The 40,739-nt window shown below is 29.0% G+C and carries 40 protein-coding genes; all 40 read left to right on the plus strand.

The window, feature by feature from the left end; genetic code table 11:
• Window positions 1–39: 39 nt before the first annotated feature.
• Window positions 40–309, plus strand: a complete 270-nt coding sequence (locus HMPREF2767_RS02850) for a hypothetical protein (RefSeq protein WP_070622555.1) — start codon at window positions 40–42, stop codon at window positions 307–309.
• Between the two features lie 158 nt (window positions 310–467).
• Entirely contained in the window at window positions 468–1,295 is an 828-nt protein-coding gene (locus HMPREF2767_RS02855; protein ID WP_070622556.1) for a ParA family protein, read from the plus strand.
• Window positions 1,295–1,606: a hypothetical protein gene (locus HMPREF2767_RS02860; RefSeq protein ID WP_070622557.1), complete on the plus strand. Its 312-nt coding sequence runs from the start codon at window positions 1,295–1,297 to the stop codon at window positions 1,604–1,606. The genes HMPREF2767_RS02855 and HMPREF2767_RS02860 overlap by 1 nt, the downstream gene beginning before the upstream one ends.
• A 687-nt stretch (window positions 1,607–2,293) precedes the next feature.
• On the plus strand, window positions 2,294–3,388 hold the full coding sequence (locus HMPREF2767_RS02865) for a ThiF family adenylyltransferase (protein WP_070622558.1): 1,095 nt from the start codon (window positions 2,294–2,296) through the stop codon (window positions 3,386–3,388).
• A gap of 157 nt (window positions 3,389–3,545) precedes the next feature.
• Entirely contained in the window at window positions 3,546–4,619 is a 1,074-nt protein-coding gene (locus tag HMPREF2767_RS02870) for an arginase family protein (RefSeq protein ID WP_070622559.1), read from the plus strand.
• Window positions 4,620–4,641: 22 nt separating this feature from the next.
• Entirely contained in the window at window positions 4,642–5,175 is a 534-nt protein-coding gene (locus HMPREF2767_RS02875; RefSeq protein ID WP_070622560.1) for a cysteine hydrolase family protein, read from the plus strand.
• The gene (locus HMPREF2767_RS02880; RefSeq protein ID WP_070622561.1) at window positions 5,144–6,403 is read left to right on the plus strand and encodes a hypothetical protein; all 1,260 of its coding nucleotides are present in this window, start codon (window positions 5,144–5,146) and stop codon (window positions 6,401–6,403) included. Before HMPREF2767_RS02875 ends, HMPREF2767_RS02880 begins: the two co-directional genes overlap by 32 nt.
• 915 nt (window positions 6,404–7,318) lie before the next feature.
• Window positions 7,319–7,621: a hypothetical protein gene (locus HMPREF2767_RS02885; protein WP_070622562.1), complete on the plus strand. Its 303-nt coding sequence runs from the start codon at window positions 7,319–7,321 to the stop codon at window positions 7,619–7,621.
• A gap of 57 nt (window positions 7,622–7,678) precedes the next feature.
• On the plus strand, window positions 7,679–8,002 hold the full coding sequence (locus HMPREF2767_RS02890; protein ID WP_070622563.1) for a hypothetical protein: 324 nt from the start codon (window positions 7,679–7,681) through the stop codon (window positions 8,000–8,002).
• Window positions 8,003–8,766: 764 nt separating this feature from the next.
• On the plus strand, window positions 8,767–10,200 hold the full coding sequence (locus HMPREF2767_RS02895; protein ID WP_070622564.1) for a primase C-terminal domain-containing protein: 1,434 nt from the start codon (window positions 8,767–8,769) through the stop codon (window positions 10,198–10,200).
• Window positions 10,201–10,335: 135 nt separating this feature from the next.
• On the plus strand, window positions 10,336–10,671 hold the full coding sequence (locus tag HMPREF2767_RS02900) for a hypothetical protein (RefSeq protein WP_070622565.1): 336 nt from the start codon (window positions 10,336–10,338) through the stop codon (window positions 10,669–10,671).
• A 29-nt stretch (window positions 10,672–10,700) separates the two neighbouring features.
• Window positions 10,701–11,102 carry a hypothetical protein gene (locus HMPREF2767_RS02905; RefSeq protein WP_070622566.1) on the plus strand — a complete coding sequence of 134 codons (402 nt, stop codon included), beginning with the start codon at window positions 10,701–10,703 and terminating at the stop codon, window positions 11,100–11,102.
• 559 nt (window positions 11,103–11,661) lie between these two features.
• Window positions 11,662–12,012, plus strand: a complete 351-nt coding sequence (locus HMPREF2767_RS02910) for a hypothetical protein (RefSeq protein ID WP_070622567.1) — start codon at window positions 11,662–11,664, stop codon at window positions 12,010–12,012.
• 533 nt (window positions 12,013–12,545) lie between these two features.
• Window positions 12,546–12,740 carry a hypothetical protein gene (locus HMPREF2767_RS02915; RefSeq protein ID WP_148128595.1) on the plus strand — a complete coding sequence of 65 codons (195 nt, stop codon included), beginning with the start codon at window positions 12,546–12,548 and terminating at the stop codon, window positions 12,738–12,740.
• Window positions 12,741–12,863: 123 nt separating this feature from the next.
• Window positions 12,864–13,271 (plus strand): LysM peptidoglycan-binding domain-containing protein, encoded by a 408-nt coding sequence (locus HMPREF2767_RS02920; RefSeq protein ID WP_070622568.1) that lies wholly within the window; start codon window positions 12,864–12,866, stop codon window positions 13,269–13,271.
• Window positions 13,272–16,505, plus strand: coding sequence for an isopeptide-forming domain-containing fimbrial protein (locus HMPREF2767_RS02925; protein ID WP_070622569.1), 3,234 nt, complete (start codon window positions 13,272–13,274; stop codon window positions 16,503–16,505).
• Between the two features lie 14 nt (window positions 16,506–16,519).
• The gene (locus HMPREF2767_RS02930) at window positions 16,520–16,780 is read left to right on the plus strand and encodes a hypothetical protein (RefSeq protein WP_070622570.1); all 261 of its coding nucleotides are present in this window, start codon (window positions 16,520–16,522) and stop codon (window positions 16,778–16,780) included.
• 14 nt (window positions 16,781–16,794) lie between these two features.
• Complete coding sequence (locus HMPREF2767_RS02935; protein ID WP_070457065.1) at window positions 16,795–17,022, plus strand: TrbC/VirB2 family protein; 228 nt, start codon at window positions 16,795–16,797, stop codon at window positions 17,020–17,022.
• A 61-nt stretch (window positions 17,023–17,083) separates the two neighbouring features.
• A complete protein-coding gene (locus HMPREF2767_RS02940) occupies window positions 17,084–19,546 on the plus strand; it encodes a coiled-coil domain-containing protein (protein ID WP_070622571.1) in 2,463 nt (820 codons plus the stop codon).
• Window positions 19,547–19,616: 70 nt separating this feature from the next.
• Window positions 19,617–19,922: a hypothetical protein gene (locus HMPREF2767_RS02945; RefSeq protein ID WP_070622572.1), complete on the plus strand. Its 306-nt coding sequence runs from the start codon at window positions 19,617–19,619 to the stop codon at window positions 19,920–19,922.
• An 18-nt stretch (window positions 19,923–19,940) separates the two neighbouring features.
• Window positions 19,941–22,904 carry a VirD4-like conjugal transfer protein, CD1115 family gene (locus HMPREF2767_RS02950; protein ID WP_070622573.1) on the plus strand — a complete coding sequence of 988 codons (2,964 nt, stop codon included), beginning with the start codon at window positions 19,941–19,943 and terminating at the stop codon, window positions 22,902–22,904.
• 5 nt (window positions 22,905–22,909) lie between these two features.
• Window positions 22,910–25,774 carry a pLS20_p028 family conjugation system transmembrane protein gene (locus HMPREF2767_RS02955; RefSeq protein ID WP_070622574.1) on the plus strand — a complete coding sequence of 955 codons (2,865 nt, stop codon included), beginning with the start codon at window positions 22,910–22,912 and terminating at the stop codon, window positions 25,772–25,774.
• Window positions 25,775–25,841: 67 nt separating this feature from the next.
• Window positions 25,842–26,156: a DUF5592 family protein gene (locus tag HMPREF2767_RS02960; protein ID WP_070457060.1), complete on the plus strand. Its 315-nt coding sequence runs from the start codon at window positions 25,842–25,844 to the stop codon at window positions 26,154–26,156.
• 17 nt (window positions 26,157–26,173) lie between these two features.
• Window positions 26,174–26,776, plus strand: coding sequence for a hypothetical protein (locus HMPREF2767_RS02965; RefSeq protein ID WP_070622575.1), 603 nt, complete (start codon window positions 26,174–26,176; stop codon window positions 26,774–26,776).
• 60 nt (window positions 26,777–26,836) lie between these two features.
• A complete protein-coding gene (locus HMPREF2767_RS02970) occupies window positions 26,837–28,786 on the plus strand; it encodes a VirB4 family type IV secretion system protein (protein ID WP_070622576.1) in 1,950 nt (649 codons plus the stop codon).
• 328 nt (window positions 28,787–29,114) lie between these two features.
• A complete protein-coding gene (locus HMPREF2767_RS02975) occupies window positions 29,115–29,396 on the plus strand; it encodes a hypothetical protein (protein WP_070622577.1) in 282 nt (93 codons plus the stop codon).
• A 343-nt stretch (window positions 29,397–29,739) separates the two neighbouring features.
• Complete coding sequence (locus HMPREF2767_RS02980; protein ID WP_070622578.1) at window positions 29,740–30,039, plus strand: hypothetical protein; 300 nt, start codon at window positions 29,740–29,742, stop codon at window positions 30,037–30,039.
• 26 nt (window positions 30,040–30,065) lie between these two features.
• A complete protein-coding gene (locus tag HMPREF2767_RS02985) occupies window positions 30,066–30,485 on the plus strand; it encodes a single-stranded DNA-binding protein (protein WP_070622579.1) in 420 nt (139 codons plus the stop codon).
• A 52-nt stretch (window positions 30,486–30,537) separates the two neighbouring features.
• Window positions 30,538–31,611, plus strand: a complete 1,074-nt coding sequence (locus HMPREF2767_RS02990) for a lysozyme family protein (RefSeq protein WP_070622580.1) — start codon at window positions 30,538–30,540, stop codon at window positions 31,609–31,611.
• Between the two features lie 11 nt (window positions 31,612–31,622).
• Window positions 31,623–32,273, plus strand: a complete 651-nt coding sequence (locus HMPREF2767_RS02995; RefSeq protein ID WP_070622581.1) for a hypothetical protein — start codon at window positions 31,623–31,625, stop codon at window positions 32,271–32,273.
• 28 nt (window positions 32,274–32,301) lie between these two features.
• Complete coding sequence (locus HMPREF2767_RS03000; protein ID WP_070622582.1) at window positions 32,302–33,102, plus strand: coiled-coil domain-containing protein; 801 nt, start codon at window positions 32,302–32,304, stop codon at window positions 33,100–33,102.
• A 260-nt stretch (window positions 33,103–33,362) separates the two neighbouring features.
• A complete protein-coding gene (locus HMPREF2767_RS03005; protein WP_070622583.1) occupies window positions 33,363–33,647 on the plus strand; it encodes a toxin-antitoxin system HicB family antitoxin in 285 nt (94 codons plus the stop codon).
• Window positions 33,640–34,071 (plus strand): hypothetical protein, encoded by a 432-nt coding sequence (locus HMPREF2767_RS03010; RefSeq protein ID WP_070622584.1) that lies wholly within the window; start codon window positions 33,640–33,642, stop codon window positions 34,069–34,071. Before HMPREF2767_RS03005 ends, HMPREF2767_RS03010 begins: the two co-directional genes overlap by 8 nt.
• Window positions 34,072–34,082: 11 nt before the next feature.
• Window positions 34,083–34,373, plus strand: coding sequence for a ribbon-helix-helix domain-containing protein (locus tag HMPREF2767_RS03015; protein ID WP_148128992.1), 291 nt, complete (start codon window positions 34,083–34,085; stop codon window positions 34,371–34,373).
• On the plus strand, window positions 34,374–35,756 hold the full coding sequence (gene mobP2, locus HMPREF2767_RS03020) for a MobP2 family relaxase (RefSeq protein ID WP_070622586.1): 1,383 nt from the start codon (window positions 34,374–34,376) through the stop codon (window positions 35,754–35,756). It abuts the gene before it with no gap.
• A gap of 73 nt (window positions 35,757–35,829) precedes the next feature.
• Window positions 35,830–36,990 (plus strand): hypothetical protein, encoded by a 1,161-nt coding sequence (locus tag HMPREF2767_RS03025; protein WP_070622587.1) that lies wholly within the window; start codon window positions 35,830–35,832, stop codon window positions 36,988–36,990.
• A 16-nt stretch (window positions 36,991–37,006) separates the two neighbouring features.
• Window positions 37,007–37,423 (plus strand): toprim domain-containing protein, encoded by a 417-nt coding sequence (locus HMPREF2767_RS08565; RefSeq protein WP_083302036.1) that lies wholly within the window; start codon window positions 37,007–37,009, stop codon window positions 37,421–37,423.
• Between the two features lie 63 nt (window positions 37,424–37,486).
• Window positions 37,487–39,145 carry a type IA DNA topoisomerase gene (locus HMPREF2767_RS03030; protein ID WP_083302037.1) on the plus strand — a complete coding sequence of 553 codons (1,659 nt, stop codon included), beginning with the start codon at window positions 37,487–37,489 and terminating at the stop codon, window positions 39,143–39,145.
• Window positions 39,146–39,148: 3 nt separating this feature from the next.
• A complete protein-coding gene (locus HMPREF2767_RS03035; protein ID WP_070622588.1) occupies window positions 39,149–39,949 on the plus strand; it encodes a class A sortase in 801 nt (266 codons plus the stop codon).
• Window positions 39,950–40,125: 176 nt separating this feature from the next.
• Window positions 40,126–40,739 (plus strand): DUF3991 domain-containing protein (locus HMPREF2767_RS03040; protein WP_148128993.1); only part of this gene is annotated, 614 nt, incomplete at its 3' end.

A 40,739-nucleotide genomic window follows, 5' to 3' on the forward strand; every position in this document is an offset into this window, starting at 1 on the left:
TCAAAATAATAAGAGTGGTAGAAAAAAGGAGTAATTGAAATGTTAGAAGTTATTTCAAGAAAAAAGTTTGTATCACAAAATAGAACAGTCACAATTAAGAAAATGAAAGATGTTACAGATATTTATGCAAGTATTATTGTAGAACAAAAATGTGGATTATCTACAAAAGAATATGTGTTAATTTATGACTATGATAAGAAAGAAATTGTAGATGGCGATTTAATCGCTTACGGGTCTTGGTATCACCTAGATGAAGAAGAACTGATTGATTGGTCACAAGTATCACAAAATGAAAGATGGTTTAGTTAAATAAAAGTAGTATATGCCTAATAATTTATTAGGTATATACTATATTTTATAACTTATATGTTATATAATATAAAGTATAAGATATAACGTTTATAACATATATCATATATGATATATTCAAATTATTAAGATTCATAATTAACAAAAGGAGGTCTATCATGGGAAGAATAATAAGTATCAACAATTTTAAAGGTGGAGTTAGTAAGACATCTACATTGTGTGGTCTTGCTTATGTACTTGCCGAAAAGAAAAAATATAATGTTTTAGTTGTCGATTTTGACCCACAGGCAGATGCAACAGAATTACTAATTCGTACATACGATAATGAAAAGCTACCAAACGCATTACATGATGAAAGATATATTAATATTTTTGATGGACTAAAAGAGGGCAATGTTCACAATAGTATTTTAAAGATATCCGATAATCTAAGTATAATACCGTCAGATTTTGATTTAATAGGATTATCTGATTACTTAAATAACAAATATCGTTATAAAGATACTCACGATCGTGTAAAAGAATTATCAAGATTTTTACAACCGATTAAAGATGATTATGATTTTATTTTCATTGACACACCACCAACGATTTCCGATTTTTCAAACAATGCAATTTACGCATGTGATTATTCACTAATTATCATGCAAACACACAGAAGAAGCTATAGAGCAGTTGACAAATTCCTATTACACATGGTGGATTTTAGAGATATTTATAAAACAGAGTTTGATGTAATTGGAATTATCCCTGTCATGTTTAGTAAAAACACAAAAACAGATGAAATGACACTAAAAGATGCTTCTAATGATTGGGGTTCATACGTTTTTGAACAAATTATTCGTTCAATGGAGCGTGTGAAATTTTGGGATGAGTTCGGTATATCAGAAGAAGATTATTGGGATAAACAAGCTATTAAACAATATGAAATACTTGCAGATGAATTTTTAAAACGTTATGAAGTTGCACTAGAGGAGGAAATTTAATGAGTTTATTAGATAGAACACAAGAAAAGTATCAAGGTCGCTCACACCAAAACCCACTTGCGAATGAGCAAATTAAATTAGATAAATTAAAATATTCAACAGTTAGAGTGCCAGGCGATTTACATTCACAAATTTTAGCATTACGTACATTATATGCAGGTGAAAAATTTTCAAATGAAGATGTTATCAGAGCTGGAATTAATGCGATTATAGAATCTTTAAATGAAAGAGATAAAAAAGATTTTGATAGATACTTTGAACAAAACGTAGAGGATAAAGTTGAAGTATTGAAAAGACAGAATAAATATTAACACATAAAACCTAAATTTAGGTTTTATGTGTTAATTAATAAAATAATTATAATCATTTAATCTATTTTTTATTAATTTGGAGCATTACAAGAATTTCTTAATACTATTGCATAATTAGTTTGTTTTCCTCACGGTTCTAAATTCCATGGAGTTTTTAGTCCAGAGACAGATAAAAATCACACAATCGAAAGAGTATTACTTGTACTAGCAAACTACTGTGTCCTAGACAATACACTCTAGTAAGGATATTTGAAAGATGAGATGATAAATTTAAATAGGTTGATGATATTCAATTTATCAAAGGGATATGGTCATCTCGAAATGCTTACAAGCAATTGCAAAAATGCTATTATAAATATAATGAAGATTTCTAGCATAGATTCACCAAACCCCATTTCTGGTAGGACAGAAATGGGGTTTTTTAGTTTTCTGTGATTGTACCTATTGTTCCAATGAAGAATGTGAGCATACGATTCACCCTTTTTCCGTTAAGAGGTGCATCTAATTAGAAAGGAGTGAGTAAATTTTTACACTATAACAAGTTATTCTTATTACTATAGCACTGATAATAGTAGCGACTGATATTTGAGGAGCATAGGCTTACTAATAAGATGAAAATCTTTGTTTTATCTGATTGTAAAAAATTCTGAATTATGATAATATTCAAATTAATAAGAAGGTGATTATATGAAATATCCAAAAATACGAAGTTATTTATTGGTCACACGGTATAACGATAAAGTATCGATTGGAAGTTCTATTAATAAAGCAGTAGAAATTAACGATCCTTCAGGAGAAATTTATCAAATTTTATTGAAAATGGATGGTAATCATACACCAGAAGAAATTTATAATAAATTGCATAAAAAATATAAGAATATTACTATGAAAAATATTGAAAACTTAATATTAGGCTTAAAAGATAATAATTATATTTTAGAAGACCAATCAGATTATATAGAATATTTCAAAGATGATAAAAAAGAGAGACATAAAAGGAATATCAATTTTTTAGGTAATTTTTCTGCATTAGGTAATGAAAAATATGAATATATTAGAAGAATACAGGAACAAAGAATTATACTTTTAGGGTTGGGTGGTGTCGGATCTACAGTTTTATTTAATCTTAGTGCTTTAGGTGTTGAAAATATAATGGGGATAGATTTCGATAGAGTTGATAAAACAAATCTCAATAGACAAATATTATATAGGGAATCTGATATTGGAGATTTAAAAGTATTATCTGCTAAAAGAACTGTTGAAGAATTTAACTCTGATGTAAATTTTGAGCATCTTAACAAAAAAATTGAGAATGAAGATGACTTAAGAATAATAGTGGAAAATTATTGTCCAACTTTTATAATTTGTGCAGCAGATCGTCCATCCGTTTTACTAAACGAATGGATAAATACAATATGCTTAGAAAAGAATATACCCTGGATTTATGGAGGAAATAGCGAATCAGTTTCATATTATAGATTGATAAAACCACATATAACCTCTTGTTATATGTGTAACGAATCAAATTTTAATAATAACGACCAATATGAAGCTGTTGAGAAAATAAAATATATAAAGGATTTCCAGCCTTCTCCAGAAAACAACTGCATAGCATCATCCTCAAGTATTTTAGGATCCATGATGGTCTTTGATTTTATTAAATATGTAACAAATATGGCTCCAACTAAATCAGAGAGCTCAATAATCAAAATTGATTACGCAACTATGGAAATTACTGATAATTTTATTAAAAAAAATAATTCTTGCATGTGTAGATTATAAATATTTAAGGAGGTGATATATATGAAAATCGAAATCGTTCAACTTAATGAAGTAGAGCTTACTAAACGTGGTGGTCGTAATGAAGTCGGCGAGTCTTAATCTAAAAAGGCTACATTATATATGATGTAGCCTTTTTTATAAGGAGATTTGTATTTAAATGAAAAGTGATATTAATGAATTAGAAAATATAAATGAGAATAATGGCATTTTCACTATCAAAAATAAAAAAAATAACAAAATTGTAAAACTGGATAAAGAACAATATTTAGATTTAAAAAATGGTTCAGATATTATAACCACACTTAGAAGCAATGGATTTTTTAAAAATGATTATAGCGAACCTTTATTTAAAAAGAGTGATTATTCTTTTTTTGATTATGATAGGGTTAATACTCATAAAAAACACCGTTGTGGTTTACTAGGGATACCTTATGATGGGAGTTCAACTGGATTGCCAGGGTCGAGCATTGCGCCTTTGACCATCAGAAAAATCACTTCAGGTTATAGTAGAGTTAGCAAATATTTAAATGAAGAAGGGGAAAAATATAGTCATTTAGATAAAGTTTATGAAAAAGAGGTTGTTGATTGTGGGGATGTTCTTTACATACCAGGTGAATCAAATGAGAAACTATATGCAAGAATAAAAAATGTTATTAATAATCTTACTAAAGAAAATAGTATAGAAAAAATTATATCAATTGGTGGAGACCATAGTTGTACTTTACCCTTAATTGATTCATTAAATGTAGAGGATGTTGTTATTATCAAAATTGACGCACATTTTGATAACTTTTCTCAAGATTATTATCAAAATATTAATCATTCTAATTTTATGAAAGAGGTTAGCAATTTAGATAAAGTCAAAAAAATAATACATGTCGGTGTGAGGGAAAATTTATATGACAAAGTGATAACGGATAAAGATATTATATTACCTAGTGACTCTATAAATCGTATCAAAAGTATAATTGATGAGTTAGAACCAATTAGTAAAAACCTATACTTATCCATAGATATGGATTGTTTAGATCCGCGTGAATTTAACTCTTCTAGCTTTTTACTTCCGTTCGGTTTAACTACAGATGATTTATTATATATTATAAAATGTTTAAAAGGTTACAATATAATTGGTGTCGATATAATGGAATACAATCCACTTTTAGATAAAGAGGGTAGAGATAAATATACTGTAATAAATATTTTAAGGGAATGTATCAATCTAACATTTTGAAAATTTAAGGAGTGTATAGTATATGAGTAAAGCTCTAGTAGTTTTAGATTTGCAAAAAGGTTTTGTAGAACAAGGTGATTTTCAAGAGAGAATTGATAGAATAGAAAAAATGATTTCTCATTTTAAAGAAAGTAAGAATGAAGTAATATTTATTAAGCATATAGACTACGATATTGAAAAGAGCCCTTTATTTTTTAAAAAGAAAGATAATATTGAGATAATAGTAGATACAAATAATAGTAAAGTATTTGAAAAAAGTGAGCCTAGTGCCTTTACTAGTAAAAATTTTAAAGAGTATGTAAAAGAAAAAAATATAGACCATATATTTATAACTGGTTTCAATACGGAATATTGTTGTTTATTTACTGCAATAAATGCATATCATGAAGATATTAAGGTGACCTTTATTGAAGATGCCACAGCGACTGTAAATGATGATGAAACCTATGAGATGAAAGGGTTAGATATCTATGATTTTATTGGAACTGTTTTAGACTGGTCAAACTCCATAGAGGTATTGTATTATGACGAATACAAAGAATTATATACATCGTGAAGAAGTAAGTATTTTAATCAAAAATATTTCTTTAGATACAATTCAAATTGAACTAACGGACACATTATATATATCAGCTCCAGATGCTAATAATTTATATACTGTAGGCTGTACAATGGAAGAAAAGTTTTTCAAAATACCTGATATTGGCATGAAAATCTTAAGTCATATTAAAAAGAATAAAGGTTTACAAAATCTAGATTTAAAAGAAGAAATAGATATACAAGATTTCATTAAGAATCTCGCATTAATGGGATTGATAACTAAAATTAATGAATTTCAAATTGAAAAAAACCTACCAGAAATAGAATCAAAAATAGGTTTAAAATTTAACTATAGTATTTTCCATAAACCATTTACAGGAATATTATTTAATAAAATAACTTTTATATTGATGATCATTATTTTTTCTTTAAGTTTATATTGTATTTACAATCAGTATGTAAATTACGGAATAAGTTTTATACCAAAAGTAGAAGTATTATTTTCAGTACCTAATTTATTGGTCTTACTGCTAATCTTATATATAAGTGATATAATTTTGGGATTATACCATGAAACAGCTCATGTATTAACAGCAAGACATTTTGGGTTAAAGAATGTAAATATAAATTTAGGTAGAAGATTAGTACATGTAGTTTATCAAACAAGGATTTCTAATATCTGGGTGTTAAGTAAAAATCAACGGCGTATATTGTATCTTTCAGGAATGTTCGCGGACTTTCTATTGATTTCTATAATTATTATTATTAGTCAATTTTTTTTATATTATGAGTTAGAGCTTTTATTTTTCATATGTAGGATACTTATATTAGTTTTAATGTTAGGAATATTGTTTGAATTGAAAGTTTATATGAGGACAGATATCTATTACCTAATTAGTGATAAATTAGATAATCCAAACTTACACCAGGATTCTGTAAAAATATTAAAGAATTTTAAGTTAGAGTGGAAAAAAGCGGACTCGAAACTAAGATGTTATTTTTGTTTAATGGTAATATCTAGCTTTATTGAAGTATATGTTTTCCTGAATTTTTTACTACCGTTTTTAATTATGTCTATTAAAGAAATAATCAATATTTTTGATAAATATCCAAGCATAACCGCAAATAATTGGGGTACTCTACTGGGCTTCACGCTAATAATTATTGAATTACTATTACTAATAATTATTTATATTAGAGAAAAGTATGTAAGTAAAGACAATTATATTTTTACAGAAAAATGATTCTAATTATAGGTACATATTATTAGCTAATTTCTTGAAATGAGAAACACAATTGATATGGAGAGGGATATCCCATTGTATATGATAAATAGAACCTAAAAACGGGAAAGATATCAAAATAATTTTTTTGCATTTTCTATATAAGTGTATTATTATAAATATAATAAGTCGTAGAAGGTGGCGACTTTCAAAAGAAACCCTTCTTTTTTTTATTTAAAAGAAAGTAGGATTATCAATTTTTAATCCCTAATCTATATATTTACATACAATGAGTGAAGCATACTTTGAAGATTATATACTTTTGTTCTTGTTCAGTTGTATTTCTCTGCTTCTATCATAGTTTATTTTCTACAATTAATAGTTTTATTATTATATTTTAAAAAATTTAATTACAATGATTAAAAGCTCAAAACTTACAGACTTACTTGTTATTGTATCAATCATGAGTAAGCTTAATAATAAAATGATTGAATATGGTATATACGAAGGAGTTAAGCATAGTAAAGTAATAAGTTATATTAATCCACTACACATTCATATATTTGATTACAAAAAAAGAAACGCTAAATGAAGTACTAAAATTAATTAATAATATTATAAATGCTAAAGAATTATGAGGAAAGCCCTACGATCCTAAACGGATCATAGGGCTTTTTATTGTATAAAGGCATGGAAGAAACGCTAATGCGTTTCTTTGATTCGTTCGTTTTCACTCACTCTTATTTTTCGTGTTTCGATTGATATTTATTTACTTTGCATACTAGCATCTCTTCACTTATGTATTGCAAGTCCAAGCACTCCGTGTGCTAAAGCAGACTTGCAATACCGTTACGAGATGCTTTGACGTATGCGTAAATAAAATATCATCTACACACTCAAAATTATAAGAGTGGTAGAAAAAAGGAGAAATGTAAGATGAGTTATGCAATTGTAGAGAGAGAAAAAGGAACAGAATACATCATTGATAGTGTGTGTGAAAGTTCTAGTTATTATGAAACAGTTGAAGATTATCTTCAAGGCAGATTAAAAGACTTTGTCAGAGTAAACACATTTGAAGAACTTTGTAATTTCATCATTTTTGATGAATACGCTGAATATAAATCATTAATTGATATGAAATATAGTGAAAACGTTACTTTTGAAAATTATAAATCAGAATTTGAACGTATCGTAAATCATTATGACGACCATAAAGATATTGAGTTATTAAAAATTTAGATAGCTTATGCTCTAGGTATCTAGAGCATAACTTTAAATAAAAAGGAGTAATTAAATATGACAGTTAATTATGCTTATGAATATTTTGCAGAATACTTATTAGATGTACTTTCAAATAAAGAAGATATGGATTGGTCATATGTAGAGAGTGAATTACCACTAAATAAAATTGAAACGGAGCTATTACTTCAAGAATTAAAAGCAAAGACAGGAATAAAACTTTATTTTACTGAAATACATCTAAAATATGTTTCGACTTTAGACAAGTTATATAACGGAGTTGATAAAGGATTTATTGAAATAGATTATTTTATAGAAACCCGACTAAAAGCTATAGAAGATTTATTAAAGGCATTGAAACTGGATTTACGTATATTTTAAAATTTGATCAATAAAAAAACTCCGATTTATCCTAATGGATAAATCAGAGTTTTAATCTATACAAGGTAGTGCGAGATCTTATTTTCAATAATATCTCGCACCAATATTATATAAAATCATGGTTGAAATGCTACGCATTTCTTTGATTTGTTCGTTATTACTCACTTTGAAATGTATAAAATATATATTATACATTATATATTATAACTCAAAAGATATTTAATTTACAAATAATTTATTATTGATTATAATGAACTCAACGCATTTCTTTTATATTGACTGTTTTTGGAACCGACAATCAATATACTCTTTTAAGAGTTTAGCAATTTTAGTGCATTTTAGTTGCTAAAAAAGAAATGCTCCATAGCAAAAGCTATGGAGCAGTACAATTAAATATTCAGCCGAATCAACTTATCATTTTATTTCTATCATAGGAATGGGGATCCTAAGAAATAAAATTTGCAAGGTAAGATTGATACGCTAGATCAACTAGATGCATATTTTCTTGCTATTCGCTAGAAGATGCAACCTAATTAATCTAAGTAATGTAAACTAATTGATTTATATGTTAAATATAGCATAGGAAAGTAAGTAAATCAATTACAAGACACTATAATTATGTCGTTTTTAGGGATAAGTTTACTCTTTTTTAACAAACATCATAATATATAGGTTTATTTGAGATAAGTTGCATCTTCTAGCGTTTGGCTGATATATAGCTAAACGCTATTTTTGTACCAAAAATCAAGAGAGGAGCAATTATCATGAATGTAAATCTATATAACTTATACAATGTTTTATTAAAAAACGGTATTGCAGATAACAGACAGCAGTTATTAGAAAAAAATAATTATGGAAAGATTGCCTGTGCATCATCAAAAGAAGCAATGATTAAGAACCGTGGATTTACGGTTGGATCCGTTGAATCGTTGATGAGTAATAAAAATTTAACACACTTTACTCCGAACGTTTTTAATTATTTATCTCGTAAAAACGGTGTAGTAAGTGGACATGCTGAAGAAAATCTAAAGCAAATTAATACCTTTGTGATTGATTTTGATAATCCAAAAGCAACTGCACAAGATATTATGAATGTAGCGTTAGATATTAATATTTTACCTACTTTCTTAGTGAAAACAGATAAAGGATATCATGCTTACTTTGTTTTAGAAGAAGCAGTATACGTATCTAAAAGTAAAAACTATAAGAGCTTACAAGTAGCAAAAAAAATATCACAAAACCTAAGACAAGCCTTTTCTAAAGAGATTAAAGGTGTGGATCTTATCTGTAATCATTTTAGCTATTTCCGTTATCCAACAAAACATAATATAGAGTATTTAAATCTTGAAGAAACACATAATTTCAAAGATTTAATGAATTGGTCAATGAAATATACAGATGATGTGATCGCTAACTTTAAATTAGTCGTAGATAATACGATTCATTCAAGTAAACAACAAATTAAAGAAGCTTGGTATAGAGAATTAATAACACAAGCACAAATTTATGCAGGTCATGGTTATGGGCGTAATAACACAGTATTTACGCTTTCTTTAGCGAACTTTCAATCGGGTGTATCACTAGAAGATTGTTTAAATAAAATGGATGAGTTTAATACGTACTTAGAATATCCTTTAAATCCAAATGACGTAAAACGTGCTGTTTATAGTGCTTATTCTGGTAAATATCAAGGGGCTAATAAATATTATATTGATTATTTAATGGAAACTTGGACGAATAATTCATATAAATCAACAGCATTTAATCAAAGATATAAGCACAAGAAAGCTCGACATGAACGTGTTTATAGTAAGCAAGAAGAACGTGAACAAGACATCTTAGCATTCATTAATGATAATGCAAAGCAGGGTGTGGTTGAAATTTCTCTATCACAACTTGCGAACGAATTTAACGTATCAAAAGCAACAATTATCAAAGTAATTAATGCTTCTAAGAAAATTTTTACAAAAGTTATTGGTCAAGGGAGATATGCAGTAACAAAAATTTACTCACTCATATCTCTAGTTCAACATGTCAAAAATAAATCGACAGGGGCAATATTTAGCTATCTAGAGATCGAAAATATTATTCAGTATGTAGAAGATGAACAAGATAAAAAACGCCTAGAATCAATCGTAAATATGATTAAAAATGAGAGCAATAAACGTCATATCGAACAACGAGAATTGTTGCTATAACAACCCTAAAACCCTTGATACAAAAGCATTTACGGACGATTTCAATTTAACGGTCAACTTTGCCATACATATATATATATAGTGTGAGCAGTTGTAGAAAATAAAAATAAAGAGAAATATTAGGAGTGATTTAGTATGATTAAGTTAATCGTATTTTTATTAAATGTTTTAAAAATATTGTTAGTAGTGCCTTTTGGTATACTTGCATTAACGTTAGATAAATTAAAAATGAAAAGTAATGGATTTACATGGACAATTATTATTATCCTGTATCCAGTATTACTTGTATTAGAATTAATATTAGTTAAGTATTTGCTTATATTTAGTCTGATAGGGATTGTATGGGTATTTCATATGTTTGCAGAATATGTGCTTGCCCCAATCGCAGTAGTGTTAATGATTCCTGTGATTATAATATTTGGATTCGTATTTGTGATTTTATTGTTATTGTTAGGAGAATTTGCGAAATAAAACTATTTTAAAAGAAAGTAGGAGAAAAAATGAAAAAGATATTAAGTATTATTATGATCTTGATAAGTGTGGTTGTACTAAGTGCATGTAGTAATAATCCTCAAAATAAATTTGAGGGTAAAACATATTATGCAGAGCCTAAAGGTGGTGGAGATAGCTTCTTGTTAGAATTTCAAGATGAACAATATGTGAAGTTAATGTATCCACAACTTAATAACGCAGGAGAAGTTGGGACTTATACTATTAGTGATGAAAAGTATGATGGTATGTACCATGTTAAATTAAATATTGATGAACTAGGACATGAAGATTATTTATTTGATGAAAAAAATATGATGTTGTTATATTTTGATGAAGAAACACAAAAGTATGATCCTGATGAGTTTTATTCGGAAAGATATGATTTACAACTTGGCGAATATAATCATTGATATTATTTTAGAAACAGATATAATATAAATAGAACATATGTTCGCGGTAAAAAGTAAAAAATATAGTATAAGATAACTTTTGACAATTTGAATAAGTTATGCGTATACTAGTATTAAGAATTTAATATGTTCGGATTTTGAGGTTGGTACATACTTTGTACCATAAAAAAGGGGGCAACAAAGAGTTGAGTAGTGATCAACTCTTTGTCATGTCACCACAAAATGCTACCAACATTTCGTGGTCAAGCCCCCCTCAATAGTTGAACGTGTACTTAACCTACACGTTCACAACTTATTCTATCATAATATGTCATATTATCCTACAGGATATGTGTATATTATGTGTATCGTATTTTGCATTTTATACGATCAAGTACAGAAGAATTGTACTTATAGAAAGTTGTAGCGACTATTTGAGGGGCTTGTCACACGAAGGTGTGGTGAGCCCCCTTTTTTATGTATAAACACTTGTACTAACGCTACAACTTAAAGGTTCCATTCCCCATTTTTGAAATTTAAGTTGTAACTCAACAATTTCGGATATTTAGGAGGAGTTAAAATGCACAAACAAATTAATCGAAATACACATCGTATTTTTTATCATTATTCTGATATTGTTACAGTTGATTTGATTGAGAAGAAAGGTCACTTTATTCATACGTTTACAGGAGAAAGTTATATTAATCTTGGCAATGGATATGCAATGCGTAAGTTAAGAATTTTTTCAAAACATCTAGAATACGATACTCCTCTAAGTGAAGTTGTTATCCCAATTGCTAAAATTTATGACAATATTCGTTTTGTTAATAATTTTGAAGGTCGACGTATATACGGTCGTAAAAATAAATTTGAACCGTTAGTATCTATTTCAGTTTTAAGAAAAGATAATCAGAGTAGATTCGCAAAATAAAATAAATTTTAGTAAAAATCGTACGCTCTTACATGCAAATGATAATTTGCATACAGTACATTGAAAATTAAATATAGTTATGTGTGGTATCCCTGCGACCGTTCTTGGATATTAGTAGATTAAGTTCTATCATGCGAAAGCCAAAGTTAGCTAGGAACAACGGATGGTCACTAAATATTTTAATTAATTTTTGTATTCTTAAATACAGTTGTCAGTCAACTAAAAACTGTCTTTTGCTGGTACACCAGATTGCCATTATCCCTATTTAATTAGGACGAAGCGATCAAGCGTAGTGCGACGATATGAGCCTACTGGTGTATTTAGGGTTAATGCGTTCAAAGCCTAAAACGTAGATCTGACCTATATTTTTATTTTATTATTTAAATTTTATTTTGATTGTTTTCTGTAATGTATTAGAAAAATGGATGTATGATTTTAAAAAACACACTACCAGTCTGTACTTTTTTAAGACTTCAATATTGAGAATAAGATTCATTTGTATGTAAGAGCGTATGATGATCGGAGTGTTAAAAATGATTATTAATATTGATAAATATTTAATCAAAGAATTAAATGAAAATGGATTTGATATTACTGAAAAGCAACTCGTTGATATATATAGAACAAGTAGAAAACGCTGGGATTTTATCGAACGCTTAAAGAAAGAAAATATATCAGAAGAAGAAGCGATTAAGAAATATGATTTATACGCTTTAAGACATGACTAATAAAATAAATCTAACTTTGGCATATATTTTATACAATATATAATATAACTTATAAAATATAATATATAGCCGTCTATTAATTAATAATAGACGGCTTTTTTTTATTTTAAGGAGGTGATCATAATGATCAAGCGTAAACAGAATAGTTCTTTAATTATATTACTCACCACAGCAATGATGATAATTCTAAGTAGTCCTGTAAGAGCAGACACGCATAATTATTATTGGTACTACGTTGAGTGGGGCGATACTTTAAGTGAATTATCAGAAACATACTATCAAGACATAGAAACAGTCGCAGAAATAAACAATATTGAAAATATCGACTTAATCTATGCTGAAAGTTACTTACAGTTCATACAAAACTTAAAGAAAGATCCAACAACAACAATAGATGAATACCAAGATAATAAATCAAAAAACAGAGATAAGTCTGTAGAAAATAAAAAAACAAAAAGTAATGAAATAGAGAGAGTGAGAAACATGGTCGAAGAAAATCCATATCATGTTTCTTTTTTAGGAGGAAATTAATTGAAAGATAAAACAAAGTACCAATCAATGAGTACATTTAACAACACAAATGTTAAACAGCGATTTTCATTAAGAAAGAAAGGTAGAAGTGCAACGAGTGTTCTGTTAGGATTGTCAATTTTATCTAGTGCATTTGTACCAACGGTTGCAGAAGCAAAGCCAATTCATGATCACGAATTAACAGAAATTCCATCAGAAGAAAGTGTCGCACCAGCAAAATATGCTGTAATTGCAGGTTTTAGTGATAAAACAGAGTTTTCACAACAAGGTGATGAATGGATTAGTAAGACGAATCAAAACGGGCATGACTATCATACGCAGGTAGAACCAGCAGATAATAAAAAAGGAAATCTTTCTGTTACTTATACAAACATTGGTAACTTCAAGGGTAAAGATTTAGATTTAAAAATTACTGTAAAAGATTGGAAAAAAGCAGGATTTAAAGGTGGAGAATTTTTCTCATTTGCTGATAATCATATTGGTTTCCATCAGTCTGGATATGATTATGTCGACTTAGGCTTTGAATATATTTACTCTGAAAGTGGAGAACCAGCAACTGATTTAACTGGAACATATATGACAGTTGTTGATATTGATGCGTTACAGGGAATGGGCTTTGATGAAAAGCAAATGAAAAATATTGGAAAAGTCTATGCACCAGCTGAATCAGAAGTTGATATTAATAAAAAAGATGATGGTTACACGTATTTCGAAGATGTTAAAAATCAAACGTTAGATACTAATGATCCTAAAGGGCATTTTACTATTTTAGCTGACGGTCATACGCTTGATTTTAAATGGGCGAAAGATTGGTCTGAATATAATAAAGATAAAGTCATTGATTGGGAAGCAGGGCAGTATGAACAATATTTCGGGTATACAGCTGAAAAACCTGTTCGTACAGAAGTGTTAGATCCAGCAAAACTTGTAACTGATAGTGACGAAGTAGATGTATTAGAAAACCAATTAAAAGTTATCTATGAACGATATGAATATGATATCTCACATACTGTACCAGCAGAATATCCAGAGTTTTTCTATAAAGAATACATCATGGAAGATGTTTTAAATGATGTGTTAGAAACAGGTGAAGTGACTGTATTTAATGAAAATGACGAAGATGTAACAGACCTATTTGAAGATTTATCAGAGGGTAACCACATTAAATTTAAAGCAAAAGAAGATACTTTAAAAGATAAATCATTTTATGGTCACTCATACCGATTTAATGTAAAAACAAATATTAAAGCAGATGCTGATTTATCTAGTGTGACAGATGACGATGGAAGCATTCAAATTCCGAACAAAGCAACAATTACTAAAGACGGTAAAGAACAAAAAGATACAGAAACAACAATCACACACGTTCCAACTCCAGTTGATCCGTCAGTAGATAAAACAATTATTAACGCTGATGGAGAAGATGTAACAGAAAATGAAGTTAATGTTGGAGATCAATTCCAATACCGAGTTACAGCAACATTCCCGAATAAGCAACATGCAGAAAAATTAGGCATATTTGATGACGTTCCAGATGCTTTAGCTGTTGATTCAGTTGTAGTTTTAGATGAAGCAGGAAATGATATTACAGAACAAGGTACGTTAGATATTAACAACGAAAATGAAAGCTTTAGATGGACAGCGAATGACCCAACAGAATTTGCTGGACAAACTATTCAAGTTATTCCAACAGTATCAGTCAAAGATACAGTAAGTTTTGCTGAATTTGAGGAAGACGGTAAATTTGTTTTCAAAAACACAGCACAACTCTTTGTAGATGATGAAACGCTTGATTCACCAGAAGTGACAACAACACTAGAAAAGGTAGATCCAGAAATTAATAAAGGTATTGTTACAGAAGATGGCTTATTAGAAGAAAATGAAGTATCAATTGACGACACATTTGAGTATCAAATTGATACAACATACGGAAACGAAACAGTACCAAGCATTTTAGGGCTACAAGATGATGTACCCGATGGATTTAACCTTGATTCAGTCGTTGTATTTGATGCAGATGGTAATGATGTTACAGAACAAGGTACGTTAGAAATTGACGAAGAAAAAGAATCGTTTAAATGGACAGCGAATGATCCAAAACAATTTGTCGGTAAGTCATTAAATACAACAGTACAAGTTACAGTTAAAGATGACTTTGATTTTACAGAGTTTAAAGATGATGAAGACTCATTTGTATTTGAAAACACAGCGCAGATGATTACAAGTGATTCAGAGGGCAATGAAAAATATGATGATTCTAACCCTGTTGTATCTAAAATGAAGCGTGTTGATAATGCGATTGTAAAGAAAATTATTGATAAAGAAGGTAATGAAGTAGAAGAAAATCAAATTGAACGTGGTGAAACATACACATACAAAGTTTCTCAAACAATTACCAACGAGAAAAACGTAGATTCTATTTCTTTCTATGACGATCTTGAAGATGCATTAGATGTAATTAAAACAGAGGTTTATCTTGATGAAGATGTAGATTTAGAAGTTGTACCTCAAGAAGATTCTGCTGAAAATATCGAAAAAGAAGAACCATCTGAAGAAAATACTGATACAGAAAATGAAGCAGATGAAGTTGAATCACAAGATGAAGAAACATCTGAAAATAAAGAAGTAGCATCTGAATATGAAAAAGCTGAAGAAGAAACAACAGATGAAACTGTAGAATCAGAGTCACAAGAGAATACAGAGAAAGACTCTGAAACAGAAGAAGCACAAAAAGATAATACAGAAGTTGAATCAGAGGAATCAACAGATAAAAATACAATCGACACTATCAATGTAGAAGTTGACGAAGATCAATCAATTGTTTCATGGAATGTTGAAGAGTCGTCTAATGATTTAAAAGGTAAAACTGTTGTTACAGAAATGGAAGTGACATTACCAGAAGATGCAGAGTTAAATGAAGAATTAGTTGATGGTGACAACTATATTATTCCAAACGTTGCCAAAGGTACTGTTAATGATGATGAACTTGAATCTAATGAAGTTCGTACTTTAGTTGAAAAAGAACCAGAAGAAGTACCACCAGCTGAAACACCAGAAGAGCCAAAACAACCAGAAAATCCACCAAAAGATCCATCACAAGTTAAAACACCACCACAAAAAGAGGGCTGGTTACCACATACTGGTACAGAGGTAAATTACCTCATTGTATTAGGTGGAGCGTTACTTGCAGGATTAGGTGGCTGGAGATTATATCGTATTAGAAAAGAAAATTAATAAGGAGTGATTGTGTGAATCTAAAAAAGAAAGACATAGATTTAATTGTTCAAAGTGTAGGATTAAATCCAAAAGAATGGAGAGAAGACGTGCTAAATCATGCACGTCTATCCATCATGGATAAACAAGGTGAAGTTTATAAAGAATTTGAACAAAATGTGATAAAAAAAGAGGCTTTAAAACTCTTAATTGAAAATTCAAGTAAGATTCAAGAAAAAAATGTACAAAAAGAATCGTTTAAAAATGAATCACATAAGCACAAAAATAATAATTAAGGAGAGATTATTGAATGGATAATTTTATTAACTCGGTTTCGAACCTCACATCAACACTTCAAACAGCAGGAGTAGTTGTTGCTGCATTAATGATTTTAGTTGCAGGTTATTTCTTCATGTTTGGTGGAGATGAAGGACCGAGAAAAGCTAAAAAGATTTTAATTTATGTTGCGGTTGGTATGGCGTGTATTTTAGGGGCTAATGCTTTAGCACAATACATTGCAGATCAAATGGCGTTTTAAATAATGATTAAAAGGGCTGAATTTCAGCCCTTTTATTTATATTAAAGGAGGATTCGATTCTATGGAACAGGAAGCATTAGCACCACTTAAAGTGAAATTTACTCATTTACCAAAATCTAAACGTTTTAAAGAATTATATAAAATATTATCAAAATCAGATGGACTAAAGTTAACTGTTAAAACAGGTTTAATTTATCCATTAATAGATGCTGATAGGATTTTAAAAGAATTACATGATTATGTGCATACACCAGAATTTAAAGAAGATAAAAAAGAACGTTTATTTATCAGTTTTGTATTATTATCGAACGAAACAAATATAGCATATGAAATTAGCAGATATTCTCTTATGAATAACAAATATACGATTAAAGATATTGTTGAAGAGCAACTAGATACAACATATATTGATCCCGAAAAATACGATAATGGTAAATCTGACTTTAAAGAGGATGCAAGGTTACTAAAAGAAAGAATTCAAGAGGCTTATGAAATTAAAAGTAATAAACTATCAGAGAATGTGTCAGTCACTAACAAAAAACCAAGTGCTTTTAATAAATTCTTTAGTAGTAGAAAAAATAGAGAAGAAGCAGAACAAGAAATTGAAAATGAAAAAATCATTGAAACTGGCAATAAAGAAGACAAAGAAATTGAAGAAATGAAAGTGATTGAAGATTTACCGAATGAAGAAAATAAAATTAAAGAAAAACATATAGAAGACACTAATAATGATAAAGAAGACAAAGAAGATTTAAAAGAAACGTCTGAACTGACAAATGAAGAAAACAATGTAAATCAAGAAGTATATAAACCAAATACTCATGAAGAAAACGAAGTTGTAGAAAATGAGAAAAATCTAGATGAAAAGAAAGAACAGTCATATAAAGAATCTTTCAAAGAGCCGAAAAAAGAAGAAAACAAAAAGAATCATACACAGGACGTAATCATACCTAAACTTGCATATGAAACACCCGAAATTTCTCTCCTCACAGGCAATTATGTAAGTAAATCAGTACAAGAATATCTGAATGAGGCTGAATATGAAAGAGTATTACAAAAGAACAAAAAAATCGAAGACTATAATAACGAATTAAATAGTTATTATTTAGATCTTAAAAAAGAAATTGAAGAAAAGCTCAATACTTACTTAAACGAAAATAAACCAAGAGAGGAAGACCTTACTGAATTAAAAGAAAAAGAGTTAGGAGAGTTAAATGGTAAAATAACTAGCTTTGAAAAAGATCTAACAAGTAAGAATAAAGAACTCTTGTCTATGAAAACAGAGGAGCTAGAGAATGAATTAAACTCTTTAAAAGAGAGTAATAAAGAAAAAATCGAACAACTTAAAAAAGAATTGGAGTTAGAAGAAAAATCTTTTGAAGAAAAGAAAAATTCAATTACTGACACTCTTGAAAAGGAACATGAAAAAGAGTTAAGTGAAAAACTTTCGAAATACAGAGAAGATTTACAAACAGCATCAAGAGAAAGAGTAGAAAATGTTCGTCAAAAAAACTTAGATAAATTTTATATTCAACGTGATCAGTATAGACATGATTTAATGCAAAACATGGCTGAATCACTAAAGAATAAATATAGTCTTTATCAAAATGAATTAAGTGAACTCACACATGATTCATATATAAGTAAAATTAAGAATGATATTAAAAAGATTAAGGAAAACGCAGAACGTCATCATGAAAAGATTGAAAAAGAGAAATCAAGACAAGCGATAGAAAAAACGAGATTAAAAGAACTTGAATTAAAAGATATAGATGTACGTAAACTTCAAGAAGAAAAAGAACATAATATATCTGAACAAAAACGTATTGAAGCAGAAAACCGTGAACGTGAACTACAAATTAAAGAAAAACAACAAGCTGATGATCACGTGGCACGTATGAAAGAACTTGAATTAAAGTATATACAACCAAAAAAAGCTGAACAGCCTAAATTTAATCGTTTTTTAGCAGGAATTTTAAGTATGCTATTTGCTTTAGTATTACTCATTTTAATTGGTGCTTACGTAATATTTAATACAGCACAAGGAGAAACATATGAATCCTTACTTAATAATCAAGACTATTCAAGTATAGCTGAACATTATCCAGATAAAGTCGATCATCTAAGTGAAGAATTGTATAAAAAAGAAGATAGTCAAGGACTAGAACAATTAAATAATGAAACAAACAATGAACTTGCGAATTTTAGATATCAATTAATGAATAATAGCAAAGAAGATATTATTACATCTTATGAAAATATTTCTGATAAAGGAAAATTAAAAGATGCTGAACGTTTAAAAGTTGCACAAGCTTATTTAGATAATAACCAATTTGAAGAAGCACGAGAAATTAACCAAACATTAAATGATCGTGAAATTAATAAGCAACTTGCAGAAATTGAATACTATAATCAAATGAAAGCAGAATTAGAAGAAGTTATAGAAAAAAGCAAAGATAAAGAAGAAGTTAAGAAAGCTGAAAAAGAACTTAAACAAGTCAATATCATATTAGGAAATAAGTAATACAACTATAAGTTATAACATATATTTTATAATATATATTATATAACTTATAAGATATAAGGAGTTTGTTATGAAAACACAACATAAAGCAATCGTTACAGGTATTGTTCAATTACCGATTCAATTTAAAAAATCACATCAAGGTTATGTTTATTCAAACATAACAATTTTAGATAAAAATGGAAAAGAAATACCAATATTTTTTAATAGTGAAATTGCGAATGAATTAAAGAGAGTATATCAACCGAATACCGAAGTGAAAGTGACAGTTGATATTGATACTAGAAGACAACGTGAAAAAAATAATGGTCAAAAAAAAGATAAAGTTAATATTGTATTACAAGCCACAGATTTTGAATTAACAGTTACACATTAATATAAGGAGGAAAATCTATTGACGGAAACATGGATATTCTGGTTAGTTTTTCTTTCTATCATAATTGCTGGTTATGTGTATGTTTATCGTTTAAATCATCCAGTCATGGAAAGTGAAAGAAAAAGAATAGAAAATAAAATACAAGATAATAAAGCTGTGATTCATGAAGAAGAAGAACCTTATGATCCTAGAAATATATTAGGGATTCCATGGGTTCTCTTTTTTATAGGGTTAATTTTTTTAATAGTACATATGTACATTATTAATTATGTACTAAGTATTATTACATCTTTCACAGGATTTATGAGTGTACAGATGAAAGATTTAAAGCACTTTGATGTTCAAGGATTTAACGAAGCGATTATGGATGCTGTATTAAATTTCAAAGGAGCAATATTCCCACTTGTATTTATAGAACAACAACCTAATTGGGCAAAATGGGTTTTTATTCTACTACTTTTAGTTGGGTTAGGAATGATCAGTTACCGATTATATCGCTTATATGATAGATATAAACGAATATCTTATGATCAAAAAGGTAACGCACGTTGGACAACTGTGGATGAACTAAATGACACATATAAACTTGTTCCAACGAAAACATTCACGTACAAAGGACAATCTGGCTTTCCAATTTCACATAATTATGGTTATTTCATAGATGATGCAACTTTCAATACTTTAATTATAGGTACATCACGAAGTGGTAAAGGTGTAACAAGCGTAATCCCATCTATGGACATTGATTCAAGAGCAGAAATTAAACCATCAATTATTGTTGCAGACCCAAAAGGAGAACTTGCAGGAGCAAGTTATGAAACATTGAGAAGACGTGGATATGATGTAGAAATATTAAATATATCTAATCCGAACGACAGTATGAGTTACAATCCATTGCATCTAATCACAAAATATTATGAACGTGGCGATATGGATAATGCGACAAAATATACTAAATCACTCACTCATACTTTATTTCATGATCCTAAGGTAGAAGATAAAACATGGATTAATTTTGCATCTGGAATGACACAAGCATTGATATTAGCAGTTGTCGATTATTGTGTTAAGACAAATCAAAAAGAAAAAATAACTTTTAGAAATGTCTACAACATGCTAATTGCCTATGGAACTATGGAAGAAGATCCAGATAATCCAACAAAAGAAGTAAATAAACTAGATCAGTATATGCAGATGCTTAAAGCAGAAAATCCAGAGCATCCAGCGGTCATTGCTTATGGAACAGTTGAATTTGCTGAGGGTAAAACACGTTCTTCAATTTTTACGACTGTTGCAGGTAAATTAGATGATATCAACAAAGACTCTATTGCTAAAATGATGAGTCGACATTCAGTAAACTTTAAAAGACCCGGTTTTAACAAAAGTGTACGTGTTCAATTTACAAAAGAATTTGCTTCTAAACGTGGAGTATTAGAAATAAAAGATGATGAATACCCATTTAAGTTAGATTCAACAGGTGCAGTAGAAATAAACTTTAATACTCAATTAGATAAACATGATGAAATTTATTTTAAATTCAATTCAGAGGAAGAAATAATCGTTGAAACGACTAGAAAACTTAAATCAAATGGTCTGACTTATGAACTTGATCCGTACACAAATGAGTATGTGTATGATGATGAAGTTGATTTGTTCTTTGATACAGATTCTATTGAAGAAATTGATATGACGTATTCTGATAAGCCAATTGCGATATTCATGGTTGTCCCAGATTATGATTCATCAGAACACTTTATCGCAAGTATATTTATATCACAAATGTACTCAGAACTTGCAAGAGAATGTGAAACTGTTGAGGGACGTTCTTGTTTCACACGTGTGAAATTTAGACTTGATGAATTTGGTAACTTCCCAACAATTCAAGATATGGCAGAAAACTTAACTGTATCTTTAGGACGTAACATTCTTTGGGAGTTATATGTTCAAGAATTAGATCAAATTAAATCTAAATATAATGAATCTGAAACAAATACAATCGTTAGTAACTGTCAAAACAAGGTGTATATCAAATCAACAACAATGAATACAGCAGAAACGATGTCTAAGTTAGCAGGTACTAAAACTGTAATTAATAAAAACTTATCATCCGACCGTTTTGATACACGTGTAAATGAATCAAGATCTTTAGAAGCAGAACCATTAATACGACCAGATGAACTATTAAATTTTGTAATGGGAGAAACAATGGTTATTAGAAGTCTAAAGAGTAGCGATAAATCAAGAAAAGATATACGACCATTTCCGATATTAAATACAGGAAAAACACAAATGCCAAGAGCATTTGAAACAGTTATCGAAGATTTTGATACGAATAAATCGTTAAGTCGTTTTAATATACCATCTAAACACAGAAATTTAGTGTTGAGTGATAATGCGATTGATTTTAAAGCGATGTTTAATTCTAACGGTGGAAAAGTCAAGACATCTTATTTATCGTCTGAAAATCAATTCAGTCCAGCTCAAATATCAAAAGCATCTGAACTGATTACACAGTATTACGAGATAGAAGAAAATGAAAACATTCATAAAGAAATTATGGATAGTCCAGATAAAGAAGCATTTTACGATAACTTACAAAAAAACTGTCCACCGAACGCATTTCATTTATTAGAAACATTAAAGAATGAAATAAAAGATGTATTAGAAAATAAAGAAGAAGCAAAAGAAACGATAGAAAGCAATCGTGTTAAAAAGCGTTTTACACCTAGAGAAAGACTTGAATATTACTATGAAGAAAGACTATTTAAGATAAAAGAAGTGATAAAGGAAGAAACTTTTAATCAATTGTTTCATATATTTAACGCAAGGATTGGAACAAAAGGTATTGATGAAACAATTCTAGATCAATTATTTAAAAATAATATTAACGTCAAAACGATTTACGAATTTTTAGATGAAATTGATGATCAAGAGCTAACAGATAGATTAGTTAGTGAATTAGTAAAAACGACAAGGAAGTGAGTTATTTGGATGATAAAGAAATACTTGAACGGCTAAGCGACTATTTTTCAATGTCTGATCCAATGATGGATGTTTTCAGAATAATTGGTTTTGGTTTAATCAAGTTATTATATTGGATTATTAGTTTTTTAGAAAAAGCCGTTGAACAAGCCTATACATTAGGTGGTCTAATTGAAAACAGTAAGGTAGATACATTATTTAATAACGTAATGCCCCTTGCTTGGGCATTACTAACGGTAGCAATACTTGTATATGGTTATCAAATGCTAACAGGGAATCAACTATTTAAAAAAGAATTTATAACGAATTTATTATTAGCGATAGGTATATTTGCGATACTGCCATGGTTATTAATTCAATTAAATAGTATGACGAATAGTGTTTTTGAGTACGCTCAAAATCAATCGAGTGAAGAGGATCAGTCAACGAATCAATTAGCCACACAGTTATTAAAAACAAATATCAATGATGTTATATGGATTGCAAAAAATGATTATCAAGTATCAGAAGACGGAATTAATAATAACTTATCAGAAGACAATTTACATTTACTGTCAATCAATGAAAAGATGAATACATCAACTAAAAAAATAAATGATAAAGATGAGAAAGAAAGATTTAAACAAATGGGGCTTACCCCAGAAGATGTAAAAATTTTTGATAAATATATTGCGGTTGATTGGGAAGGGAAGCGATCTTTAAAAGATATTCCACGAATGGACATTACACTAGTTGGTAATATAGAGCTTCTTAGTCAGTTCTATTACAGATATACATTTAATCCATGGTCATTACTCGCACAATTTATTGCAATTAGTTTAGCGTTAGTTGCAACAGCATTTAAAGTTGTGCGTTTATTTATGGAAATTACTTTTAGTAAAATACTCGCACCATTTATCGCAACAACTGATCTCTCAACAGGACAGCGAATGAAAGCATTAATTAAAGATATTTTAATTAACTATAGTGCATTAGCACTTATTCCTTTTGTGATGCAGATATATATTATCGGTGTGGGTTGGCTCACAGCACAAGATTTTAACTGGGTAGTTACATGCATCATTATTTTTGGTATGAGTTATTTCCTAATTGATGGTCCAGAAGTTGCAAAGCGTATACTCGGTATTGATTTAGGAGTTCAAGACGGATGGCGTGTAATGATGGGAGCTATGGCTGCAGGTACAGCAGGAGCTAAAGGAGTTGGACTTGCAACTAAAAGTGCATCAGGTGTAGCAGAAAAAATGGCAAATAGTGAACGTCTACAAGGCTTAACAAAAGGTGTTGGAAACCTTGCTGGTGCTACTATGAAAGATACAATGAATGATGCGAAACAAGCAGTTGGTCAAGGCTTAGGTAAATTTGCTGAAAGTGATAAAGGGCAAGATATTTATAGCTTTGGTAAGAAAGCAGGAAGACGTTATGGTAAGATGGGTGAAGCACTAAAAGGAGCAGTTGAAAATTCAGCCGTTGGACAAACAGCGAAAGATATTAAAGATGGTGTTCAAGGTGTTGGTGCAGTATATAGAGGCGAAAGTGATACGTTTAAATCACAAAATGATACTGGAGGTAGTTTATCAACGCCACCACAAGAATTATCTAATGCACTTGCAAACGTAAATACTTCTCTACAGCCAGATGAAACAGGTGCGACTGATTCTATGAGTGCAGTACGTAGTGTGTCAGAACTTGTAAATACACAGCCGACAGATGACAATGACAGACAACAACTAATCTCAGCAATGCTACAAGGAGCGACAACAGACGAAGCACAACAACGTATTAATGGAGTGTTAGGTGAAATTAGTGATCCAGAATCTAAACAACAAATGATTAGCTCATTAATGGCAAGTAATGATGTTGGATTAGAAGAAAAGAATCAGTTAGTTAGTGGTGTGATGAGTGGTGCGATTGACGGTAATCCATCACAAATGGTACAAGATATTGTGACTGGAATGTCAAATCAACCAGAAAAACAACAACAATTAATTGAATCAATGGTAACTAATTCATCTATTCCTAATGAATCAAAACAACAACTTGTAGAAGCAGTCATGAATAATAAAGATATGGGTGTTGAATCAAAAACACAATTACTAAATACTATGACAAGTAATACGCCTAATACAGAATCTAAAACACAAATGATTAATTCTATCGCAAATGGAGAAGCAAGTACGAAGACACAACAATCCTTTGTAAATGAAGTAATAAATAGTGCAGATCGTAGTGCGAAAACACAAATTCAAAATGTAGAAGAATTAATTAATTCTAATGATAGTCCACAAGAAACAGCAACTAAGCTAGTTAATGCGATTCATAGTAACAACAATGATCCACAAATGCAGACACAAATGATTAATAAAGTGATGCAAGGATCAGATAACATGGCATCTGGATTAAAGACACAATTTATTAGTCAAGCAGTTACTGGAGCAGCATTAAATAGTGGGGCGAAAACACAGTTAGTGAACACAATCTTTGGTGGTGGAGAACAGTCATTACCATCTAGTCAACAAAGAGTACTATCACAAGTATTATCAAGTGGGTCTGGTGTTGAACACAAAAACGCTTATCTCAACGAAATCTATAATAAAGCAGAACCTGTTGCGAAAAACCGTAGTGAATTTGTAAATATGATTCGAGGCAGTAACATTGAAACAGGTATTAAAGAAGCTATTGTGAATCAAGCAGAATTTAGTTATAGCAGTAAAAACCAATCAACTTTATCAAATCAGATTAATAGCGTAATGAATACTAAAGGATTAGATGATGGGTTAAAAAATAACATTATTCATGAAATCTCAAACCCTAATTCTGTATATAAGGAACAAAGTTTCCAAGATATCGTTAAAAAAGTAGATAGATTATAGAAGATTTAAGGCACTTTATCTAAAGATAAAGTGCTTTTTAATTACTTGTAAAAGAAAGGAAAAATAAATGGATAAATATTTAATACCAAAAGACATAAAATCACAAATTAAATTTGGATTATTTAACTTATCAGATATAGTTGTGATCGTTGCGGTACTTTTACTTTGGTATATATTAATGCAACAAACATCATTTGGAGTATTCATAAATGTGATGTTGTTTATAGGTCATGCAATTTTCGCATTATTTTTAATTATGAGAACTAAAGATAATCCAGATAGACCGAGAATATCAATTATGTTATCAGCATTATTAAATCAAGATGATACTAATTATCATTCAATTGACTATAACAAGTATAAGAAATTTAATGAAAATTAATTTTTTAGGAGGACAAAATGAATCAAACAGAATCAAGGTTAGTGCCAAGTAGAATACAAAGAATCGAACAAGATAAAATTGAACTTTCAAAAATAAAGATTCCAACTACATTCTTATCTGTTTCACCTTATAAAAGAATAGTAGATATGGAATCTAACACAATGAATGAAACAGTTATTCAAATGAGTAACGACACATACGTTCAAATTTATAAGTACAAGTCATACGATCTAAATTTATTAAATGTAGAAGAAAAAAGGATATTAATTCAACAATTCGCTAACTTTTTAAGAATTTATAGTGATGACATTAAGAATATTAGTTTAATGTTCCCTGTCAATACAACAGAACAACAACACTATTGGATGATGAAATATGAAAATGCAAAAACACAAATTCAAAAAGAACTCTCAGCTGAAAGATTACTAAGATTAAAAGCTATTCAAACGCATTTTAAAACTCAAACGCATTACTGTTATATCTTTTCTAATACTATTCAAGAAATGGAAGATAAAATGCGAAGTATACCACAATATCATTCATTAATAGATCCTAAACCATTAACACGAGAAGAAAAAGAACAATTATTATACAGACTTAATAATCAAGAACCAGAATAATATATAACATATAATATATATGTTATATATTATATTTTATATAATATAAAGGAGAAGCTTATGTTAAGTATATTTAATAAAAAAGAACCAAAGGCAGTTAAAAAGAAACCAGAGCATTATGCGTTAGATGGATATGATTTAGATTTTATTGCACGTATCCAGCCACAAGGTGGTATTAAGTTTAAAGAAAGATATGTAGAAAATGGAATTGGTTATCAAGGTTGCATCCTATTATATGATTTTCCAAATGACGTGACGGGTCATTGGTTAAATTCTATTATTAATATGGAGGGAACAATTGGAATTGTCGACTATGGTACAGAAGATAATACAGAAGTTATGACTACGCTGAATCGTTCTGTAAGAGAGCAACATTCACGTATTTTAGAATCGAAAAATGCGTTATCGAGAAATGAGTATCAAAATACTTATAGAAATCTTATGGATATTGGAGAGGCAATTAACCAATACGGAGAAGTCATAAAAAATATGAATATACGTCTTTATATCACAGGATCATCACAAGTGGATTTAGATAAAAAAGTATCAGATATTCGTAAGGAGCTACAGTCCAAAGGATTTAAAGGTCAAATGATGATGTTTGAATCTAAAGATAATTATTTAAGTATGGCATATAGCTTAACAGATCAGAAAAAAGAGTTGTCTTACTACAGAAAAGGTAAAGCGAACGTACCAGCCTCTACAGCAGGAGCAAGTTATTATATGAATCACACGGAACTTATGGATCCAAATGGTGCATATTTAGGAACAACAATGACAGATGGTACGGTATTGCTTGATATGTTTCAAGCCGATAGTAAACGTACGTACTATAACTCAATTATCTTCGGAGCAATGGGTAAAGGTAAATCTACGTTGATGAAGATGTTATTTGAAGATCAAAACGCACGTAGCCATATGATAAGAGGCTTTGATATTGCAGGTGACTTTAGAGAAGTTGTTAGATATAACGGAGGTAAAATGATCTCATTAAGTGGTAGTGGTGGAATTATTAATATGTTAGAAGTATTTGCGACAGTGACTACAGAAACAGAAGATGAACACCAAGAATTAGTTGTTGATGAAAAAGCATCATTTTCAGCTCATTTATCTAAGTTAAAAATGCAGTTAAAAATCTTAAACTCTGATTTAACAGAAACAGATTTAACAGACTATGCCAATTGGTTAAGAGAATTTTATATTGATTTTGGATTGCTACCAAATTCTCTTGATGAAGATTATAAAGTTACAGGATTAGAGCCGAAACAATATCCGATTTTAAGTGACTTACTATCATTTTTAGAAAGTAAAAATACAGATGGGTATTCGATTGAAAAAAATCGTACTTTGGAGAAAGTTATATCAACAATTAAAGAAATGGTAGAACAAAATGGTAATTTATTTAACGGACATACAACGATTCCAGATATTTTATATGAGCCAATTGTATTTTTTGATATTAAAGGTTTAATGGACTATGGATTACCAATTTTCCAGACACAAATTTATACAGCAATTTCTATGATTTGGTCACATGCACTATATCATGGACAACAAAGTAAGAAACAAATTGAGAATCCAGATATTGATAACGATACTGTACAGCGTTTCATGGTTTTCATTGACGAATGTCATAACATTATTAACGCTAATAATAGAGAAGTTGTACAGTTCACAAAAAACTTTATGAAAGAAATGCGTAAATATATGGCTGGTATTCAGTTGGCAACGCAGTCACCACAGGAATTACTGCCAGATGGTAATGAATTAATTGTAAATGACTTAAAACAAATTTTTGAGTTAACACAATATAAATTCTTATTAGGAATGGATCAGTCCACATTAGATAAATTAGAAGACGTGTTAGGCGATACAATCAAAGAATCTGAATATGAATTAATACCAAACTTAGAACGTGGACAAGCGATACTTTCAATTTGTGGAGATTCAATCGTATTTAACGCAATGCCGACACAAGAACAACTAGATCGCTTTGAAGGTGGATTATAAAAAACTAAATTATTATTCTACTACTAATGAAAGCCCGATTTTATGTACTTATAAAATCGGGCTTTTTTTAACGTGTAAAGGCATTGAAGAAACGCTAATGCGTTTCTTTGATTCGTTCGTTTTCACTCACTCTTATTTTTCGTGTTTCGATTGATATTTATTTACTTTGCATACTAGCATCTCTTCACTTATGTATTGCAAGTCCAAGCACTCCGTGTGCTAAAGCAGACTTGCAATACCGTTACGAGATGCTTTCACGTATGCGTAAATAAAATATCATCTACACACCCAAAATAATAAGAGTGGTAGAAAAAAGGAGCAATCAATAATGAATATTTTAAATCAAGAATTATATTTTCAACCCAATGAAGAAACTAGCGAACTAGAGTTATTTATTAATTGTGTAAGACTATCACAAGAATTTAAACAGGAATACCAATTATCAAAAGAGGAAACTAAAAGAAATGCTGAAAAGTTATTCAACTTTTTTAATGAAAAAGTGTATCAAGAGTATGGAGTGAAAATATTTGAAGATGACCCATATTTAGAAAGTGATAATGGTACAACATTTAATATGTTAGCAGGGAATTATTGGTTCGTATTTAATTAAGTAATAAGTAGGGGCATTAAGATGATCCTACTTTTCTAATCTCAATGAAAGCCCGATTTTATAAAATACATAAAATCGGGCTTTTTATTTTAAAAAGGCATTGAAGAAACGCTAATGCGTTTCTTTGATTCGTTCGTTTTCACTCACTCTTATTTTTCGTGTTTCGATTGATATTTATTTACTTTGCATACTAGCATCTCTTCACTTATGTATTGCAAGTCCAAGCACTCCGTGTGCTAAAGCAGACTTGCAATACCGTTACGAGATGCTTTGACGTATGCGTAAATAAAATATCATCTACACACTCAAAATATAAGAGTGGTAGAAAAAAGGAATGGTGTTTATGTTATTCAAAATTAAAATTAAAGAATTGGGTAACCGTTACTACGATTTAACAAAAAGAGATGAAAGAAAAGAATTGTATGATGCACTAGATAGCTTAGAAGATCCATTTAGCTATAGCGTAGTTGACTTAAAAACAGATGAAGATTGGGCAATTTTCGATAGTGATACAAATTTAGACGATGTTGTTGCAGTAATGACAGAGCTTAAAAAATTAACAGATAATCAATATGAAATCTTTATACAAGAAGTAAAACAACGCATTGAATCACCGATGGATGTAATTTTAAGAATAAAATAAATTTTATATAGAAAGTAGGAATTAAAATGATTAACAATGTAAGTTTAACAGGAAGAATTGTCAAAGAGATTAACGTATTTGAAAATGATAATAATAAGGTTGGTAGTTTTACATTAGCAGTACAACGTTCACATAAAAATAAGAATGATGAATTTGAATCAGATTTTATAAGAATTGTAGCGTTTAATAAAACTGCAGAAACAATTGAAAAATATACAACTAAAGGATCACTTATAGGCGTTGAGGGTAAAGTACAAACAAGCAATTATGAAAATAAAGAGGGTCAAAAAGTATACTCAACAGAAATTGTAGAAAATCGTATTATATTTTTAGAAACAAAAGAACAATTTGAACAACGAATTAAAAATAATAAAAAAGAATTTAAAAATGATGATACTAATGAAAATTCTTATCCAACTATAGAAGATAAAGATTTACCGTTTTAATTATCCAAAGCACTTATTTTAATAAGTGCTTTTTTTATTTAGGAGAGTGAATATGGCAAAAGAAAAAAGCTTTACAAGAAAGCAAATAGAAAAACGGATTAAAAATAAAATAGCTTTATGGGTAACAGGAACTTTAGGATTTACTGGTGGAGCAATTTTATTAGTAGCACTTTGTGTTTTACTCATAATTATGGCTTTTGTCCCAATTTTTGGTGCAATTAGTGCAGATGAGCAACAAAAAGCAGAAGCTTCTCAAACAGTAGTCGGAGCAAATTTGCCACAAGAAGTTTTACGTTATAAAGAAGATGTTTTAGCAGAAATGAAAACACAAGGATTAAAAGAGTTTCATATCGACATCTTACTTGCAATAATGGCACAAGAATCTGGTGGTAGAGTAACAGATGTATTTCAAGCATCTGAATCACTAGGTAAACCTCCGAACTCAATTGGAACAAGTGAATCAATTAAGCAAGGTGTTAAATATTATGGTGAACTTGTAAAAGCAGTTGGTATGACAGATAAATTTGATTTAGATAAAACTAAATTAATTTTACAATCATACAACTTTGGATCGGGGTTTATAGATTATGCAAAAAGAATGAATGATGGTAAGTATTCCAAACAACTTGCAAAAAATTTTTCTAACACACAAGCAAGTAATATGGGATGGAGTTCTTATGGTGACGTAAATTATGTAGATAACGTCATGAAATATTTAAACTCAGGTAATTCAAGCATAGATGAATTGACAGGTAATTTTAAAAAGCCAACCACAAGTAGCTACAGTAATCCATATTTATTTGGACAATGTACTTGGTATGTTGCAGGAAGAAGAGCAGAAATAGGAGCTAAAGTACCAAATAATTTAGGTGATGCATGGATGTGGGTTGGTAATGCAAAATCACAAGGTATTAAAGTAAATAATACACCTAAAGCAGGAACTGCAGTTGTTTGGCAAAGAAATCAATTTGGATCTGATAGTTATTATGGACACGTTGGCTTCGTAGAAGAAGTTAAGTCTAACGGAGATATTATTGTTTCTGAAATGAATGTTAAAGGTCTAAATGTTTTAAGTTATCGCACAATCCCAGCAAGCCAAGCAAACAATTTATCTTACATTTATTAGGAGGAGAAAAGATGAATAATAAAAAAGTTTTATTTTTTATAGTCGGGGTGGTTTTAATTTTTACAGTCCCATTCTTTTTATTAAATAAAAATATTAAAACTTTAGAAGAAGAAAATAAATTATTAAAAGATGAAATTAATTCTTTAGAAAAAGATAAACAAGATCACAAAAATAAAGTTGAAGTAGTTGAGGTAGAAAAAAATAATGATGAAAGTTCTGAAGAAGAAAATAATTCTCAAGAAGAAATTAATGATGATTCGGATAAAATATCAAATTTCTCTAATACATTCGTTGACTTGATGTTTAATAGATTAAATAAAGATGAAATAAATGAGTTAAAAAATTTAACAGAAGATGAAGCGACGAAGTATTTAGAAAGTAAAGGATATTTTAAGACGGTGGATGATAATTCTGATATTCCTCAAAGCACAGTCGAAGAAGTAAAAGTATATACACGAGATTTAAATGAGAATACAAAAGATGCTGTGATAGTTTACGGAACATCAATAGAAGATGATGATGTTATTAACTATGGTATCTATCATTTAGAACTTGAAATAAAAGATAACGGAGAAGTTGTTGCAACAAAAATGTATGGAGATAATCCTTTAATGAATCCAGATATAGAATTATTTTTTGGTAAGGAAGCTGTAGATCAATAAAAATTTTTCTACTACAGGAGGTTTATATATGAAAGAAATATTTATTGATTTAAAAAATGCCTATAAAAACAATATCGGTAAATTTTATGTTGCATTAATTTTTCTAATTATATTTTTATATTTATGTTTAATTCTTTTAAACACTTTTAAACCAGAAGAAGCAATTAGAAAAACAATAGATAGTGGAGAAAGAATTTCTTTTGAGGGGGAAGAATTAACTTATATCGAATCAATTTATTATCCGAATAAAAAAGAGTTAGAAGTTTTATTTGGAATTAATAGTGTGGGTTCATTATTTAGTGAAAAAAATTTAAAGGCAAAAGCACTTATTCAAAAAGATAGAACTAAAAATAAAGAAGTTATAGTAGAAAAAATTAATCCACAAATTATTTCTATGAAAATAAAAGATGTGCCAAAAGATTATTTACTTACAAGATTAACAATAGGATTTAAAAAAGTTGGAAGTGAAACTCAAAGAGAAAATGTAACTTACGTATCACATGAACAAGAATTACAAAAAGAACTAACCGAAAATGATTATTTAGACTATGCAATTAATTTTAGATCATCATTTGTTGAAACTGAAATTGATGTACTGAACGAAAAAATAAATCAGCTAGATGATGAAATAAAATCTAAAGAAGAAAATATTTCTGAATTAAAAAATACAGATAGCTTATTAACTGACGAAGAAAAAAGTAAGGTTGAATCACAAATTGAATTGTTTACAAAGCAAATTTCATTAATGGAAGACGAAAAACAGAAAACAAAAAATGAAATTGATGAAAGAGAACAACAATTAAATGAGTACAAAAGCGAGAAAAACTGAATAAAAGAGGGGGAAATCTAGTAATTATTTAAAGAGCATAAGGGACAATGATATCACTTTAATGTTTTAAAGTGATAGGTTGGCAGTGCCAACCATTGTCCTAATAAGGTTTAACAGATAGAGTATGCTGTACTCAAATATGATATCAATTTAAAGCATAATGAGTATTACTTACTCTATCTATTCTACTTATTAATTGTATATATACTCTAATACAGTATGCCGTACTCACTACATTTTGACTGACAAAGGAGAAGATAATGAAGTTTTTACTTAGATTACCTAAAGAATTACACAGCTATCTAGTTCAAGTTTCAAATACAAAAGAAGTTTCTATGAATGAATATATTATTAATCTAATTAAAGAAGATTTATCAAAAGAACAATTTTATTCAGAAAAGCTAGAACAAAAGAGATTATTAACAGACATAAATAATATATTAAATAAACAAAACCACGCAATAAATGAATTAAATAAATGGAATGAAATACATGCGAATATGCTTTATGAAATTTTAGGAGTTGAAAATTATAAAAATGAATAATGATTTAGTAAGACTAAATTTTAATTTAGAGAAAGATTTTTTAGAAAAAATGGATCTTCATATTTTAAAAAATAAATCTAAATATTTAAATAGAAAACAATTTTTAGAATTAGCTATAGAAAATATGATTGAAATGGATATGAAAAATTCTAAAGATATTGATGAAGAAATTAAAAAGTTAAAATCATTGCTAGAGCTTAACTTACAATTCACTTATTCAATTATGGATAGACAGGATTTAAAAATTGTTGATTTATATTATGGTGGAACTTTAAGTGCAATTAAAGGAAGAGAAGCCATTGATTATTATTATAGAAATAAAAAGATGAATGAAAATAAAAATCATAAAACTGTAACTGAAAATAATAAAGAAGAAGCAGAAGAAAAAGAAATTAATCCTCGATGGAGAATTACAGATTTATAGAAGATGACATATTGATTAAGACAGAAACAATTAATTTTGCAATCAACAAAGATTTTAAAAAAGAAATTGATGAACATATTATGGAAAATAAATATAAATACGAAAGTAGAACAGATTTTTTAAATGTTGCAATTAGAAATTTAATTCAAGAAGATAACGAAATAACCACAAAAGAAATTCTTTTAGATTTGTGTAAAGAAATTAGAGAGTTAAAAATTTTGGTAAATACATCTGGTAGAAATATTAATAGTATAAAAAGCAATTTAAATAAAAATAATAATTATCAGTATAGGAGGAATTAATTGAAAGCAGGAGTAATCTTAACTAGTGACTTTGTAATAGGAAATAATAAATCATTTGAAAATTATATTCGTTATATTGATCGTAAAGAAGCAAAGCAAAAAGAGTTCTTTGATGAATATGAACCTATTATTGATGAAAAATTTGAGAAGTATTTAGATTATATGAATCGTGAATCAGCTAAACATGAGGAAGTAAAAGATAAAAGTACAGGTTTATTTAATGAAAAAAGTGATCTTTTAACTAAAGAAGAACGTAGGGAAGTATATAAATCTTTTAGAGAAGCACAAAAAAATAATTCAGTATTATGGAGAGATGTTTATTCTTTTGATACAAGATGGTTAGAACAAAATGATTTATTGGTTTATAAAAATCTTAAAGAAGAAAAAATAAAAGATGCTGTAAGAAATTCTATGAATACATTCATTAAAGAAGAAAATTTAGAAAAAGATAATGTGATATGGACTGGAGAAATACATTACAACACAGACAATTACCATGTACACGTTGCAATTTCTGAAAAAGAAAATACACGAGAGATGATTACTTATAAAAGAAAAGATGAAAATAATAATTTTGTGGAAATGACTGAACCGAAAGGCAAAAGAAAAAATAAAACTAATTCTAGAATGAAGTCAGCATTTATTCACCATTTAGTAGAAAGAGAAAAAAGTTTAGAGCGAATCAATGAGTTAAGAATAACTTTAAATAAATCAATCCATATAGATGAAAGTACAATCGAACAAAGAAAAAGATTGAATAAAATTATTTCTCTACTACCAGAGAAACAAAATGAATGGTCATATAATCATCACAATATGAAACACCTTAAAGATGATATAGATGATTACACAGAACATTTTTTAAAAGATAACTTTATAAATGAATATAATGAATATCGACATTTACTATCAAGAGAAGAAAGATTTTATAAAGATGTTTATGGTGAGAACAGTAACAATAGTAACTACTCAAAAAACAAATATGACGAACTAAAATCAAGAATGGGGAATGAACTATTAAGAAATATTAAGAAGAATAAAGAACAGGTGGAAGAAAAATTAGGAATAGAATTAAATAAACCACCCAATATATCTAATAAAAGAAATAAAGAAAACTTGAAGAAAATATTTATTCATCACGTGCAGGAAAATAAGAATTACAGATCAAGAAACAAGCCAATATTTAGAATCGTAAGGTATAGAGGTACAGAATTTAAAGTAAAAGTAAATAGTCCATTAATAAGAAAACCAAGATTAATGAAACAATATGAATTAAGACGACTACAAAACTTATTTAATAATAGAAGAAGACAAAAAGAAGTCGAACACGAACATCAAAAACTTGAAGAACGTATTAGAAGTATAAAGGAACAAGAACTATAAATTAAATAATAAAAGATTAAGAGCAATATACATTTGTATATTGCTCTTTTTTTATTTAAAAGGAGATATACAAATGAAAAAAGATAATTTTAAAAATATGGACGAAAAATCAAGAATTGAAATAATGGAGGCACTAATTGAAGAATCAGAAAAAGATGGAAGTAATTTTTTAAAAAATAAATTAGAAAATGAAAGTACGATTAGCTTAGAAGAAAGTTTAAAAGATAATATTGTGGACTTTCTAATAAATAATGAAATGAATATTAGAGAAGTTGAGGAAGATGCTTCTAGGAGAAGTAAATTAGCAAAAGAGGCATATTCAAAAAGAAAAGAAGAATTCTTAGAATATACTATTTCAAATGAAAATATTATTGATGAACAAGGTTATTTAAAAGACCATATAGACGATAGAATTTTTGAAGAAGCACAAGATGAATTTGAAGTCAATAAATACGATAATATATTAGACGATTATAATGAGCTATCACTTTTAGCAAATGAACCAGATTATCAAGATACACCAAAAGCACCTGAATTTTTGAGAGAAGTTGAATTTGTAAATCAATTTGAAATGACAAATGATTTAGACCAAAGTTTATGGATTACCCCAAATAACCAACTTATATCTAGTTATGGAGAAAATGGTATTCGTTCAATAGACCATAGAGCGTTATTAGATTTTTACAATCTAGATCGTGAAGATATTGAAAGTTGGGATAAGATACATGAGATGGGTTATGTACGAATTGTACCAGAAACAGAATATGCATTAATTTATGAAAATCAACCACTTACTGATGAACAAATTGAAACTATTAAGAATTATGATTATCAAATGGAGTCATATGGAGTTTTAAAGGATGAAAACGAACTAAAAGAAGAAGCATACTATGATCTTCTAGATCAATACGCAGAAGATTACTTAATTAATAATAAAGATGATACAGCAAAATACATTACAGTTATTGGTGTTAAAGATAGTGAGATTGCTTTTACAAGTAATTTAAAAGAATTTGAAGATGAATACCATGAACAAGATGTGGATCATTATTTAATGCTCTACCACAACAAGAATGTATATTCAATAAAAGAAAAAGAACAGTATGAACAGGATATGCAAGATAATCCTTTGCCTAAAAAGTATGAAGCATTATTGAAGCAAACCCGTGTAGGTAGTCTTAGGCAATATGATTTAGAGGAACAGACAAAGATGAAAGAAAATACTTTGGAATAAATAAAGGAGATAAATTATGACAACAGTTATTGTTGCAGAAAAACCATCACAAGCCAAAGCATACGCAGAAGCATTTAGTATAAAAAATCGAACTAAAAGTTATATAGAACTAGATCGTTGTAGCACCTTTCCTGCTGGTGCTTTTTTAACTTGGGGAATTGGTCATTTAATACAATTAAAATATCCCAAAGAATATAAACAACCAATCAATACGTGGGATTTAAACAACTTACCTTTTCTACCAACATGCTTTGAATATAAAGTAGATTCAAAAAAATATGCTCAATATAATACGGTTAAAGAATTATGTATGAAAGCAGATACGATAATTAATGCGTGTGATGTAGATAGAGAGGGAAGCAATATTTTTTATTTAATACTTGAACATGCAGGTATTAGAAATAAAGAAATAAAAAGGCTATGGATTAATTAATTAGAAAAAGAAGAAATACAAAAAGGTTTTAATCAATTAAAAGATAATAGAAAAGATGTATTAATGTTTCAAGAAGCAAAAGCACGTATGTTAAGTGATTATCTAATTGGTATGAATTTAAGTCCCTTATATAGTATTAAATTATCTAAAATTGCTGATTTTAATACTATATTTGGTGTTGGTAGGGTGCAAACTCCAACCTTGTCCATGATCTATCATAGACAAATTGAAATTGAGAATTTCAAATCAGAACCATTCTTTGAAATACATGCAGATTGCAGTAAAGATTCACAACAATTCACAGCAAAAATGAAGTTGAAAGAAAAAGATAAAGCTGTTGCTGATAAAATTTTTGAAGATATAAAATTAAAAGACTATGCAACAGTAAAAGATATTAAACGTACTCAAAAACAAAAACAAGCACCAAAGCTACATTCTTTGAGTACCTTGCAAACGAAAGCAAACACGTTGTGGAGATATAGTCCTAAAGAAACTCTTGCGATTGTACAAAAGTTATATGAATTAAAATTGGTGAGTTATCCAAGAACAGATTGTCAGTATATTACGGAGCAAGAGTTTCAATATCTAGATCAAAATCTTGAGAGCTATCTCAATATGTTCAATATAAGTAGTGAATTAATTGATAACCGTTCTATGAGAAAGCGTTTTGTGAATAATTCAGCAGTTCAAGAACACTATGCAATTATATTAACGAAAACAGCTGATGTAGAAAAAGTAAATATGTTAAGTGATAAAGAACGTAATATATATGAAGAAATCTATAATACGACAATAGCTATGTTTCTAAAGGAGCATATATATGAAGAAACTGATGTAGAACTGATAATTGATGATCATTATTTCTATAGTAGAGGTAAAGTAGATAAACAATTAGGTTGGAAAGAATTATTCAATCAAAAAGAAAATACAGAAAGTATATTACCAGAAATGAATATAGGTGAAATGATTAAAGCAAAGCCATTTATATATGAGGGGATGACACAACCTCCATCACTATATACTGAGGGTCAATTAATTAACTTAATGAAAAATTGTGGCAAATTATTAGAAGATGAAGATACAGAAATACTAAAAGAGGTTGAGGGAATTGGTACAGAGGCAACTCGTGCAGATGTCATAGAAAAGATAAAACAACATGACTATATCACAACCAAGAAAAATAAAGTAATGCTAACAGATAAAGGTAGGTTGTTAGCGAAAAGTGTACAAGGTACTTTATTGTCCAGTCCAGAAATGACTGCAAAATGGGAAGCATCATTAAAAAAGATTAGTAGTGAAGAACAAACGCTAGATAATTTTATTAAAAATACGATTAAGTATATTCTTCATCAAATGAAGCAGATTGATAGTGACTTTAAGAAAAATCAGTTAGTGGATAATACGGGTCAATCAGTAGTCAAAATTGATGATCCAAATGTAATTGGTGATTGTCCTAAGTGTAAAGAATCAGTCGTTAAGAAGATAAAAGGTAAAAAAGGTGTGTTTTATGCTTGTCAAAATAAGAAATGCAAATTTGTAATTTTTAAAAATATCTTTGGTAAAAATATTTCTACTACTGTTGTTAAAGAATTGATAAATCATGGTCGAACAAAGCATAAAGTTAAAGGTTTTGTTTCCAAGAAAGGAAAGACCTATGATGCTTTTGTAAAATTAAATAATGAATACAAGGTAACGTTATTTTTTGATAATAAGGAGGGATAAATAATGAAATATCATGAGATGATAGAAGAACAGATGAAAAAACGTAGAAAACGTAAATCTATTATTACAACAATAATAGTTATGTTATTACCAGCATTATTCTTATTACTGTATCAACCATTTAATTTTTATTTAAAAGATCCACATGTCATTGAAAAAGCACAAGCAGTTGCACAAGAAAATTATAAAGAAAGTACAATTAAATCTAATGAAAAATGGCTTGAAAGTGTGTGGAATCAGACAGATAAAGATGAATATGGAGATTTAATAGAAACACAGGAAATGGCAGATAATAATTTAACGTATGATTGGTCACAAGTTAAGCTGATAGACAGTATTCCAACAGGAGCAACAGTAAATAAATTTTTATATCGTGGTCAATTGTTTATACCAGATATAAATATGAATTTACCAATTGTTGAGGGAGTGAGTAATGAAAACCTTTATACGGGTGCTTCTACTATGAAACCGAACATGAAGTTAGGACAAGATAATTATGCCGTTGCTGGTCACTTAATGCCAGATCCAAACACTTTATTCAGTCCATTAAAACGAGCAGAAAAAGGGATGCACATTTATGCGACCGATAAAGAAAAAGTATATATATATGAAATAGAAAAAATAGAATATGTAGATCCATCTCAAATTGGTTGGATAGATGATGTAGAAAATGAAACACTAATTACCTTAGTAACATGTGGCACGTTAGATGGAGCAAGTCGATTAATTGTTCAAGGTAGTTTTGTAAAAAGCCAGTCGATTGGAAGCTTTGAAAAAGATTTAACTGAAAACTATATCTATTAGAGAGAATTATGAAAAATTCTCTCTTTTTTTATGCGAATTTTTAAGTTTTTAAAAAACGGGTTTTTAAAACAGGGCTTAGAGCTTTAATAATAAAATTCGAGGGTTATACATCCTAAAAGGCATAAAAGCAGTCAGAATGCTTTATTTTAAATATTTTTCAAAAATGGAGGAAAACAATGGGATTATTTGATGAAAAAGGAAGATTAACTGATGAAGCAGTCGCATATGCGAAAAATGTACCGATTGTAGAGTATTTAGAAGAACAAGGATTTATGATGACACGACAAGGCAATAGTAAGTATTATAACCTTGATGATCACGATAGTTTTGTTGTGGATGCAGAACAAAATATGTATTTTTGGAACTCACGCCAACGTGGTGGGAATATTATTAATTTACTACAAGATGAAGAACTTTTTGGAATGAAATTTAGAGAAGCAGTCATTGAATTAAATTCAAAAAATAATCAAAGAATCCAAAGTGATCATGGTATGCATTGGAGAAATAAAAAAGAAAAAGAACCGTATGCTTTTCCAGTAGATAATATGGTGAAAGATTCGTCTAGAGTAAGAGAATATTTAATTAATGATAGGAAATTAAATCCAGACATTGTAAATACATTGATGAGTAAAGGATTTATCCGACAAGATGAGAGAAATAATGCCGTCTATACTTGGGTGAATAATGGAGAAATTGTTGGCCATAATTCAGAGGGGAGTTATAAGAAAAAAGATGGTGGAAGATATAAGCATATAGCAAGTGGTGCAAATCAAAAATTTGGTTTCTCATT

Origin of the sequence: Nosocomiicoccus sp. HMSC067E10, from assembly GCF_001810835.1 — a bacterium.
GTDB lineage: Bacteria > Bacillota > Bacilli > Staphylococcales > Salinicoccaceae > Nosocomiicoccus > Nosocomiicoccus ampullae_A.

Bases quoted from the DNA above. Each gene is read 5' to 3' on its own strand.
- HMPREF2767_RS02850 (WP_070622555.1), top strand. From the start codon at position 40: ATGTTAGAAGTTATTTCAAGAAAAAAGTTTGTATCACAAAATAGAACA.
- HMPREF2767_RS02855 (WP_070622556.1), top strand. From the start codon at position 468: ATGGGAAGAATAATAAGTATCAACAATTTTAAAGGTGGAGTTAGTAAG.
- HMPREF2767_RS02860 (WP_070622557.1), top strand. From the start codon at position 1,295: ATGAGTTTATTAGATAGAACACAAGAAAAGTATCAAGGTCGCTCACAC.
- HMPREF2767_RS02865 (WP_070622558.1), top strand. From the start codon at position 2,294: ATGAAATATCCAAAAATACGAAGTTATTTATTGGTCACACGGTATAAC.
- HMPREF2767_RS02870 (WP_070622559.1), top strand. From the start codon at position 3,546: ATGAAAAGTGATATTAATGAATTAGAAAATATAAATGAGAATAATGGC.
- HMPREF2767_RS02875 (WP_070622560.1), top strand. From the start codon at position 4,642: ATGAGTAAAGCTCTAGTAGTTTTAGATTTGCAAAAAGGTTTTGTAGAA.
- HMPREF2767_RS02880 (WP_070622561.1), top strand. From the start codon at position 5,144: ATGACGAATACAAAGAATTATATACATCGTGAAGAAGTAAGTATTTTA.
- HMPREF2767_RS02885 (WP_070622562.1), top strand. From the start codon at position 7,319: ATGAGTTATGCAATTGTAGAGAGAGAAAAAGGAACAGAATACATCATT.
- HMPREF2767_RS02890 (WP_070622563.1), top strand. From the start codon at position 7,679: ATGACAGTTAATTATGCTTATGAATATTTTGCAGAATACTTATTAGAT.
- HMPREF2767_RS02895 (WP_070622564.1), top strand. From the start codon at position 8,767: ATGAATGTAAATCTATATAACTTATACAATGTTTTATTAAAAAACGGT.
- HMPREF2767_RS02900 (WP_070622565.1), top strand. From the start codon at position 10,336: ATGATTAAGTTAATCGTATTTTTATTAAATGTTTTAAAAATATTGTTA.
- HMPREF2767_RS02905 (WP_070622566.1), top strand. From the start codon at position 10,701: ATGAAAAAGATATTAAGTATTATTATGATCTTGATAAGTGTGGTTGTA.
- HMPREF2767_RS02910 (WP_070622567.1), top strand. From the start codon at position 11,662: ATGCACAAACAAATTAATCGAAATACACATCGTATTTTTTATCATTAT.
- HMPREF2767_RS02915 (WP_148128595.1), top strand. From the start codon at position 12,546: ATGATTATTAATATTGATAAATATTTAATCAAAGAATTAAATGAAAAT.
- HMPREF2767_RS02920 (WP_070622568.1), top strand. From the start codon at position 12,864: ATGATCAAGCGTAAACAGAATAGTTCTTTAATTATATTACTCACCACA.
- HMPREF2767_RS02935 (WP_070457065.1), top strand. From the start codon at position 16,795: ATGGATAATTTTATTAACTCGGTTTCGAACCTCACATCAACACTTCAA.
- HMPREF2767_RS02940 (WP_070622571.1), top strand. From the start codon at position 17,084: ATGGAACAGGAAGCATTAGCACCACTTAAAGTGAAATTTACTCATTTA.
- HMPREF2767_RS02945 (WP_070622572.1), top strand. From the start codon at position 19,617: ATGAAAACACAACATAAAGCAATCGTTACAGGTATTGTTCAATTACCG.
- HMPREF2767_RS02960 (WP_070457060.1), top strand. From the start codon at position 25,842: ATGGATAAATATTTAATACCAAAAGACATAAAATCACAAATTAAATTT.
- HMPREF2767_RS02965 (WP_070622575.1), top strand. From the start codon at position 26,174: ATGAATCAAACAGAATCAAGGTTAGTGCCAAGTAGAATACAAAGAATC.
- HMPREF2767_RS02970 (WP_070622576.1), top strand. From the start codon at position 26,837: ATGTTAAGTATATTTAATAAAAAAGAACCAAAGGCAGTTAAAAAGAAA.
- HMPREF2767_RS02975 (WP_070622577.1), top strand. From the start codon at position 29,115: ATGAATATTTTAAATCAAGAATTATATTTTCAACCCAATGAAGAAACT.
- HMPREF2767_RS02980 (WP_070622578.1), top strand. From the start codon at position 29,740: ATGTTATTCAAAATTAAAATTAAAGAATTGGGTAACCGTTACTACGAT.
- HMPREF2767_RS02985 (WP_070622579.1), top strand. From the start codon at position 30,066: ATGATTAACAATGTAAGTTTAACAGGAAGAATTGTCAAAGAGATTAAC.
- HMPREF2767_RS02990 (WP_070622580.1), top strand. From the start codon at position 30,538: ATGGCAAAAGAAAAAAGCTTTACAAGAAAGCAAATAGAAAAACGGATT.
- HMPREF2767_RS02995 (WP_070622581.1), top strand. From the start codon at position 31,623: ATGAATAATAAAAAAGTTTTATTTTTTATAGTCGGGGTGGTTTTAATT.
- HMPREF2767_RS03000 (WP_070622582.1), top strand. From the start codon at position 32,302: ATGAAAGAAATATTTATTGATTTAAAAAATGCCTATAAAAACAATATC.
- HMPREF2767_RS03005 (WP_070622583.1), top strand. From the start codon at position 33,363: ATGAAGTTTTTACTTAGATTACCTAAAGAATTACACAGCTATCTAGTT.
- HMPREF2767_RS03010 (WP_070622584.1), top strand. From the start codon at position 33,640: ATGAATAATGATTTAGTAAGACTAAATTTTAATTTAGAGAAAGATTTT.
- HMPREF2767_RS03025 (WP_070622587.1), top strand. From the start codon at position 35,830: ATGAAAAAAGATAATTTTAAAAATATGGACGAAAAATCAAGAATTGAA.
- HMPREF2767_RS08565 (WP_083302036.1), top strand. From the start codon at position 37,007: ATGACAACAGTTATTGTTGCAGAAAAACCATCACAAGCCAAAGCATAC.
- HMPREF2767_RS03030 (WP_083302037.1), top strand. From the start codon at position 37,487: ATGTTTCAAGAAGCAAAAGCACGTATGTTAAGTGATTATCTAATTGGT.
- HMPREF2767_RS03035 (WP_070622588.1), top strand. From the start codon at position 39,149: ATGAAATATCATGAGATGATAGAAGAACAGATGAAAAAACGTAGAAAA.